This is a genomic window from Pseudomonas putida, assembly GCF_030159595.1.
Classification (GTDB): Bacteria; Pseudomonadota; Gammaproteobacteria; order Pseudomonadales; family Pseudomonadaceae; genus Aquipseudomonas; species Aquipseudomonas putida_AC.
Map to the genome: position 1 here is coordinate 1 of NZ_BSKJ01000011.1, position 57,671 is coordinate 57,671.

A 57,671-nucleotide genomic window follows, 5' to 3' on the forward strand; every position below is an offset into this window, starting at 1 on the left:
CTGTGAACAGTCAGAATCGGGCATTTAGTCCCACCACCCCTTCAAGTCTAACCATACAAGCGGGCTTGCCCGCGAAGAGGCCGGCACAGGTCAATGACACGCTCACTGACAAAAACCTGTACATCCATCCAGATAAAACTTGCCTCCGCGCCCCCGCTTGCGCATCCTAGTGCCCATCACCCCCGATGAAGCGTTTCCGGCCATGCGCCTGTTCCTCTGCGAAAAACCCTCCCAGGCAAAAGACATCGCCAAAGTGCTCGGCGCCACCCGCAAGGGCGACGGCTGCTGGCAAGGCACCGACGTCTGCGTCACCTGGTGCATTGGCCACCTGCTGGAAACTGCCCCGCCCGACAGCTACGACGAACGCTACAAGCGCTGGAACCTGGCCGACCTGCCGATCATTCCGGACAAGTGGAAGATGCTGGTCAAGCCCAAGACCGCCAGCCAATTCAAGGCAGTCAAGCGCCTGCTCGGCGAAGCGCGCGAGCTGGTCATCGCCACCGACGCCGACCGCGAAGGCGAGATGATCGCCCGCGAGCTAGTGGAGCATTGCCGCTACCGCGGCCCGGTGCAGCGCCTGTGGCTGTCGGCACTGGACGACGCCTCCATCCGCAAGGCCCTGGCCCGCTTGCTGCCAGGCCACGAAACGTTCAACCTTTACCACTCGGCGCTAGGCCGCTCCCGCGCCGACTGGCTGATCGGCATGAACATGAGCCGGCTGTTCACCCTGCTGGGCCGCCAATCCGGCTACCAAGGCGTGTTGCCGGTGGGCCGGGTGCAAACGCCCACCTTGCGCCTGGTGGTCGACCGCGACCGCAGCATCGCCGATTTCGTGCCGGTGCCGTTCTGGGCCATCGATGTGCAGCTGGAACACGCAGGCCAACACTTCAATGCCCAATGGCGCGCCCCCGAAGACGCCTGCGACGACCAAGGCCGCTGCCTGAAGCAAGACTTGGCTCAACGGGCCGCTTCTGACATCGGCAATGCCGGCACAGCCAAGGCAATCAAGGTAGCCACCGAACGCGTGCGTGAAGCCGCACCGCTGCCCTTCGACCTGGGCACCCTGCAGGAACTGTGCTCGAAAAAGTTCGGCCTCGGTGCCCAGGAAACCCTCGACATCGCCCAGGCCCTGTACGAAACCCACAAGCTGATCACCTACCCGCGCAGCGACTGCGGCTATCTGCCGCAAAGCCAGCACGCTGAAGCGCCGGCAATCCTTGCCGCCCTGCAACGGGCCGATGCCAGCCTGGCGCCGCTGCAGCCCTACCTCGAGCCGCAACGCCGCTCGCGGGCGTGGAACGACGCCAAGGTCAGTGCCCACCACGGCATCATCCCCACCGCCGCCGCCAACGACCCATCGCGCCTGCCGGCCAAGCACAAGGCGGTGTATACCCTGATCCGCGCGCGCTACCTGGCGCAGTTCCTGCCCAACCACGAGTACGACCGCACCCAGGCCGACTTCGACTGCGCCGGGCATGCACTGCGTGCGGTGGGCAAACAGATTGTCGAGCCGGGCTGGCGCCGCGCCCTGCCTGAGGCGTTGACTCCGGCCAAGGGCCGCGAGGCGCCACCTGCCCAGGTGCTGCCAGCGCTGCGCGAAGGCCAGGACTGCAACGTACAAAGCCTGCAACTGAAAGACCTGTGGACCCAGCCGCCCAAGCCGTTTACCGAAGGCGACCTGATCAAGGCCATGAAGAACGTGGCCAAGCTGGTGGACGACCCGCGGCTGAAGCAGAAGCTCAAGGAGACCACCGGCATCGGCACCGAAGCCACCCGCGCCAGCATCATCCAGGGCCTGCTCGATCGCGGTTACCTGGTGAAGAACGGCAAGGCGCTGTCGGCCACACCAGCGGCGTTCAGCCTGATCGATGCGGTGCCGAAAGCCATCGCAGACCCTGGCACAACGGCCATCTGGGAACAGGCGCTGGACATGGTGCAAAGTGGCGAGATGAGCCTGGAAGAATTCGTTTCCCGGCAGTCGGCGTGGATGGGCAAGCTGGTCGAGCGGTGCAGCGGCATGCGCATGACCATCAGCGGACCGGCTGCCGGGGCGGCGCCGCCGTGGAAGAAGAAGCGGCGCAGTGGGGGGAAAGGTAAAACAGCTGGCAGCAAGTCAGCCGCTAGCAAACCGCGTCAACCCCGAAAAAAACCGGCAACCTGAAAGTTCTGCATCGCCATTACTGGCCTCTTCGCGGGTAAACCCGCTCCTACAGGTACTGCACTGCCTTCAGCATCTATGCAGTAGGAGCGGGTTTACCCGCGAAGAGGCCAGTACAGGCAGCACATCACTACCAGGCAAACCACAAATCCAGCCCGACACATTGGCACCATGAAATTTACCTGCTAAGTTTTCATGAAAATAATCACAGTAATTTTCACGAGGTCTTTGCATGTTCAAGCAGTCCGCCCAGCATGTCGCTAGCTACTACGCCCAGACCTACCCCGCCAACATCCCCCTACGCCCAACGCTACAAGGCACCCACGACACCGATGTGCTGATCATCGGCGCCGGTTTCAGCGGCCTGCATACCGCCCTGCGCCTGACCCAGGCGGGCAAGCGCGTGACGCTGCTGGAAGCCAGCCGCGTGGCCTGGGCCGCCTCCGGGCGCAACGGCGGCCAGGCGCTGCTGGGCTGGTCGTGCGACATGCCGCCGCTGGAGAAGGCCTTGGGCATCGAACGCACCCAACGGCTGTGGGCCAGCATGTGCTGGGCCGCTGACGAAATGCGCGACCTCCCCCAGCGCCACGGCTTCGATATCGACTACCAGACGGGTAGCCTCTGGACGGCCGTGCTACCACGCCGGGTGAAAATGCTTGAAGAAGCCCTGCGCGAGGCTGAACACAAATGGCGCTACGACGCCTTGCGCCTGATCGGCCGGGAAGAGCTGCCGCAATGGATCGACAGCCCGCGCTATCAGGCCGCGCTGTACGACGCCAAAGGTGCCCACCTCAACCCGCTGAAGCTGGCTCAGGGCCTGGCCAGCACCATCGAAGCCGCTGGCGGCCATATCTACGAACAAAGCCAGGTACTCGGCTACCAGCAGGCCGGCGATGGCTACATTGCTCGAACCGACAAAGGCGAAGTGCGCTGCAACGTGTTGGTGCTGGCCTGCAACGCCTACATCGACCGCCTCGACCGCGGCCTGTCGCGCCGCCTGTTACCTGTCGGTTCCTACCAGGTGGCCACCGCACCACTGGACGCCGACTTCGCCCGTTCGCTGCTGCCGCGCAACAGTTGCGTGATTGACAACCAGTTCGTACCCGACTATTTCCGCCTCACCCCGGACCACCGCCTGCTGTTCGGCGGCGGCTGCACTTACCTGGGCGGCATTCCCAAGGACGTCGCCAGCGCCACCCGACCCTACCTTGAGCGGGTTTTCCCGCAATTGGCCGGGGTGGCCATCGACTATGCCTGGGGCGGCCATATCGATTGCAGCATCCAGCGCACCCCGGACGTCGGCCATGTGGGCCAACGCTACTGGCTGCAAGGTTTCTCCGGCCACGGCGTACTGCCAACCCTGGCGGCAGCGCGGGCGGTCAGTGATGCCATTCTCGGCAACGACGACCTGCTGGCGCTGTACCAAGGCATCGACAACGGTCGCTTTCCTGGCGGCGACCTGCTGGCCGCACCGCTGGAAGCTGCCGCCAAGGCCTGGTACCGGTTGCGCGACCGCGCGTGAAGACGACCGGCGCTTGCTGCGTCTGAATCTCTCCTATTCTCAATAGCTCCCTTCGGTTCCTGCACACAGGAGACACGACCATGAGCTATGTAACCACGAAGGACGGGGTGCAGATTTTCTACAAGGATTGGGGCCCACGCGACGCACCGGTGATCCACTTCCACCACGGCTGGCCGCTCAGCGCCGATGACTGGGACGCGCAGATGCTGTTCTTCCTCGCCCAGGGTTTCCGTGTGGTCGCCCACGACCGCCGTGGCCATGGCCGGTCCAGCCAGGTATGGGATGGCCACGACATGGACCATTATGCCGACGACGTGGCAGCCGTGGTCACCCACCTGGGCACCCAAGGCGCCGTGCATGTCGGCCACTCGACCGGGGGTGGCGAGGTCGTGCGCTACATGGCCCGGCACCCGCAAGACAAGGTGGCGAAGGCCGTGCTGATCGCCGCCGTGCCGCCACTGATGGTGCAAGCCCCTGGCAACCCAGGTGGCCTGCCCAAATCGGTGTTCGACGGTTTCCAGGCCCAGGTGGCCAGCAACCGGGCGCAGTTCTACCGCGATGTGCCGGCCGGGCCGTTCTACGGCTACAACCGCCCCGGTGCCGAAGCCAGCGAAGGCATCATCGGGAACTGGTGGCGCCAGGGCATGATCGGCAGTGCCAAGGCCCATTACGATGGCATCGTGGCGTTTTCCCAGACGGACTTCACTGAAGACCTGAAAGGCATCCAGCAGCCGGTGCTGGTGATGCATGGCGACGATGACCAGATCGTGCCGTATGAGAATTCAGGGGTGCTGTCGGCGAAGCTGCTGCCCAACGGTACGCTGAAGACCTACAAGGGCTACCCACATGGCATGCCGACTACCCATGCCGATGTGATCAATGCGGACTTGCTGGCGTTTATTCGTAGTTGATGACGTTAGCCTGCACCGGCCTCTTCGCGGGTTTACCCGCGAAGAGGCCGGCACTGGCAACACATGCAGCCCAGGATTACCATGTACCCCTTCTAGTGCAGCCCTTTGCTGCCTCCCTGCCTGCCAAAACCCCATGCCCTTCGAACTTACCGTAGAACCCCTTACCCTGTTCATCCTGGCCCTGGTCGCCTTCGTCGCCGGTTTCATCGATGCCATCGCCGGCGGTGGCGGACTGCTCACCACCCCGGCCCTACTCACCGCCGGCATGCCGCCGCATCTGGTACTGGGCACCAACAAGCTCAGCTCCACTTTCGGCTCGGCCACCGCCGGCTTCACCTACTACAAGCGCAAACTGTTCCACCCGGCGCAATGGCGACCAGCATTGTTCGCCACCCTGACCGGGGCCTTGATCGGCGCCGTCATCGCCCACTACATGCCCGCCGAATGGCTGAACAAGATGCTGCCGGTGATCGTCTTCGCCTGTGGCATCTACCTGCTGTTCGGCGGCACGCCCAAGGCACCGCTGGATGCCGACGCGCCGATAAAGAAAAAGTGGCAGGTGCCGCAAGGTTTCACCTTGGGCTTCTATGACGGCGTGGCCGGCCCGGGTACAGGTGCATTCTGGACGGTCAGCACCTTGCTGCTGTACCCCATCGACCTGGTGCGCGCCAGCGGCGTGGCACGCAGCATGAACTTCGTCAGCAACATCGCGGCGCTGACAGTGTTCATCATTTCCGGGCAGGTGGACTACATCGTCGGCCTGTGCATGGGCCTGTCGGTGATGGTCGGCGCCTTCTTTGGCGCACGCACGGCGATCAGTGGCGGCAGCAAGTTCATCCGCCCGGTGTTCATCACCGTGGTGCTGGCGTTGACCGTGCGCCTAGCGTGGCAGCACTGGTTCGGGCAGGCCTGAGCGTCTAGCCACATAGAGGTCGATCAGATACCTGGCAATCGAGCGCCCGGCCGGCAGCGGCGGCAGGTCATGGACGCTGAACCACTGGGCGTCCTCGATTTCATCCGGCTGCATGACAATCTCGCCTCCCGCGTATTCGGCATGGAAGCCGAGCATCATCGAGTGCGGGAACGGCCAGCACTGGCTGCCGACGTACTGGATGTTCTTCACCTCCACCGCTACCTCTTCCAATACTTCACGCACCAGGCAGTCCTCGGCCGACTCGCCCGGTTCAGCGAAGCCTGCCAAGGTGCTGTACACCCCAGTGACGAAGCGTGGCGAGCGTGCCAGCAAGATCTCATCACCACGGGTTACCAGCACGATCATGCTGGGTGAAATACGCGGGTAGCTGCGCAGGTCGCAGGGCTGGCAGTACATCGCCCGCTCCCAGCGAATCTGCGTCATCGCCTGGCCACAGCTGCCACAGAAACGGTGCTCGCGGGCCCAGGTGCCGATCTGCGCGGCATAACCCAGTACCTTGTAGGTGTCGAAGTCGCCTTCGAGCATGAACGCCCGCAGGCCGCGCCAGCTGCAGCCTGGCACGTCAGTGGCGCTGCGCAGCTCCAGCAGGAACACCGGCTGGCCGTCGAAGTGGCCGATGCCATGCTCGCACAGTACGTCGACGTCCTGGCGCTTGAGCCAGTCGCGGGGAAACAGCGCGCCGTTGGTGTCCACCAAGAACCCTTCCGGGCTGCGGGCCACGGCCAGTCCCCCGGTGATCTGCGGGTCGAGTACTGCGGTAGTCCAGCGTGCTGACATGTCGGGGGTTCCTTTACTGCGCGTCCCCCGGCCCGATCAGTCGGCGAACGTCGGTTTCTGTTTGCTCATGTGCGCCGCCACAGCCACGCGCAAGTCTTCAGACTGCAGCATCGCGGCGTTCCAGGTGGCGATGTAGTCCAGGCCATCGTCGATGCGATGGTCACGCATGTAGCTGAGCATTTCCTTGGTGCCGGCCACGGCGATCGGCGATTTTGCGGCAATCTCGCGGGCAATGGCAAAAACCCCGTCGAGCAGTGCGGCCTGATCATCATAAACCCGGTTGACCAGGCCGATGCGCAGGGCCTCGTCCGCCGTAACGTTACGCCCGGTGAAGGCCAGCTCACGCATCATGCCGTCGCCGATGATACGTGGCAAACGTTGCAGTGTGCCGACATCGGCGGCCATGCCCATGTCGATTTCCTTGATCGAGAACTGTGCATCACTGCTGCAGTAGCGCATGTCGCACGCGGAGATGAGGTCGATGGCACCGCCGATGCAGTAGCCCTGCACCGCAGCCAGTACCGGCTTGCGGCAGTTGTCCACGGCAGTGAACGAAGCTTGCAGGCGCTGGATGGTCTTGCGCAGGAAGCGTGCATTACGGCCCACGTCCTTGCCCATCTGCCCGGCCAACGACGCCAGCATCATCAGGTCGATACCCGCGGAGAAGTGCTTGCCGGCACCGCTGATCACCACCGCGCGCACGCCATCGGTGTCGTCGATCCACTGGAAGATGTCGATGATCTCTTCCCAGAAAGCCGCGTTCATCGCGTTGACCTTTTCCGGGCGGTTGATCTGAACGTGGGCGATGTTGTCGGTCAGCTCGACCTTGAATGCGCTGTACTCGGTCACGGGCGGCACTCCTGCGGGTGAAGGGTTCATGGCGGGGATGGTAACCCAGGCCAATGACCGCACTTGTGCCAAAAACGGGACTGCGCGCCTTGCCTAAGGCGCGCTGATGCGGCACCGTGCGCCATCGCCGAATTATAAGGATACATATTAATGTCACGCTCCCTGACCGGCGCCCTCGCCCACAGCTTTCTGGGCCAGTCGCCGCTTTGGTACAAGGCGGTCATCTGCCTGTTCCTGGTGCTCAACCCGCTGCTGCTGGTCACCGTTGGCCCGGTTGCAGCCGGCTGGGCGCTGGTGCTCGAGTTCATCTTCACCCTGGGCATGGCGCTCAAGTGCTACCCGCTGATGCCCGGCGGCCTGTTGCTGATCGAAGCCCTGCTGCTGCAGATGACCACGCCACAGGCGCTGTACGAGGAACTGCAGCACAACTTCCCGGTAATTCTGCTGCTGATGTTCATGGTTGCCGGTATCCACTTCATGAAGGAACTGCTGCTGTTCCTGTTCTCACGCATCCTGCTGGGCGTTCGCTCGAAGGCAGTCCTGTCGCTGCTGTTCTGCGTGCTGTCAGCGTTCCTCTCGGCGTTTCTCGATGCGCTGACCGTGACGGCGGTGATCATCAGCGCTGCGGTTGGCTTTTACGCCGTTTACCACCGTGTCGCCTCCGGGGCCAACCCGCGTGAAGACAGCGCGCTCGATAGCGATCAGCAAGTGGCACAATTGCACCGCGAAGACCTCGACCAGTTCCGCGCCTTCCTGCGCAGCCTGCTGATGCACGGCGCGGTGGGTACTGCCCTGGGCGGTGTTTGCACGCTGGTGGGCGAGCCGCAGAACCTGTTGATCGGCCATGAAATGGGCTGGCACTTCGCCGACTTCTTCTTCAAGGTGGCGCCCGTGTCGCTGCCGGTGCTGGGTGCAGGCCTGCTCACTTGCGTACTGCTGGAGAAGCTTCGGCTGTTCGGCTACGGCACGCTGATGCCTGAACCCGTGCGTCAGGTGCTGGCCACCTATGCCGCCGAAGACGACGCCGCGCGCACCCAGGCCCAGCGCCTGGCGCTGTGGGTGCAAGGGTTGGCTGCGCTGATCCTGATCGTATGCCTGGGGCTGCATGTGGCCGAGGTTGGTCTGATCGGCCTGATGGTGATTGTGCTGATCACGGCCTTTACCGGCATCACCGATGAACACCGCCTGGGCCGTGCCTTCCAGGACGCCATGCCGTTCACGTCCTTGCTGGTGGTGTTCTTCGCCGTGGTGGCAGTGATTCATCAGCAGCAACTGTTCAGCCCGCTGATTGCCTGGGTGTTGGCGCTGCCTGCCGAGCAACAGCCGGGCATGCTGTACCTGGCCAACGGCCTGCTGTCGGCGATCAGCGACAATGTGTTCGTGGCAACCATCTATATCACTGAGGTGAAGCAGGCGTTTCTCAATGGTGGCATGAGCCGCGAGCATTTCGAGACGCTGGCGGTGGCGATCAATACCGGTACCAACCTGCCCAGCGTGGCAACGCCGAATGGACAGGCCGCGTTCCTGTTCCTGCTGACCTCGGCAATAGCGCCGTTGATCCGGCTGTCGTATGGGCGGATGGTGTGGATGGCGTTGCCCTATACCGTGGTGATGGGTGGACTGGGGTGGTGGGCGGTGACTTACTGGCTGTGAGGCCGTGGGCCTGAGCGGTGCGGTGCATGCCTCCCACATCCAATACAACTTTTGCCCCGCGCCCGTATCGAAACACAGGTAAATCCCCATCCGCTTCAAGGAGGTTCACCATGGCGCTACGCACCCCGCTGCTGCTGTCCTGCATGACCCTGGCCCTGCTTGGCTGCGCCGGCAACGATCACCCGGCGCCGCCGCGCACCCAGCAGGTCGACCTGCAACGCTACCAGGGCACCTGGTACGAACTGGCGCGGCTGCCGATGTTCTTCCAGCGCAACTGCGTGCAGTCCGAGGCGCACTATGGCCTGCGTACCGATGGCCGCATCGACGTGACCAACCGTTGCCAGGAGAAGGACGGCCAGTGGAATGAAGCCAAGGGCATTGCCGAGGCCCAGCAAACGGGCAGCACCGACAAGCTGTGGGTACGCTTCGACAACTGGTTCAGCCGGCTGGCCCCCGGCCTGACCAAGGGCGAATACTGGGTGCTGTACCACGACAAGGACTACCGCGTGGCGTTGGTCGGCCACCCCAACCGTGAGTACCTGTGGCTGCTGTCGCGCACGCCGGCGGTCACCGACCAGCAACGCGAGCAACTGCTGAGCATCGCGCGGGAGCAAGGCTATGACACCAGCAAGCTTATCTGGCGGCAGGCAGACTCGCTCACCATCGACGGCATGCGGTAATCCGGCTAAGGTGTGCGCCCTTTATCGACTCGAAGGAACGAGCCCGTTGAGCACTAAACCGCCGCAAATACCGCGTATCCGTTTTCTGGCCCTGTGCGTGTTCCATCACCAGGGCAAGGTCCTGGTCAACGTGTTTGACGACCCGGCCACCGGCCAGACGCTGTGCCGCCCCTTGGGAGGTGGCGTCGAGTTCGGTGAATTGGCCCAGGATGCCATTGCCCGGGAAATCCATGAAGAACTGGGCCAGCCGATCAGCGATGCAAGACTGCTCGGCACCCTGGAAAGCCTGTTCACCTATGCCGGCAAGCCGGGGCATGAGATTGTGCAGGTGTACGATGCGCGCTTCGATGACGCCAACCTGTACGAGCAAGACTGGCTGGACGGCCACGAGTCCGACAACAGCCCGTTCCGCGCCCGCTGGTGCAACAGCGCCGACTTCACTCGTATCGGCCCGCTGGTGCCACAGGGGCTGCAGGCGATGCTGCGCAACCTGTCGCTGCTGGACTGAATCAGGAGTCCTGAGCATGGACCTGCTGTTCCTGGGCACCTCCGCCGGGGTGCCGACCAAGGCGCGCAACGTCAGCGCCACTGCCGTGATCGAAGCCAGTGGCAGCCACTGGTACCTGGTCGACTGTGGCGAAGGCACCCAGCATCAACTGCTGCACACGCCGCTGTCGATCCGTGACTTGCGTGCCATTTTCATCACCCATGTACACGGCGACCATTGCTTTGGCCTGCCCGGCTTGCTGGCCAGTGCCGGGATGAGCGGGCGCACCCGGCCGCTGGAGCTGATTTTGCCCGCCGCACTGCATGACTGGGTACGTCAGGGCCTGTTGGCCAGCGACACCTTCCTGCCCTTCGAACTGCGCCTGCTGGCCGTGGAGGACGTGGCCGAATGGCGCAGCGAGACCCTGCAAGTGACCACCGTGCAGTTGTCACACCGGGTACCGAGCGTCGCTTTCGTATTCACCGAACTCAACCCCGAGCCGCGCCTGGACATCCAGCGCCTGGAAGCCGAAGGCATTCCACGCGGTCCACTATGGGGCGAGCTGGCCAAAGGCCTGAAGACGCAGCATGGCGGGCACTGGCTGGACGGTAACGACTACTTGCGCCCTTCGCGCCCGCCGCGTCGGGTGATCGTGTGCGGGGACAACGACAACCCCGAATTGCTGGCCGATGCCGCCAAAGGCGCGGATGTGCTGGTGCACGAAGCCACGTTCACCCAGGCAGTGGTCGAGCGCACCGGGGTTACCTTCGGTCACAGCACCGCAGCAGCGGTAGCGCGCTTTGCCGAAGCGGCAGGCGTGCGCAACCTGGTGCTGACGCACTTCAGCGCCCGCTACCAGAGCGATCCCAGACGCAGCCCGAATATCGATAACGTGCGTGACGAAGCCCTCGCCCACTACCACGGGCAACTGACCCTGGCGCAGGACCTGCAGCGCTATCACATAGGCCGCGATGGCTGTCTTGAGCCGGTCGAATGAATTAGCATTGCCGGTTTTTCCAAAAGGACTTGGCCATGCAACGCATCATGATTCTGGGCAACGCCGGCAGTGGTAAGTCGACCCTCGCCCGGCAGATAGGCGCCCGCTTGGGCGTGTCGGTGGTACACCTCGACACCTTGTTCTGGGAGGCAGATTGGGTAGAACCGGATGGCGAGACTTTCCGCAACCGGGTACGCGATGCGGTTGCCGGGGATGCGTGGGTGTGCGAGGGCAACTATAGCCGCCGCACGTTCGACCTGCGCCTGCCACGGGCTGACCTGGTCATCTGGCTGGATACACCACGGCTGACGTGCCTGAAGCGGGTAATTGTGCGCAGCGTGCTCAACAAGCCACGGCCGGACCTGCCGGCCGGGTGTACCGAACGGCTGGACCGAGCGTTTCTGGGTTTCCTGAGGTTTGTGTGGACGTTCGACCGGGGCTATCGCCCAGGGATCGAGGTGAACCGCCAGGCAATCGGGCCGCAGGTGCCGGTGGTGCATTTGCGTGGTGGGCAGCAGATATCGGCATTTCTGGCCAGTTTTTCATTACCTGTTCCGGCCTAATCGCCGGCAAGCCAGCGATAGGGCCAGTGCAGTCGACATCTTTCTCTGACTAGGCTGCCAACCTCCCGCTGGCAATGGCCTCGGATGCCGCCAGCATCGCACGCAACAACACCGCGCACCCCGCTGCCAGGTCATCCGGCGTGGCGTTCTCGATCTCGTTGTGGCTGATGCCGTTTTCGCACGGCACGAAAATCATCCCCGCCGGCCCCAGCTCGGCCAGGAAGATCGCGTCATGCCCGGCACCGCTGACAATGTCCATGTGCGGCAGGCCCAATGCCTTGGCCGACTCGCGTACCGCATCGACACAGCCCTTGTCGAAGTACAGCGCCGGGAAGTCAGCCGTGGGTACCAGTTCATGGCTCAGGCCATGCTTGGCACAGGTGGCCTCGATCACCCCACGCACCTCGGCAATCATCGCATTCAGCTGCTCGCCCTCCAGGTGGCGGAAGTCCAGGGTCATGCGCACTTCACCCGGGATCACGTTACGCGACCCGGGGTACGCCTGCAGGCATCCTACGGTGCCGCAGGCATGGGGCTGATGGCCGAGGGCAGTGCGGTTGACCGCTTCCACCACCGCAGCCGCGCCTACCAAGGCATCCTTGCGCAGGTGCATGGGCGTCGGGCCGGCATGGGCCTCGACACCACGCAGTGTCAGATCGAACCACTTCTGGCCCAAGGCACCCAGCACCACGCCGATGGTCTTGGCCTGATCTTCGAGGATTGGCCCCTGCTCGATATGCGCTTCGAAATACGCCCCCACCGGGTGGCCCAGCACCGCACGCGGGCCGGCATAGCCGATGGCGTTCAACGCCTCGCCAACGCTGACACCCTGGGCATCTCGCTTGGCCAGGGTATCCTCCAGGGTGAACTTGCCGGCGAACACCCCTGAACCCATCATGCACGGCGCAAATCGCGAACCTTCTTCGTTGGTCCACACCACGACTTCCAGCGGCGCCTCGGTTTCCACGCCCAGGTCGTTGAGGGTGCGGATCACCTCCAGCCCGGCCATCACCCCGAAGCAGCCATCGAACTTGCCGCCGGTGGGCTGGGTGTCGATATGGCTGCCGGTCATCACCGGGGGCAGCTTGGGGTTACGCCCGGGGCGGCGGGCAAAGATGTTGCCGACGGCGTCGATGCTGACCGTGCAACCGGCGGCCTCGCACCACTGCACGAACAGGTCGCGGGCCTGGCGGTCGAGGTCGGTCAGCGCCAGGCGGCAAACGCCGCCCTTGGCGGTGGCGCCGAGGCGGGCCAGGTCCATCAGCGATTGCCACAGACGGCGGCTGTCGACGTGGTGATCGGTGGTCTTGAGGATGTCTTGGACTGGAGTCACGGGTTTCTCCTTCAGGCTTTTTTGTTGTCTGTTCGGGACTCTTCGCGGGTAAACCCGCTCCCACAGGTACTGCACAACATTCGAAAGCTGTGGTGAACCTGTGGGAGCGGGCTTGCCCGCGAAGAGGCCAGCGCGGTCTCAAGGTAATGGCTTGGCCAGCCGCGCCGGATTGCGCGCCGCCACGCTGGCGAAGACGTAATACAGCCCCCCACCCAGCAGCGAGCCGGTGAACCAGCCGTAGTCGTAGAACCAGCTGAAACTGCTGTTGCCAATGGCCATCACGGTAAGCGCCACCGGCAACGCAAAGGCGGCAAACCCGGCCCAGTTCCACGCCGGATACACGTCGTCGCGGTACAGCCCGGCCAGGTCCAGCTGCTGCCGACGAATCAGGAAGTAGTCCACCACCATGATCCCGGCAATCGGCCCGAGCAGGCTGGAATAGCCGAGCAACCAGTTGGAATACACGCTCTCCAGGCTCAGGTCGGACACGATCCAGCCCAGCTTTTTCAGCAGTTCATGCCCCATCAACGCCAAACCGATGAAGCCGGTCAGCCATACCGCACGGCTGCGCCCGATCAGGCGGGGGGCGATGTTCTGGAAGTCGTTGGTCGGTGACACGATGTTGGCGGCGGTGTTGGTCGACAGCGTGGCGATCACGATCAGTGCCATGGCCAGGGCCACCCAGAACGGGCTGTGGATCTTGCCGATCAGGCTGACCGGGTCGGACACCGTTTCGCCCACCAGCGATGCCGAGGCAGCGGTCAGTACCACACCCAGTGAAGCGAACAGGAACATGGTCAGCGGCAGGCCGAAGATCTGCCCCAGAATCTGGTCTTTCTGGCTACGCGCGTAACGGCTGAAGTCGGGAATGTTCAGCGACAACGTGGCCCAGAAACCGACCATGGCGGTAAGCCCGGCGCAGAAGTAACTGACCACGCTCGCCCCTTCCGGGCGCTTGGGTGGCTGGGCCAGCAGTTCGGTCATCGACATGTGCGGCAACGCCCAGAACAGCAGCCCGACGCCCACCGCCACCAGCAGCGGTGCCGACAGTGTTTCCAGCCACTTGATCGACTCGGCGCCGCGCAGCACCACCCACAGGTTCAGGCACCAGAAGATCATGAAGCCGATCACCTCGCCGGTGCCGCCCAATGCTTTCCAGTCATCGAACACAGACCCCAGGAACAGGTGAATGGCCAGCCCGCCAAACATCGTCTGGATACCAAACCAGCCGCACGCGACCACCGCGCGGATCAGGCACGGCACATTGGAGCCGAGAATGCCGAACGACGAACGCAGCAACACCGGGAACGGGATGCCGTACTTGGTGCCGGGGAACGCGTTGAGGGTAAGCGGAATCAGCACGATCACGTTGGCCAGCAGGATAGCCAGCAACGCCTCGCCCACGCTGAGGCCGAAGTAAGCGGTGAGCACGCCGCCCAAGGTGTAGGTGGGTACGCAGATGGACATGCCTACCCACAGGGCAGTGATGTGCCATTTGTTCCAGGTGCGCTGGTGAACTTTGGTGGGCGCGATGTCGTGGTTGTAGCGTGGGCTGTCGAGGACATCACTGCCCTCGGACAGCTCGAACAGGCCATCTTGCTCGACCACTTCCGATCTGCTCTGTTGCATGGGCCCTTCTCCAGATTTTCTTTTAATTGTTTGCTCATCGGGCTAATTCGATGGCCGGAGTACGCACGCGTAATCGTGCTTAAAAATCTCGACCAGATTTTCATCTTGTCAAGTAAGTCAAAAACCTCCGAAAGCCCCGAAATCAGCGCTAACCGAATTATTAATCGTTAAATATCAACTACTTAAAAACCACAAAATTAATAGGAAAATTTTCTTGATGGATCACGAATCACCATCTAGCCTCGAATCTTGTCAGGCCTGACAGGATTAACCGCCCTGCCCGCCCTGCACCCGTGACAATTCCAAGAACCGGCCCAGACCGGTCAGCCTGCGAGGAAAACGGCATGTCCCTGTTGATCCGTGGCGCCACCGTGGTTACCCACGAAGAGAGTTACCCCGCCGATGTCCTGTGTGCCGATGGCCTGATCCGCGCCATCGGGCGAAACCTCGAACCCCCAACCGACTGCGAGATCCTCGACGGCAGTGGCCAGTACCTGATGCCCGGCGGCATCGACCCGCATACCCACATGCAGTTGCCGTTCATGGGCACCGTGGCCAGCGAGGACTTCTTCAGCGGCACCGCTGCGGGCCTGGCCGGCGGCACCACCTCGATCATCGACTTCGTCATCCCCAACCCGCAGCAGTCGTTGCTGGAGGCCTTCCACACCTGGCGCGGCTGGGCGCAGAAAAGCGCCAGCGACTATGGCTTTCACGTCGCCATCACCTGGTGGAGCGAGCAGGTCGCCGAAGAAATGGGCGAGCTGGTGGCCAAGCATGGGGTGAACAGCTTCAAGCACTTCATGGCCTACAAGAACGCCATCATGGCCGCCGACGACACCCTGGTGGCCAGCTTCGAGCGCTGCCTGCAACTGGGCGCGGTGCCCACCGTGCATGCCGAGAATGGCGAGCTGGTGTACCACCTGCAGAAAAAACTGTTGGCCCAGGGCATGACCGGGCCGGAAGCCCACCCACTGTCGCGCCCTTCACAGGTCGAGGGCGAAGCCGCCAGCCGCGCCATCCGCATTGCCGAAACCCTCGGCACGCCGCTGTACCTGGTGCATGTTTCCAGCCGCGAGGCACTGGATGAAATCGCCTACGCCCGAGGCAAGGGCCAGCCGGTGTATGGCGAGGTGCTGCCCGGCCACCTGCTGCTGGACGACAGCGTCTACCGTGACCCGGACTGGGCCACCGCCGCCGGCTATGTGATGAGCCCGCCGTTCCGCCCGCGTGAACACCAGGAAGCCCTGTGGCGCGGCTTGCAGTCGGGCAACCTGCACACCACCGCCACCGACCACTGCTGCTTCTGTGCCGAGCAGAAAGCCATGGGCCGCGACGACTTCAGCCGTATTCCCAACGGCACCGCCGGCATCGAGGACCGCATGGCAGTGCTGTGGGATGCCGGGGTGAACAGCGGGCGCTTGTCGATGCATGAGTTCGTTGCGCTGACCTCCACCAACACGGCGAAGATCTTCAACCTGTTTCCGCGCAAGGGCGCCATCCGCGTGGGTGCCGATGCCGACCTGGTGCTGTGGGACCCGCAGGGCACCCGCACCATCTCAGCCCAGACCCACCACCAGCGGGTGGACTTCAACATCTTCGAAGGCCGCACCGTGCGCGGCATCCCCAGCCACACCATCAGCCAGGGCAAGGTGTTGTGGGCCGATGGCGACCTGCGCGCCGAAGCGGGCGCGGGGCGATATGTGGAACGGCCGGCGTATCCGTCGGTGTATGAAGTGCTGGAGCGCAGGGCCGAGCATCAGCGCCCGACTCCGGTACAGCGCTGAGGCTATTGGGGCTGCTATGCAGCCCATCGCAGGCAAGCCAGCTCCCACAGGAATAGTGCTGCTCTCACAGGCATGACTTTCCTGACAGAACCAGCTCTTACAGGGATAGCACCAACCTCAAGGACATCACTGTATCTGTGGGAGCTGGCTTGCCGGCGATTGGGGCGCACCGCGCCCCCCGTTCCAAGCCACTTATAAAAATAGAGAGGCTACAACCGTGATCGACGCCCTGAACCACTTGCCGCGCCCACGGGCCGGTGCCGACCAGCTGGCCGAGCGCTTCAGCGACCTGGCCCCACCCCTCACCGCCCGCCAGGCCGCCGTTGAAAGCGCGCGCTGCCTGTACTGCTACGACGCACCTTGCGTCAACGCGTGCCCCAGCGACATCGACATCCCGTCGTTCATTCACCGCATCAGCGACGAAAACCTGCAAGGCGCCGCCGAGCGTATCCTTTCAGCCAATATCCTTGGTGGCAGCTGCGCCCGCGTGTGCCCCACCGAAATCCTCTGCCAGCAAGCCTGCGTGCGCAACAACGCGCAGGAATGCGCACCGGTACTGATCGGCCAGCTGCAACGCTATGCGCTGGACAACGCCCACTTCACCGAGCACCCCTTCAAGCGTTCACCGGCCACCGGCAAGCGTATCGCCGTGGTCGGCGCCGGCCCGGCCGGGCTGTCCTGCGCCCACCGGCTGGCCATGCATGGGCACGACGTGGTGGTGTTCGAGGCCAGCGACAAGGCAGGTGGCCTCAATGAGTACGGTATCGCCCGCTACAAACTGGTGGACGACTACGCCCAGCGCGAGGTGGAGTTCCTGCTGGGCATCGGCGGCATCGAAATCCGCCATGGCCAGCGCCTGGGCGGCAACCTCAGCCTGGGCGAGCTGCGCGACCAGTACGACGCGGTATTCCTTGGCCTCGGCCTGAATGCCGTGCGCCAGTTGGGCCTGCCCGATGAAGAAGCCCCCGGCCTGCTCGCCGCCACCGCGTACATCCGCGAACTGCGCCAGGCCGATGACCTGAGCCAATTGCCCTTGGCCGACCGCTGCCTGGTGATCGGTGCCGGCAACACGGCCATCGACATGGCCGTACAGATGAGTCGCCTGGGCGCCCGCGATGTCAACCTCGTGTACCGCCGTGGCAATGCCGACATGGGCGCCACCGGCCACGAACAGGAGATCGCCAAAGCCAACCAGGTGCGCCTGCACACCTGGGCCCGCCCCGATGCCGTGCTGCTGGACCACGCCGGCAAGGTGCGCGGCATGCGCTTCGCCCGCACCGAGTTGGTCGACGGCCGCCTGCGTGATACGGGCGAAACCTTCGAGCTGGCCGCCGACGCCATCTTCAAGGCCATCGGGCAGCGTTTCGACGATGCCAGCCTCGCCGACCAGGTGGCCGCGCAGCTGGCCCGCGAGGGTGAGCGCATCCGCGTCGACGAAACCATGCAGACCAGCCTGCCGGGCGTGTATGCCGGCGGCGACTGCACTGCCCTGGGCCAGGACCTCACTGTCCAGGCCGTACAGCACGGCAAGCTGGCCGCCGAGGCCATCCATGCCCGACTCATGCTCAACGTGGAGGCAGCGTAAATGGCCGACTTGTCTATCGTGTTTGCCGGCATCAAGGCACCCAACCCATTCTGGCTGGCTTCTGCGCCGCCCACCGACAAGGCCTACAACGTGGTCCGCGCGTTCGAGGCCGGCTGGGGCGGCGTGGTCTGGAAAACCCTGGGCGAGGACCCGGCGGCGGTCAACGTGTCGTCGCGCTATTCGGCGCACTACGGTGCCAACCGCCAGGTGCAGGGCATCAACAACATCGAGCTGATCACCGACCGTTCGCTGGACATCAACCTGCGCGAAATCACCCAGGTGAAGAAGGACTGGCCTGACCGTGCACTGATCGTGTCGCTGATGGTGCCCTGCGTGGAGGACTCGTGGAAGTTCATCCTGCCGCTGGTGGAGGCCACCGGGGCCGACGGCATCGAGCTTAACTTCGGCTGCCCGCACGGCATGCCGGAGCGCGGCATGGGCGCGGCTGTTGGCCAGGTGCCGGAGTATGTGGAGCGGGTTACCCGCTGGTGCAAGACGTACTGCTCGCTGCCGGTGATCGTGAAGCTGACGCCGAACATCACCGACATCCGCCAGTCGGCCCGCGCCGCGCATCGTGGCGGGGCCGATGCAGTGTCGTTGATCAACACCATCAACTCCATCACCAGCGTCGACCTGGACCGCATGGTGGCCCACCCCATTGTCGGTGACCAGAGCACCCATGGCGGTTATTGCGGTTCGGCGGTAAAGCCGATTGCGCTGAACATGGTGGCGGAAATCGCCCGCGACCCGGAAACACATGGCTTGCCGATCTGCGGCATTGGCGGCATCGGCAACTGGCGTGATGCGGCGGAGTTCATGGCCCTGGGCAGCGGCGCCGTGCAAGTGTGCACAGCGGCGATGCTGCACGGCTTCCGCATTGTCGAAGACATGAAAGATGGCCTGACGCGCTGGATGGACCAGCATGGGCACGCCAGCATCGAAGCATTTCGCGGGCAGGCGGTGGGGCATACCACCGACTGGAAGTACCTGGACATCAACTATAAATCGGTGGCCCACATCGACCAGGAGGCGTGCATCGGTTGTGGGCGCTGCCACATCGCCTGTGAGGACACCTCGCACCAGGCCATTGCCAGCACGCTGAAGGCGGACGGTACGCATGCCTACAGCGTGATCGAGGAGGAATGCGTGGGCTGCAACCTGTGCCAGATCACCTGCCCGGTGGAAAGCTGCATCGAGATGCAGGCGCAGGATACCGGCAAGCCGTACCTGAACTGGACGCAGGATCCGCGTAACCCCTACCGCGAGGCCAGTTGAGGCAGATAGGGGCTGCTGCGCAGCCCTTCGCGGGCAAGCCCGCTCCCACAGGGACCGCGCCGTTTCTGAAGGCAGCGCAATTCCTGTGGGAGCGGGCTTGCCCGCGAAGGGCCGCACAGCGGCCCCACTTGCTGTATCAAGGCTCTAACCCAATCCCCCGCAAAATCACACTGGTCACCGTCTGCACCGCACTCTCGAACGCCATGTCCGACAACATCTCACCGCCATTGAGCAGTTCAACCTGGTAACCAAAGTCAGCGTAATGCTGGGTCGAGGCCCAGATCATGTACAGCAACGCCGACGGCTCCACCGGCAGGATGCGCCCCTCCTCCACCCAGCGGCGGATCTTGGCTTCCTTCATCTTGGCCCAGGGCACCAGGCTTTCGTCCAGGTTCACCCCCAGCACCGGCGCCCCGTGCAGCATCTCTTCGGCCCAGATTTTCGAGCCCAGTGGCCGCGAACGCGAATGGCCCATCTTGGCGCGGATGTAACTGGTCAACACCACGCGCGGGTCGTCGAAGTTCTCGAAGCACAGCGCGTCCTGCTTCCACACGTCCAGCAAGTCTTGCAGTACCGCGCGGAACAGGTCGTCCTTGGTGCTGAAGTAGTAATGCAGGTTGGAGCGCGGCAACTCGGCCTGTTCGGCAATATCGCCCATGGACGTGGCGCCATAGCCTTTTTCGGCGAACACCTTTTCCGCCGCCTGCAGAATCTTCTCGATATTGCGCCGGCGGATTTCGATCTTGTGGTTGGCCATCAGCCCTGGGCCGTCCACACCGCCAGTTCATAACCGTCCGGGTCGATGAAGTGGAAGCGTCGCCCGCCGGGGAAGGCAAAAGTTGCCCGGCTGATTTTCGCCCCCGCCGCCTCGACCCGCTGCTGCGTGGCCTCCAGGTCGTCAGCGTACAAAATGACCAGCGGACCACCCGGGCGTACCGGCTCGCCGGTGGTGAAGCCCCCGGTAAGGCGACCATCGCTGAACTCGGTGTAGGTGGGCCCGTAATCGGTGAACGCCCAGCCGAACACGCTGCCGTAGAAGGCCTTGCTCCGTGCGATATCGCTGACATTGAACTCGATGTTGTCGATCTGCCGATCAGTACCGCGAATGCCCATGGGTGCTCCGTGCCTAAGGGGTTTGGCCTAGTCTACTCCGCTTGCTCCAGGCTGGTGCAATCCCTTGGTGCACGTCGCGCCTATGTGCAACTCGCCCGGTCACGCACCGGGCACTGTGCCCGGTGCAGGTTCAGCGCAGTGTTGATGATGCCGATATGGCTGAACGCTTGTGGGTAGTTGCCGAGCATGCGCTGGCCGGCCGGGTCATATTGCTCGGCCAGCAGGCCAAGGTCGTTGCACAGGCCGGTCAGGCGTTCATACAGCGCCTGCGCCTCTGCCTGGCGCCCGAGTAATACATACACGTCAGCCAGCCAGAACGAGCACACCAGGAAAGTACCCTCCCCGGGCGTCAGGCCATCACTGCAACTGTCGCTGTCGTAACGCAACAGCAGGCCGTTCTTCAGCAAGCGCTGTTCGATCTGTTCAAGCGTGCGTGAAAAGCGTGGATCATCTGCCGGCAGAAATCCGGTCAGGGCGACCTGCAACAGGCTGGCGTCCATTTCTGTAGAACCGTAGGCCTGGACGAAATAACGACCGCTGGCATCAAGGCCGCGCTCGCAGACTTCACGGTGAATCTCATCGGCTACCTGTCGGTAATGCCGCCCACGCTCACGGCCTTCCTCCGTGGTGTCAGCCAGCCCCGCAGCGCGGTCGAAGGCGACCCACGCCATCACTTTGGAGTGCACGAACTGCTGCCGGCCACCGCGTACTTCCCAGATGCCTTCGTCCGGCTCGCGCCAGATGCGCTCGACATAGGGCAGGATCAAGCGGGAAATAGCAGCGCTGCGCGGGTGGCGCGGCAAACCGCCCTTGATCGCCTGGGTCATGGCATCGGCCAGTTCGCCGTAGATGTCCAGCTGCATCTGCTGCGAAGCGGCGTTGCCCACCCGCACGGGTTGCGAATGCTCGTAACCGGCCAGCCACGGCAAGGTGTATTCCTGCAAATCCCGTTCACCAGCCAGGCCGTACATGATCTGCATCTGTTCGGGGTTGCCGGCCACCGAACGCAGCAGCCATTCACGCCAGGCCTGGGCTTCGTCGAAATAGCCGAGGTTCATGAACGCCAGCAAGGTCATGGTGGCGTCGCGCAGCCAGCAGAAGCGGTAGTCCCAGTTACGCTCCCCACCCACGCGCTCGGGCAGCGAGGTGGTAACGGCGGCGACGATGCCGCCGGTAGGCGCGTAGGTCATTGCCTTGAGGGTAAGCAACGAACGGCGCACCAGGGCCGTGTAGGGGCCTACCTGCGGGCAACGGGCGGCGAAGGCCTGCCATTGGTCGATGGTGTGGGCCAGGGCCTGGTCACTGTCGCAGTCGGGTTGCACTGGCAGGTGCGAAGGCTGGTGGCGCAGGCTGAAGATATGCCGCTCACCTGTACCAACGCGAAAACGGGCGACGGTATGGTGGTCGCGGGCATGCGGCGGCACGGTGCTGCACAGGATCAGCCGGTCAGGGCCAGCGACGGCGCTGAGCGTGAGTGGGTCGAGCCGCTCCACCCAGGGCACGCTGCGCCCGTAGTCGAAGCGCATGACCAAGTCCATTTCGAAGTTGGTTTCACCAGAGATGCCCTCGACGATTCGCACCACCGAATTGACTTCGCCCAAGGGCATGAAGTCGAGCACGCGGGCACGGCCAGTGGCGGTGACCCAGGTGGTTTCCAGCACCAGAGTGTCGTCCAGATAGCGCCGGCTGCGGTGCTCGACCGGGTCGCTGGGGGCCAGGCTCCAGCGGCCGTTTTCTTCGTTGCCCAGCAGTGCGGCGAATACGGCTGGGGCGTCGAAGCGTGGCAGGCACAGCCAGTCGAGTGAGCCGTCGCGGCTGACCAGGGCGGCGCTGCGGCTGACCAGGGCGGCGCTGCGGCAGTTGCCCAGCAGCGCGTAGTCTTCGATGTGGGCGGGCATTGGCTCTCCATTGTGTGTTTGCCTGTGCCGGCCTCTTCGCGGGCAAGCCCGCTCCCACAGGTTCAGCACATGACTTGAAACCGGTGACATCCCTGTGGGAGCGGGCTTGCCCGCGAAAGGGCCGGTACAGGCTCACAAACATCTCACCCCAACCGGTGCCACTCACGCTTGTCCCGCGCCAGCAGTTCATTGCCAGCCTCGGGCCCATCGTCACCCGCGGGGTACTCATGCACCTCGCCCCCCTGCGCCCAGGCATCGAGAAACGGCTGCACCGCCCGCCAACCGTTCTCGATGTTGTCTGCCCGCTGGAACAGGGTCTGGTCACCGGTCAGGCAGTCGTAGATCAGCGTCTCGTAGCCGGTCGCCGGGGTCATCTTGAAGAAGTCCTTGTAGGCAAAGCCCAGCTCGACGTTCTCCATCACCAACTCCGGCCCCGGCCGCTTGGCCTGCAGGTCGAACCACATGCCTTCGTTGGGCTGAATCTGGATCTTCAGGTAGTTGGGCTTGGGCCGCTCCAGCTCCGACTCGCGAAACTGCGCATAGGGCGCGGGCTTGAAGCAGATGGCGATTTCCGTGTCGCGCACGCTCATGCGCTTGCCGGTGCGCAGGTAGAACGGCACGCCAGCCCAGCGCCAGTTGTCGATCATGACCTTCAGTGCCACGAAGGTTTCGGTCTGGCTGTGGGCAGCGACATTGGCCTCCTGGCGGTAGCCGGGCAACGGCTTGCGCCCCTGCTTGCCGACGACGTACTGGCCGCGCACGGAATTTTTCAGGGCCATTTTCGCCGACCACGGGCGGATGGCGCCGACCACCTTGGCCTTTTCACTGCGCACGGCATCGGCGCCGAACGCAGCGGGTGGCTCCATGGCCACCATCGCCAGTAACTGGAACAAGTGGTTGGGGACCATGTCGCGCAAGGCCCCGGTGCTGTCGTAGAACGCGCCACGCGTTTCGACGCCGACAGTCTCAGCAGCGGTGATCTGCACATGGTCGATGTAGTGGTTGTTCCAGAACGATTCGAACAAGCCGTTGGAAAAACGGCTGACCAGGATGTTCTGCACCGTCTCTTTGCCCAGGTAATGGTCGATACGGTAGATCTGCCGCTCGCCCATCACCTTCAGCAGGCAGGCGTTGAGCGCCTCGGCGCTGGCCAGGTCGGTGCCGAACGGCTTCTCGACCACCACGCGGCGAAAGCCCCCGTCGGACTCATCGAGCAAGCCCGCCTGCCCCAGGCGCTGGGCCACTTCGGGGAAGAAGCGCGGCGAGGTCGCCAGGTAGAAAATCGCATTGCCATGGCGAGTCTTTTCGATACGCTTGGCGATGGCCTGATAGGTCGCCGGATCGAGGAAATCGCCGGTCTGGTAATCCAGGCGCTTGGCCAGGCGTGCCCAAAGCTTCTCGTCCAGGCATTTGGCCGTGCCCTTGTCCCGTTCGACCATGAACGCATGCAGGCGCCCGGCAAAATCCTCGGCGCTGGCCGGATTGTGGTCGACGCCGACAATGCGCAGGTTGCGGTCCAGCAAACCGTCACGACTGAGGTTGTACAGCGCCGGCATCAGCAGGCGCTTGACCAGGTCGCCATTGGCGCCGAACAGGAACAGGGTGCAAGGCGGTGCAGCAGGAATGGTCTGTTTGGTCATTCGGCTTTCTTCTCGACATGGCCACCAAAGCCCAGGCGCATGGCCGAGAGGATCTTGTCGCCGTAGGTGCCCTGCTGCTGCCGCGAACGGAAGCGGGCGAACAGTGCACTTGATAGCACCGGCACGGGCACTGCCTGTTCCACGGCAGCATCGATGGTCCAGCGCCCCTCGCCACTGTCGGACACCGAGCCACTGAACTGCGACAGCTGCGGGTCGGCCACCAACGCATCGGCGGTAAGGTCAAGCAGCCACGAGGTGACCACGCTGCCACGCCGCCACACTTCGGCGATTTCGGCCACGTTCAGGTCAAAGCGCTGGTCTTCGGGCAGCTCGTTGCCGCCCTTGCTGCGCAGCAGGTCGAAGCCTTCGGCATAGGCCTGCATCAGGCCGTATTCGATGCCGTTGTGCACCATTTTCACGTAATGCCCGGCGCCCGGGGGGCCTGCGTGGATGTAGCCGTGTTCGGCACGCTGGTGCTCGCCGCTGCGGCCGTGGGTACGCGGAATGTCGCCCACGCCCGGCGCCAGCGCCTTGAACAGCGGCTCCAGGCGCTCGAACACGTCCTTCTCGCCGCCGATCATCATGCAGTAGCCACGGTCCAGGCCCCATACGCCGCCGGAGGTGCCCACGTCCAGGTAATGCAGCCCGCGTTTTGCCAACTCAGCGGCGCGGCGCATGTCGTCCTTGTAGAAGGTGTTGCCGCCGTCGATGATTGCATCGCCCGGCTCCAGCAGTTCGGCCAATTGGGCGATCGTCTGCTCGGTAGGCTCGCCCGCCGGAAGCATGACCCACACCGCACGCGGTGCCTTGAGCTTTTGTACCAGTGCACCGAGGTCGTGCGCGCCCTGGGCGCCCTCGCCTTCCAGCCCGGTGATGGCCGCACGGTTGCGGTCATGCACCACGGTGCGGTGGCCGGCGCGCATCAGGCGCCTTGCGATATTGCCGCCCATGCGGCCCAGCCCGACGATTCCCAGTTGCATGAGCCGATGCTCCCCTTTTCAAAATGGATGACAACACAGTCCAGCTTTTCAGATTAGTCCAGCCTGCCGTACGAGGGTTCAGCGACGAACGGCGAGACCACGATAAACAAAAAAGTTCCCAAGGCCTGCGAAAGAATTCAGAATGCGCCCCGCGTGAAGCGTCTACGCTTTGACTTGTCACCAGCCAAAACCGCGAGGTGTGCTCATGGGTACCTTGATGCCTGCAACCCCAACCCAGACACTCTATGTCTCCGTGCGCCGTGATGAGCTGCGTAAATTGAAGGACGAACGTGACCAGCTGCGCCAGCAGGTCGCCCAGCTGAACCTGCTGCTGGCGCAGGCGCGTACCGACGGCAAGGCCGTCAGCCTCTGATCTTTCCCTCCTCTCAGTGGGGGCTGTAGGGCTCCCACCTGCTGACTCTACTTTTCCAGGTCAGTCCCCTTCGCGGGTAAACCCGCTCCCACAGGATTCATGTTGCCTCTGATATCCCACATAACCTGTGGGAGCGGGTTCACCCGCGAAGAAGCAAACGCCCATCCAATGCCCCACTATGGTGCAACCGCCCACTCCAGCCACAATTTGGCGCACCCGCAAAACGCCTTCGGCAAACCTTTTCACATCCGGTCACAAACGCCAACGTTTGCGTCTATTTCGCACCTAACAATAGTGACCAGTGGGTCACCTTTTTATCGCTTTCTCTCCTACACTCGGTTTTCGGCCCGCCATTTGCTCAAGGGAAGAGTGACGTAAAAAAGTCGAACTTTAAGGAAAGCCGGCGGGTCAGCAACTTAAGTAGGCCACACGCATGGGACATTCCCAGCCACGGCCCACCCACCCCAACCAGTCCAATCGCCTGCGGCCGGAATGCCGACAGCGCTGTGCCTGCGCGCACGACTCAGGGGCAAGGAACGCACTACACAGATTCGAACCAGAGAGAACCAGCACGATATATCGCCACGGGTGCCAGCACCCGGCCAAGCATAGGGACGGAGAGAAGTATGATCAGTGCCGCTGTCGAGCCTCACGTAGATTCATTCAACCCGGACAACCGCGAGCCGCTCACCCCGGATTTCGCCAAGACAGGCACGGCACCGGGCGCCCAGCGCCAGCACAACCCCAACAAACGCAAGATCCTGTTCGTGACGTCGGAAATCGCCGACCTGGTGAAAACCGGTGGCCTGGGTGACGTGTCCGCCGCCCTGCCCCGCGCCTTGGCACACTTGCACGATGTACGGGTGCTGATACCTGGCTACCGCCAGGTGATGGAAAGCGACAACCCCATCCACATCGTCGGTGAACTGGGTGGCCACGCCGCCCTGCCGCCGTGCAAGATCGGGCGTATGGACATGGCCGACGGCCTGGTCATCTATGTGCTGATCTGCCCCGAACTGTATCAGCGCGACGGCACACCCTATGGTGCCAACAATGGCCGCGACTGGCCCGACAACCACATCCGCTTCGCCCGCCTGGGCCTGGCCGCCGCCGAAATCGCTGCGGGCGAAGGCAAGATCCACTGGCAGCCCGAAGTGGTGCACGCCCATGACTGGCCCGCCGGCCTGGCACCGGCCTACATGCACTGGCGCGGGCTGAACACGCCTACCCTGTTCACCATTCACAACCTGGCTTACCAGGGTGTGTACAGCCGTGGTTGCAGCCCGGAGCTGGCAATCCCCGACCATGCCATGCAGCAGGAAGGCATGGAGTTCTACGGCAAGCTGTCGTTCCTCAAGGCCGGCTTGGCCTACTCCAGCCACATCACCACGGTCAGCGCCACTTATGCCCGGGAAATCACCACGCCGGAATTTGGCTGCGGCCTGGACGGTTTCCTGGCCAGCAAGGCTCAGCAAGGCCTGCTAGGCGGCATCCCCAATGGCATTGACGAAAGCTGGGATTCGGCCACCGACAAGCACCTGCAGCACAACTTCAGCATCAACGACTGGGAAGGCAAGGCGCGCAACACCCAGGAAGTGCGCGCATTGTTCGACCTCGACCCTTCCGAAGGCCCGCTGTTTGCGGTGGTCTCGCGGCTGGTCTACCAGAAGGGCCTGGACCTGACCTTGGGCGTGGCCGACTACATCGTCGAGCAAGGTGGGCAGATCGCGATCATCGGCCGTGGCGAGCCGGAAGAAGAGCAGGCCATGCGCGAGCTGGCGCTGCGCCACCCGGGCCGCATCGGCGTGCGCATCGGCTTCAACGAAACCGACGCACGGCGCATGTTCGCCGGCAGCGACTTCTTGCTGATGCCGTCGCGCTACGAGCCGTGCGGGCTCAGCCAGATGTATGCACAACGCTTCGGCTCGCTGCCGGTGGCGCGCAACACCGGCGGCCTGGCCGACACCATCGAGTGCGGCGTCACGGGTTTTCTGTTCAACGAGTCGACCGTCGAGAGCTACCGCCAGGCACTCAGCCGCGCCTTCTATGTGTACGGCAAGAAGGACCTGCTGAATGCCATGCGCTGCCTGTCGATGACTCAGCCGTTCAACTGGTGCCAGGCGGTGGAACCCTATGCCCGCCTCTACGAGGACCTGGTCAAGCAGGCACAGCTGAGCCACTACTGAGCGGGGGCCAGAAGATGCACAGGCATGGCGCACACTTGCTGGACGCCACGTCGGCGCGCTTCGCCCTCTGGGCACCCGATGCGCGCAGCGTGAGCGTAGAACTGGAGCAGCAGCCGGCCATTGAGCTGCTGCCCGAAGAGGACGGATGGTACACCGGCGTGGCCGCGTGCCAGGCCGGTGACCGATACCACTACCGTATCGACGGTGAACTGCAGGTGGCCGACCCGGCCTCGCGCTACCAGCCTGACGGCGTGCAGGGGCCGAGCCAGGTGGTGGATGTGACCGGTTATCCCTGGCAACACCCCTGGCAAGGCCGCCCCTGGCATGAGGCAGTGATCCAGGAACTGCATGTGGGCCTGCTCGACGGTTACGCAGGGGTTACCCGGCAGCTGCCGCGCCTTGCCGAACTCGGCATCAGTGCCATCGAACTGATGCCGCTTGGGCAGTTTCCCGGCGAGCGCAACTGGGGCTACGACGGCGTGCTGCCGTACGCGCCACAAAACACCTACGGCAGCCCCGAGCAACTGTGTGCCCTGGTCGACCAGGCCCACGGTCACGGGCTGATGGTGCTGGTGGACGTGGTGTACAACCACTTCGGCCCCGACGGCAATTACCTGCATCAATACGCCAGCCCGTTCTTCCGCGAAGACCGGCAAACGCCCTGGGGCGCCGCCATCGATTTCCGCCGCCCGCAGGTGCGCGAGTACTTTATCCAGAATGCACTGATGTGGCTGTGCGACTACCGCTGTGACGGCCTGCGCCTGGATGCCGTGCATGCCATCGACCAGCCCGACTTTCTGATCGAGCTGGCGCAGCGCGTACGTGCCGCCGTTGAGCCCGGCCGCCAGGTGTGGCTGGTGCTGGAGAACGAGCACAACCAGGCCGGCCTGCTGGAGCAAGGCTTCGACGCCCAGTGGAACGACGACGGCCACAATGCCTTGCATGTGCTGCTGACCGGCGAAACCGAAGGCTACTACGCCGACTACCAGCAACGCCCCATCGACCAATTGGCGCGCTGCCTTGGCGAAGGTTTCGTGTTCCAGGGCCAGGCCAACCGGCATGGCACGCCACGCGGCGAGCCCAGCGGGCACCTGCCGCCCAGCGCCTTCGTGTTGTTCCTGCAGAACCACGACCAGGTCGGCAACCGCGCCCTGGGCGAACGCCTCACCCGCCTGTGCCCGCCGCCAGCCCTGCGTGCGGCTACTGGTCTGTTGCTGCTGGCGCCGATGATCCCGCTGCTGTTCATGGGCGATGACGATGGCAGCTGCCGCCCCTTCCTGTTCTTTACCGATTTCCATGACCAACTGGCCGACGCTGTGCGCGAAGGCCGACGCGGCGAGTTCGCCCACTTCACCGCGTTCGCCGACCCCGAGCAACGCGCGCACATCCCCGACCCCAATGCCGAACAGACCTTCGAGGCATCACGCCCGCAAACCAAGGAAGTAATCGCTGGCTGGCACGGCCTGTACCAGCAGTTGCTCGACCTGCGCCGCCGCCATGTCACCCCGCACCTGCCCGGCTGCCGCGCGCTGGGCACCGACGTGCACGGCGACAAGGCGCTGACCGCACGCTGGCGCCTGGGCGATGGCAACACCCTGCGCATCGACCTGAACCTGGCCGACACCCCGCAGTCAATCGAATTGCCAGCTGTGCCCACCCGGCTGTTCGACAGCAGCGACACCCGACACTCCGATACCGAACTGGCCGCCTACAGCTGTGTGGTCAGCCTGCTTCCCCTTGCCCTGGAGCGCCCATGAGCGAAACCGCCCTGCACCGCTTGGCAAACCGCGTCGGGTTGAGCCGCGACTGGATCGACGCCAATGCCCGGCCCCAGCGCGTCAGTGACGAAGTGTTGCGCAACATTCTCGAAGGCCTGGGCCACCCCGCCGCCGATGACGCCGCCATTGCCGCTAGCCTGCGCGCCGTGGAAGCTGCCGAAGACAGCGAGCATTTGCCACCGCTACTCACTGCCGACCTTGGCCAGCCACTGCCACTGGCACGCTACTTCAGTGCCGCCAGCGTTGTGCACTGCACCCTGGAAGACTACGCCTCGCTTACCCTCAGCCTCGACAGCCAGGCGCGCCTGCCTGGCGAACTGCCCATCGGCTACCACCAGGTGGAAATCGACAGTCGCCGCTTCACCGTGGCCGTGGCACCGCCTCGCTGTCACAGCCTGGAAGACAAGGTGCCGCAACCGCCGCCACGCTGCTGGGGCCTGGCCGTGCAGCTGTATAGCTTGCGCCGCCCCGGCGATGGCGGCTACGGCGACTGCCTGGCCTTGGAGCAACTGGCCCGTGCGGCTGCCGAGCGCGGCGCCGATGCCTTGGCCATCAGCCCGATCCACGCCCTGTCGGCCATCGATCAGGAACACTACAGCCCTTACTCGCCCTCCAGCCGCCTGTTACTCAATACTCTTTACGCCAGCCCCGCCGCCCTGCTGGGTGAACGGGAGGTGCGCATGGCCATCGAAGCCTGCGGTCTGGAGCAGCAGTTGGAAGACCTGGAGCAACGCTCATTGGTCGACTGGCCACGCGCCGCCAGCGCCCGCTTGCGCCTGCTCGAAGCGCTGTACCAAGGCTTCAGCCAGGGCGAGCACCCGCTGCGCAGGGATTTCGACAGTTTCCGCGAGGCCGGTGGCCAGTCCCTGGAGCACCACTGCCGCTTCGAGGTATTGCAAGCGCAGGCGGTGGAGCATGGCCTGGGCGCCGACTGGCGCAACTGGCCCAAAGCCTGGCACGACCCGTACCACGCGGAAGTGGAAGCCTTTGCCAACGCCTACCCGGCCAGGGTCGAGTTCCATGCCTTTTGCCAATGGCTGACCGAGCGCGGCCTGCAACGTGCCCAGGAGGCTGCCCGCAGCAACGGCATGACCGTTGGCCTGATCGCCGACCTGGCCGTGGGTGCCGACGGTGCCGGCAGCCAGGCCTGGAGCCGCCAGGACGAACTGCTGGCGGGCCTGAAAGTAGGCGCGCCGCCCGACATTCTCAACCGTGCCGGGCAGGACTGGGGCATCTGCGCGTTTTCACCTGAAGGGCTGAAGCGCAACGGCTACCGCGCGTTCATCGAAATGCTGCGGGCCAACCTGGCCCATGCTGGTGGCCTGCGCATCGACCATGTAATGGGCCTGCGCCGGCTATGGCTGATCCCGCAAGGGGCCAAACCCAGCGAAGGCGCCTACCTCAATTACCCGCTAGACGACCTGCTGCGCTTGCTGGCTCTGGAGTCGGTGCGCCACCAGGCGATCATTCTTGGCGAAGACCTGGGCACCGTGCCCGATGGCCTGCGCGAAACACTGGCCGAAAAGGCGGTACTGGGCATGCGCGTGCTGCCCTTCGAGCAAACCCAGCCGGGCCACTTCAAGCCGATTCTGGACTGGCCGGACAACGCCCTGGCCACCACCGGCACCCATGACCTGGCGCCACTCGCAGGCTGGCTGGAAAACCGCGACATCGAGTGGAGCCACCGCCTGCAACTGATCGATGCCGCCACCGAACTGCACTGGCGCCACGACCGTCAAAAAGAGCACGACGGTTTGCGCCGCACCCTGGAGGCCAACTACGGCGCCCTGAAAGATAACGACGCGCTGATCGACGCGGCCATCCGCTATGTGGGCCATACCCGCGCGCCCCTGGTGTTGGTACCGCTCGAAGACCTGCTGGGCAGCGACGAGCAACCCAACCTGCCGGGCACCACCGCCGGACACCCCAACTGGCGCCGGCGCTTCGCCCTGCCAGTGCGTGACCTGCTCGACGACGAGGACGCGGCGCGGCGCCTGGAGCTGCTGGCCCAAGCCCGTGAACAGGCCTGGGAGCGTGACCGATGAAGCCGCTGACCGCGACCCTGCGCCTGCAGTTTCACAGCGACTTCACCCTCGATCATGCCGTGCCGCTGGTGCCGTACTTCGCCCAACTGGGCATCAGTCACCTGTATGCGTCCCCCCTCCTCAAGGCCCGCGCCGGCTCGCGCCACGGCTATGACGTGGTCGACCCGACCTGCGTCAACCCCGAACTGGGCGGCGAGGCGGCGCTGCAACGGATGGTCGCGGCCCTGCGCCAGCACGGCATGGGGCTGATCCTCGACACGGTGTCCAATCACATGGCCGTGGGCGGCGCCGACAACCCCTGGTGGCAAAGCCTGCTGGCCTGGGGCCGGCGCAGCCCGTATGCCGAGTTCTTCGATATCCAGTGGCACTCCAGCGATCCGCTGCTGGCCGGGCAACTGCTGCTGCCGTTTCTGGCCAGCGACTACGGCATAGCCCTGAAGAATGGCGAGATACCGCTTGAATTCGACAGGCAGCAAGGCACGCTGCAAATCGCCCATTACGAGCACCGCTTCCCGATCTGCCCTGTCGACTATGGCTGGATTCTCGCACTTAGCCCGGAGCCCGCACTCAAGGCCCTGGCCGAGCACTTCACGGCATTGGCCGAATCGACCACCGCGCTGGACGATGCCCTCCCCCTACACACCGAACTGGCACGCTTGGTCCGCGAAGGTGCCGACCTGGAATCGGCGCTGGTGGCATTCGACAGCCGCGCAGAAAATGGCTTCAAGCGCCTGCACCTGCTGCTGGAGCGCCAAACCTACCGCCTGGCCAGCTGGCGCACCGCCGCCGACGACATCAACTGGCGGCGTTTTTTCGACATCAACGAGCTCGGCGGGCTGCGCGTGGAGCGCCCGGCGGTGTTCGAGGCCACCCACGCCAAGCTGTTCGAGCTGGTCGAACGCGGTCTGGTCGACGGCCTGCGCATCGACCATATCGACGGCTTGGCCGACCCGCGCGGCTACTGCCGCAAACTGCGTCGGCGGGTCGATGGCCTGTTGGCGCAGCGGCCATTGAATGCTGCCCTTGAGCACTTCCCGATCTACGTCGAGAAGATCCTCGGCGCCGACGAGCACCTGCACCGCGACTGGCTCACCGACGGCACCACCGGCTACGAGTTCATGAACCAGGTCTCGCTGCTGCAACACGACCCAGCCGGTGAAGCGCCGCTGACCGAGCTGTGGGCCAACGTCACCGAACGGCCGGACTTTTCCGAAGAAGTGCGTCAGGCCCGCCACCTGGTGCTCAACGCCAGTTTGGCCGGTGACTGTGAATCGGTCGCCCAGGCGCTGTTGCAGGTCGCCCGCAACGACCTGATGACCCGCGACCTGACCCTGGGCGCCATTCGCCGGGCCTTGCAGGCACTGGCGGCGCATTACCCGGTGTACCGCACCTACTTCAATGCCTGTGGGCGCCCGGCTGAAGACGAACGCTTTTTCCAGCAAGCACTGGTCAACGCTCGGCAGGACCTCGGTGAAGGCGACTGGCCGTTACTGGAACACCTTGAACAATGGCTGGGCGGGCAAGCCTGGCGGCACCTGCCACCCGGTCGTGCCCGCAAGCAGTTGCGCCATGCCTGCGTGCGCTTCCAGCAGTTGACTGCGCCCAGCGCGGCCAAGGCCGTGGAGGACACCGCCTTCTACCGCAGCGCCCGGCTGCTGTCGCGCAACGACGTGGGCTTCGAGGCCGAGCGTTTCAGCGCCCCGCCCATGCACGTTCACAACGAAGCCCAGCGGCGCCTGCGCGACTTTCCCGACAACCTGCTGGCCACCGCCACCCATGACCACAAGCGTGGCGAAGACACCCGTGCACGCCTGGCCGTGCTCAGCGAACGCGGCCCGTGGCTGGCCAGCCGGGTGGCGCATTGGCGCGAACTGGCCGAGCCCCTGCGTACGCAGCTGGACGATGGCCTGGCCCCCAGCCCCGGCGACGAGCTGATGCTGTTGCAAACCCTGCTCGGCAGTTGGCCGCTGAACCTCGACCTGCACGACGATAACAGCCTGCGCCGATATGCCGAGCGTATCCGCCAATGGCAGCAGAAGGCCCTGCGCGAAGCCAAGTTGCGCAGCAGCTGGAGCGCGCCGAACGAGGCCTACGAAAACGCCTGTGCCCGCTACATCGACGGCCTGCTGCTGGACAGCCAGAACCAGCAACTGCGCAAATCCGTGGCGGATGCCGCGCAACTGCTGGCCTGCCCCGGCGCCCTCAATGGCCTGGTGCAGGCCATGCTGCGCATGACCACGCCCGGCGTGCCCGACCTGTATCAGGGCAACGAATACTGGGACTTCAGCCTGGTCGACCCGGACAACCGCCGCGCCGTGGACTACGCTTGCAGGCGTGCCACCCTGGACGATGCCACGCCCGCCGCCGAGCTGCTGGCACACTGGCGCGACGGCCGCATCAAGCAAGCCTTGATCGCCCGGTTGCTGGACTGCCGCCAGGCCCACGCCGACCTGTTCCGCCTCGGCGCCTACCTGCCGCTGACGGTGCAAGGCCGGCATGCAGACCATGTGATCGCCTTTGCCCGCCTGGGTGAAGGTGAACGCGCCATCATCGTCGCCCCGCGCCTGGCCAGTGGCCTGCTGGGTGGCGCTGCTACCCCGTTGATCCCGGCACAGAACTGGGACGACACCCGGCTGGTATTGCCGTTTGCCTTGTCGCCTGCCAACTCGACGGGACTTTTCCCCTGTGCGGCGGTCAGCCCTTCAAGGGAGCTGATGTTGAGCGCCGTGCTGGCGGAGTTTCCGGTCAACGTGTTGATACAACAATCTTGAGCATCAGGAGCGTCATGATGAGTGTCGATGAAAAACGAATTCGCGAATTTGCCTACCAGATCTGGGAGTCCGAGGGTAAGCCTGTAGGCGAGGAAGAGCGCCACTGGGACATGGCCCGCAAGCTAGCCGAGGCTGAGGCACTGGCACCGAAAGCGGAGCCGCGCAAGCGGGCGCCGGCCAAGCCCAAGGTAGCAGCTGAGCCCAAAGCACCTGCCGACCCCAAGGTAGCTGCCCTTCCGGGCGTCAAACCCGCTGCGGCGAAAAAGCCCCGGGCAGTGAAAAAGCCATCTGCTGGTTAAGCCTGGCCCGGCCTCTTCGCGGGTAAACCCGCTCCCACAGGTACTGCACAAGTTTCAGAAGCTGTGCGGTACTTGTGGGAGCGGGTTTACCCGCGAAGAGGCCGGTGCAGGACAACAGAATTCCTCTTCCACCAAGGCCCTACGAGGATTGCCATGAGCCCCCGCACCCCAAAGAAAACCCGCTCGGTTGCACCATCGCGCATCCGCGAAGGCCTGCCCTTCCCCCTCGGCGCCACCTGGGATGGCCTTGGGGTGAATTTCGCCCTGTTTTCGGCCAACGCCACCAAGGTCGAACTGTGCCTGTTCGACTCCACCGGCGAGCAGGAAATCGAACGCATCGAACTACCCGAATACACCGATGAGATCTACCACGGCTACCTACCTGATGCGCACCCAGGGCTGGTCTACGGCTACCGGGTATACGGCCCCTACGAGCCAGAGAACGGCCACCGCTTCAACCCCAACAAACTGCTGATCGACCCCTACGCCAAGCAGCTGGTCGGCAGCCTGAAATGGTCCGAGGCGCTGTTCGGCTACACCATCGGCCACCCCGACGGCGACCTGTCGTTCGACGAACGCGACAGCGCGCCGTTCGTGCCCAAATGCAAGGTGATCGACCCCGCGTTCACCTGGGGCCGCGACCAGCGCGTGCTCATCCCCTGGGAACGCACCATCATCTACGAAGCGCACACCCGCGGCATCAGCATGCGCCACCCGGCCGTACCGGAGGAACTACGTGGCACCTTTGCTGGCATGGCCAATGACGAGCTGCTCAAGCACATCAAGGAGCTGGGCGTTTCCAGCATCGAGTTGCTGCCGATCCATGCCTTCGTCAACGACCAGCACCTGCTGGACAAGGGCCTGAACAACTACTGGGGCTACAACAGCATCGCCTTCTTCGCCCCCCACCCGCGCTACCTGGCCAGCGGCAAGATCGCCGAGTTCAAGGAGATGGTCGCGCACCTGCACGACGCCGGGCTGGAGGTGATTCTGGATGTGGTCTACAACCACACCGCCGAAGGCAACGAGCGCGGCCCCACCCTGTCGATGCGCGGCATCGACAACGCCTCGTACTACCGCCTGATGCCAGACGACAAACGCTATTACATCAACGATTCCGGCACCGGCAACACCCTGGACCTGAGCCACCCCTGCGTGCTGCAACTGGTGACCGACTCGCTGCGCTACTGGGCCGGTGAAATGCATGTGGACGGCTTCCGCTTCGACCTGGCGACCATCCTTGGCCGCTACCACGACGGCTACAGCGAGCGCCATGGCTTCCTCGTCGCCTGCCGCCAGGACCCGATGCTGAGCCAGGTCAAACTGATTGCCGAACCCTGGGACTGCGGCCCAGGTGGCTACCAGGTGGGCAATTTCGCCCCCGGCTGGGCCGAGTGGAACGACCGCTTCCGCGACACCGTGCGAGCCTTCTGGAAGGGTGACGAGGGCCAACTGGCCGATTTTGCCTCACGCATGACCGCCTCAGGCGACATGTTCAACAACCGTGGCCGGCGCCCGTATGCTTCGGTCAACTTCGTCACCGCCCACGACGGTTTCACCCTGCGCGACCTGGTGTCTTACAACCACAAGCACAACGAAGACAACGACGAGAACAACCAGGACGGCACCGACAACAACCTGTCGTGGAACTGCGGCGTGGAAGGGCCCACCGACGACCCGGGCATCAATGCCCTGCGCATGCGCCAGATGCGCAACTACTTCGCCACCTTGCTGCTGGCTCAAGGCACGCCGATGATCGTTGCCGGTGATGAGTTCAGCCGAACCCAGCATGGCAACAACAACGCCTACTGCCAGGACAGCGAGATCGGCTGGGTGAACTGGGACCTGGACCAGGACGGCGAGGAACTGCTGGCCTTCGTCAAACGCCTCACCCGCCTACGCCTTACCTACCCGGTGTTGCGCCGCTCGCGCTTTTTGGTGGGGGACTACAATGAGACGATCGGGGTCAAGGACGTGACCTGGCTGGCGCCGGATGGCAGCGAAATGAGCGTGGCGCAATGGGAAGACCCGCATGGGCGTTGCCTGGGCATGCTGATCGACGGCCGCGCGCAGGTGAGTGGCATTGCCCGACCAGGTGCCGAGGCCACCGTGCTGCTGATCGTCAATGCCCACCATGACAGCGTGCCATTCAAGTTACCGGCGGTGCCCGAGGGCGAATACTGGAGCTGCCTGGTGGATACCGACCGGCCGGAGCTACGCAAGGGGCAGCACCTGCAGTTCGACAGCACGTTCGAGGTCACAGGGCGGTCGATGCTGCTGATGGTGTTGCAGCACGAGGAAGACTGAATCACCTGCCATTGGCCGTCCAGGTGAGGCGCTAGCAATCATTCTTCATAGCCAGGGTGCGGCAAATAGCGAACCCCGCTATACCCTACTCATTTGCTCAACAAATCAAGGGTTTGAACCAAACCACGAAGCGTGAACAGATTCTTCACGCTTTCTTGACGCAAGCGGCGTCCTCTCCTTAGCTGAACATTACCTAGCAGTAAAGATCTCGCGCCGGGCCTCTAGCTCGCGCCTTTGTGCGCGCTTGCGAAAGCTGGCGTGCTGGTTTGGGTCGCCCCCTGTTTTTGCCGTACAGCTCGTGACAACAGGCCAGGTCCTCGGGCTGTACCCCACAAAAACAAAGGAGATCCGCCATGAAATGCACCTCGAACCCCTTGCGCTTCGACAGCATTTTCTACGCGGTTTCCACGTCGCTGCTTCTGGCAACCCCAGTGGAAACTTTCGCGTACGAATTGCAGGATGACCCCACCTCTCCCGGCTTTTTGCAGCAGCCTGCAATGCCGCCGCTGTCGCTCGACCCCGTCAGCGCCAGTGGTTTGAGTATGGGTACGCTGAATGCGTTTTCGCAGAAGATGAGCGAGCGCCACGGGCAGGCGGCACCCGACCTGGTCGCCAGCCAGTGGGCGCAGTTCTTCCCCACCACCTCGCGCAAAGGCGCACTGCCCCCAGACCAGCTGGAGGCCCCCAGCCAGCAACTGATGATCGGCCCGGACCTGTTCGTGCGTGAAACTGCAGCGGGCAATGTGCACCGCGCGGGAATTTTCGTGGGGCACAACAACCTGCAGAGCAGCTTCAACGGCATGCGCCCACTGCTGGGCGACAAACAGCGCAATGCGGTGAACCTGAGCGGGGAAAGCCTGGGCGTTTACTGGAGCATGACCCATGAGCAGGGCTGGCACCTGGACGCCGTGGCCATGGGGTCGCGCATCGATGTGCTGGGCCGTGGTGAAAACGGCCAGCGCCTGGACGACAGCGGCCACGCAATGACCTTTTCGGTAGAAGGCGGCTACCCGATTCGCCTGGGTGGCAACTGGGTGATCGAGCCCCAGGCACAGTTGATCAACCAGCAGTTCTTCCCCGGTAATCAGGTACAGGAAGAAACGTTGCGGGCCTTTGACAGCCAGCCGAGCTGGAGTGGCCGGGTGGGTGCCAGGTTGTCCGGGCGTTACGAAGTGCGCGGCATGCCCATCGAACCCTATGTGCGGACCAACGTGTGGTATGACTTCAGCAATCCTGACGAGGTGAAGCTGGACCAGGTCGACAAGATCTCCAGTTCACGCTACTCGACCACGGTGGAGTTGGGGTTGGGGCTGGTGGCGCGGGTGACGCCTTCGGTGGCGTTGTTTGTGAGTGCCGATTACAGCAGTGATGTGGATGACAATGATTTGAATGGACTGATTGGTAGCCTTGGGGTGCGCATGCGGTGGTAGGCAGGACCGGCCTCTTCGCGGGCACGCCCGCGAAGAGGCCAGCGCAGGCAAAACGTCAGGCCGGTTTCATTATCAGAACCCCAAGCGGCGGTAGGTTCAACGCCAGCGACAATGGCTGCCCATGGCTGCTCACCGCCTCACTGGCCACCGCGCCCAGGTTACCCACGTTGGACCCTGCATACAGCTCGGCATCGCTGTTCAGCAGCTCTTGCCAGCGCTCGCCAAACGGCACGCCAATCCGATACCCCTCGCGCGGCACCGGGGTAAAGTTGGCCACTACCAGCACCGGCTCGCCACTGCTGCTCCAGCGTAGCCAGGCGTACACGCTGTTCTGCGCATCATCCCCAATCAACCACTGGAAGCCCTGCGGCTGGCAGTCCTGCTCGTGCAGTGCCGGTACCTCGCGGTAAAGGCGGTTGAGGTCGCCGACCAGCCGCTGCACACCCTGATGCTCGGGGTACTGCAGCAGATACCAGTCCAGTTCGCTGTCATGGTTCCACTCACGCCACTGACCGAACTCGCAGCCCATGAACAGCAGCTTCTTGCCCGGGTGCGCCCACATGAAGGTGAGGTAGGCGCGCAGGTTGGCGAACTTCTGCCAGCGGTCGCCGGGCATCTTGTCGATCAGCGAATGCTTGCCATGCACCACTTCGTCGTGGGAGATGGGCAGGATGAAGTGCTCGGAATAGGCGTAGATCAGCCCGAAGCTCATCTCGTTGTGGTGGTGGGCGCGGTGCACCGGGTCGTTCTGGATGTAATGCAGGGTGTCGTGCATCCAGCCCATGTTCCACTTGTAGGCAAAGCCCAACCCGCCCTGCTGGGTCGGCTGGCTGACGCCGGGCCAGGCGGTGGACTCCTCGGCGATGATCAGTGCGCCGGGGGCCTCGTGCGCGGCCACGCCGTTGAGGTGGCGGATGAAGTCGATGGCTTCGAGGTTCTCGCGTCCGCCGTGGCGGTTGGGCACCCATTCGCCGGCCTTGCGCGAGTAGTCGCGGTACAGCATCGAAGCCACTGCATCGACCCGCAGGCCGTCGATGTGGAAGTGCTTCAACCAGTGCAGGGCCGAAGCCATCATGAAACCGCGTACTTCGTTGCGGCCGAGGTTATAGATCAGCGTGTTCCAGTCCTGGTGGTAGCCCTCCAGGGGGTTGTCGTATTCGTACAGGGCAGTGCCGTCGAAACGCGCCAGACCGTGTTCATCGGTGGGGAAATGCGCTGGCACCCAGTCGAGCAGCACACCAATGCCGCCCTGGTGGCAGGCATCGATGAAGGCGGCGAAATCCTCGGCGCTGCCATAGCGTGAGGTGGGCGCGAACAGGGACAGCGGCTGATAGCCCCATGAGCCGCCAAACGGGTGCTCCATGATTGGCAGCAGTTCAATATGGGTAAAGCCCAGTTGCTGCACGTAAGGCACCAGGCGTTCGGCCAGTTCGCGCCAGTTGTAATAGCGCCCGACTTCACCCGCTTCATCCAGCTCGCAGCGCCATGAGCCAGGGTGCAGCTCGTAGATCGACAGTGGCGCGTTGTAGGCATGGCGCTGCGCACGCTGTGCCATCCAGTCGTGGTCCTGCCAATCGTGGCTGAGTGCATTGGCGACCTTGGACGCGGTGCTGGGTGGCAATTCGGTGGCGCGGGCCAGCGGGTCTGCCTTCAGTGGCAAAATCCCCTCCTTGCCCAACACCTCGAACTTGTAGGTTTCACCCACACCCAGGCGCGGCACGAACAGCTCCCACACCCCGGCACTGTGGCGCAGGCGCATGGGGTGGCGGCGGCCATCCCAGTTGTTGAAGTCACCCACCACCGACACCCGCCGGGCGTTGGGTGCCCACACCGAAAAGCACACGCCGGCAATGCCATCGACCTGGACCGGCTGGGCGCCAAAGCGCCCGGACAAGTCGCGATGGTTGCCTTCGGCGAACAGGTGCAGGTCCATGTCACCCAGTTGCGGGCCGAAGCTGTAGGGGTCTTCAGTGACTTGCTCGCCACCCGCCCAACCGACTTGCAGCAGATAAGCCTGTGCATCATCGAGGTGCGCGGTGAACAAGCCCGGTACACGCCCTTGCACCATTTCGGCCAGGACGCGCCCATCATGGCGCGTCAGCACCCGGGCACTCAGCGCATCGGGCAGGAAGGCGCGGATAAACACCCCGCCCGCACCGTCGCCGTGAGGGCCTAGCACTGCAAAGGGATCGGCGTGCTCGGCGCGGGCCAGGGCATCCAGGTCCCGTTGCCGAAGGCCGCCGTTTTCACGCGTGGTTGCATTCATCTATGACTCTCCCCAGGTACTGATCAGTCCATGCAGGCCATGCAAAGGCACGGCCAGCCAGCTCGGACGGTTTTCGGCTTCGTAGGTGATCTCGTAGGCGGCTTTTTCCAGGCAGAACAGTTCCAGTGCGGCGCGCTCGCCCTCGGCCTGTTGCCAGGCATGGGGCATGGCGGCGGTGGCCAGGCCATAGGCTTCGACGAAGGCGTGGCGCGACTGATGCAGGTACTGCCGGGCAACCCGCTGACGAGCCTGCCGCGCCGGGCCGGAAAGGTCGACCGCAGACGCGCTGCGCAGGATCATGGCAGCAGCATAGTCGAAGGATCGCAACACGCCGCTGACATCCTTGTACGGGCTGTGTTTTGCCCGGCGCTCTTGCAGTGGGCGGGACGGTTCACCTTCGAAATCGATCAGGTAGGCGTCGCCCTGCACCACCAGCACCTGGCCCAGGTGGAGGTCACCGTGCACGCGCATCAGCAGGCCACCCTGGGCCTGCCCGGCCAGCTGGCTGATGTGTTGGGCCAGGCCGTCGCGTTGTTGCTGCAGGTCGTCGACCAAGGCCTGGCTGTCACTGTCGAGGTTGTCGCGGTGCTGGGCCAGCACGTCGAGGGCACGGGTCAGTTCGGCGCTGATCTGCGTGGCCCAGTGCTGGCTGTCGCTGGCATCACTGGGGCGCGGGCGGAACGCCTCATCGTCGGTGGGGGCGGCCAGCAGCAGGTGCATTTCACCCAGGCGCTGGCCAAGCAAGGCCGCGAAGCCGCTGAGTTCGGCCAACGCGTCGGTGTGCGGCTCGGCATCATTGGCGGTGGGCTCCATCTGGTCGCGGATCGCCCGCTCCAGGGTGTTCTGGGTCCAGGCCCAGGCATCGCCCTGGTTGTTCAGATACCCCTGGGCAATCATCAGCAGGTGTGGCACATGGTGTTCGTCCACCCGGCTGACCGACGCCAGCAACGGCGAGATATTGGCAAAGCCGGCGGCGGTGAGGTAAGCACTCATTTCCAGCTCAGGATGGATACCCGGGTTGACCCGACGGATCAGCTTGAGCACCACCCGGTCGCCGATCACCACCGAGCTGTTGGACTGCTCGGCGCTGAGGTAGCGCACTGCGCTTTCGTCGTTCAACGCCTGGCCTGCCAACTGCTCCGTGCTTTCGAAGCGCAGTTCACCCTCAGCGTTGCCGCAAGGCAGGCGCATACCCTCCTGACAGGCGCGCAGCACCGCACGAATGAAGGGTTCGAGAACGAAGGCGTCGGTGATCAGGCCCACCTGATGGGCACGGCGCACCCGCGACAGGGCCAATTGCTGCGGCAGCGCGGTGTTGATGTCTTCCTCGCGCAGCAGGCCGAACGGCAACTGGTAGCGGTTGGCCGTGCCGTCGCTGAGCACGTCGATTTCGCTGAGCAGTACCGGCGTGGTGGCGGTGCCGAAGCGCACGCCGTAGCACAACCGAACGGCGTCGATCGGCCCCTCCTTGCCGGCGAACCAGCGCCGCTTTGGCAAGTACTGCGGCAGGATGCTGTTTTGCAGGGTATCGCTTGACGGTGCTTCCAGCAGTTCTTCCAAGCGTTTGCGCAGCACTAGCGTGGTCAATTCGGGTAATCCCTCGGTGGCCTGGACGTGCCAACTGGGCATGCGGTCGTGCGGCGCCAGCAGGAACCAGTAGAAGGCATAGGGTGGCAAGGTGAGCAGGAACGGTAACTGGCCAATCGGTGGGAAGGCGCTGCCGCCAAGCATCTCCACCGGTACTTTGTCGGCGTATTGTGACAATTCCAGTTCAGCGGCCTGGGCGGCACGCGAAACGTTGGCCACACAGAGGATGACGTCGGTGTTGCCGTCGGCATCGGTGTACTCGCGGATGTAAGCGAGGATACGCCGGTTGCTGGGCGTGAGGGTGCGCAGGCTGCCGCGGCCAAAGGCCTTTTGCTGCTTGCGCACCGCCAGCATGCGCCGGGTCCAGTTCAGCAGCGAATGCGAGTCGTGGCTCTGGGCTTCGACGTTGACGGTCTGGTAGCCGTACAGCGGGTCCATGATCGGCGGCAGCACCAGGCGCTGCGGGTCGGCGCGGGAAAAACCGCCGTTGCGGTCTGGCGACCATTGCATCGGCGTGCGCACGCCGTCGCGATCGCCCAGGTAGATGTTATCGCCCATGCCCAGTTCGTCGCCGTAATACAAGGTGGGCGTGCCCGGCATCGACAGCAGCAGGCTGGTGAGCAGCTCGATACGCCGGCGGTCACGCTGCAGCAGTGGCGCCAGGCGCCGGCGGATCCCTAAGTTGATGCGGGCGCGGCGGTCTTCGGCGTAGTAGTTCCACAGGTAATCGCGCTCGCGGTCGGTGACCATTTCCAGGGTCAGCTCATCGTGGTTGCGCAGGAAGATCGCCCATTGGCAGTTGGCGGGGATTTCCGGCGTCTGGCGCAGGATGTCGGTGATCGGGAAGCGGTCTTCCATGGCCAGGGCCATGTACATGCGCGGCATCAGCGGGAAATGGAAGGCCATATGGCACTCGTCGCCTTCGCCTTCGCCGAAGTACGGGCGGGTGTCTTCGGGCCACTGGTTGGCCTCGGCCAGCAGCATGCGGTCGGGGTAGTTGGCGTCGATTTCGGCGCGGATGGCCTTGAGCACCGTGTGGGTCTCGGGCAGGTTTTCGTTGTTGGTGCCGTCGCGTTCGATCAGGTAGGGGATGGCATCCAGGCGCAGGCCATCGACGCCCAGGTCGAGCCAGAAACGCATGACATCGATCACCGCCTTGAGCACCTGCGGATTGTCGAAATTGAGGTCGGGCTGGTGCGAATAGAAGCGGTGCCAGAAGTACTGGCCGGCGACCGGGTCCCAGGTCCAGTTGGACTTTTCGGTGTCGAGAAAGATGATGCGCGTGCCGTCGTACTTCTGGTCATCGTCGGACCACACATAGAAATCGCGCGCCTTGCTGCCGCGCTTGGCATGGCGGGCACGCTGGAACCACGCGTGCTGGTCGCTGGTGTGGTTGATGACCAGTTCGGTGATCACCCGCAGGCCGCGCTTGTGGGCCTCGGCGATGAAGCGGCGGGCGTCTGCCAGGCTGCCGTAATCAGGGTGCACGGCCTTGTATTCGGCGATGTCGTAACCGTCGTCGCGCCGTGGCGAGGGGTAGAACGGCAGCAGCCACAGGGTGTTGACGCCCAGCTCGGCGATGTAGTCGAGCTTGCTGATCAGGCCGGCGAAGTCGCCGATGCCGTCGTTGTTCGAATCGAAGAACGACTTGATGTGCAGCTGGTAGATGACGGCGTCCTTGTACCACAGCGGGTCGTCGATGAAGGCTGCCGGACGGGAACGCTTGGCCATGGGGGACTCCTTTCAAAGCTGTCTTGAGCTCGCGCGAGCCTCTGTGGGAGCGGGTTCACCCGCGAAGCAGGCACCGCGGTGTGTGGCACCGGCTTTGCCGGTGTTCGCGGGTGAACCCGCTCCCACAGGGGGTGGCGTGTGTACCTTGCTAGCGGGCTTTTTCGATACGCCAGATACCGAATGGCTGGTGCCAGGGCTCGATGCGCATGAACTGGGTCTTGCCATACCACGACCAGCGGTGGCCGTTCATCAGGTCTTCGCCATGGGTTTCGGCGTTGTCGTCCAGGCCCAGCTCCCACAGCGGCAGCTCGAAATGCGCCTCCTGGGCGTTGTGCGGGTCGAGGCTGATTGCCACCAGGATGTAGTTGTCGCGCTCGGGCGTGCGTTTGGCGAAGTACAGGATGTTGTCGTTCCAGCAGTTGAAGAACGCCACGCCCAGGTGGGTCTGCAAGGCTCGGTTCTGGCGGCGGATGCGGTTGAGCTGGGCGATCTCGGCAATGATGTTGCCAGGCTGGGTGAAGTCCCGTGGGCGGATTTCGTATTTCTCCGAATCCAGGTACTCCTCCTTGCCCGGCAGCGGCGTGCCTTCGCACAGTTCAAAGCCCGAATACATGCCCCACAGGCCCGAGCCCATGGTGGCCAGTGCGGCGCGGATGAGGAAGCCGGCACGGCCGGAGGTATGCAGGAAGTACGGGTTGATATCCGGAGTGTTGACGAAAAAGTTGGGCCGGTAGCACTGGCTCCACGGCGGCTGGTTGAGCTGCTCGTAGAATTCGCGCAATTCCTGCTTGGTGTTACGCCAAGTGAAGTAGGTGTAGCTCTGCGCGTAGCCGACCTTGCCCAGGCGCACCATCATCGCAGGCCGGGTGAACGCCTCGGCGAGGAAGATTACGTCCGGGTGCCGGGCGCGTACATCGGCGATCAGCCATTGCCAGAACGGCAGCGGTTTGGTGTGCGGGTTGTCGACGCGGAAGGTTTTCACGCCCTCCTCCACCCAGCCGATGATCACATCGCGCAGGGCCAGCCACAGGCTCGGCACCGCGTCGGGGGCGTAGAAGTCGACATTGACGATGTCCTGGTACTTTTTCGGCGGGTTCTCGGCATAGCGGATGGTGCCGTCCGGGCGCCAGCTGAACCAGCCCGGGTGCTCCTTGAGCCAGGGGTGGTCCTGGGAGCACTGGATAGCGAAGTCGAGGGCGATCTCCAGGCCGTGCTCGGCAGCCGCAGCCACCAAGCGGCGGAAGTCGTCGCGGCTGCCCAGTTGCGGGTGAATCGCATCGTGGCCACCTTCGGCGCTGCCGATGGCGTAAGGGCTACCCGGGTCGCCCGGCTGGGCCGTGAGTGCGTTGTTGCGGCCTTTGCGGTGTTGCGTGCCAATGGGGTGGATGGGCGGGAAGTACAGCACGTCGAAGCCCATGTCGCGGATCATCGGCAGGCGTTCATGCACATCGTTGAACGTGCCGTGGCGCTTGGGGTCGTCAGTGATCGAGCGTGGGAACAGCTCGTACCAGCTGGCAAACTGGGCTGCCGGGCGGTCGACATCAACGGGAAATTCACGGCTGCGGGCCAGGTAGCTGCGGTGTTCGGCCTCACTCATCAGGCGTGCGGTGGCCGGGTCGAGAAACAGCACTACCTGGTCGTCGGTGCCGAGTGTGGCCAGGCGCTGCAGCGTGGCCTGTAGCTCCTCACGCAGGGCGCCTTTGCACAGGTCAATGCCTTTGCCCAGCATCAACCGGCCCTCTTCCAGCTCCAGCGTTACCTCGACACCGGCGTGGTACTTTTTCTCCAGGTCGTGGCAATAGGTGGCGAAGGGGTCGACCCAGGCTTCGATGCTGAACAGGTGTGGGCCCAGCTCGGTGGGGGTGAATTCGGCCAGCCACAGGTCGTTGCCCGGTGAGTGCATGGGCACGCAATGCCAGCGGCGGCTGTTGGCCTGCCGCCAGCTGAGCATCACCGCCAGGCGGTCGTGGCCATCGCAATAGACTTTGCTGCTGACCGCCACCGGCTGGCCGCTGATGGCCTTGGCGGCGAAGGTGCCGGCTTCGAGCACGGGTTGAGTGTCTTCGATCACGATGCGCGGCGCCAGCAGCGCCTGGGACAGGCCGATGGCCTGGTCCGCGTGATCGTTCGCCATGGGCACGCTTTCAAAGGGCTCGTTACGTGACATCGACCTTGCTCCCTCAGGCTGGTGGCGGTAAGGGTTCAGAGCCGGGCACAGGCGTGGGGTTCAAAAAAATTGAGCGAACGGCAGCTGCGCGAAGTCGAAGCCTGCAGCACCTCTTCATTCACCCACGCGAGGTCAGGCCATGAACATTCCCATTCCACCGGAAACCCCCGATCCCAACATCGACGACCCCAGCTTGCCGCCGCCCGTGCCGGAAGAAGAACCGGACGAACGGCCAATCAAGCCGACCATGCCGCCGACGGTGGGCGACCCGCCAAGCCAGGAACCACCGGTGAAGGCTTAAGGGTAGACCAGGAATTTGTGCTGGCAGGACCGGCCGCTTCGCGGGCAAGCCCGCGACGCGGCCGGTTGAGCCAAGGCATCAACCGGCAGTTGCAGCCGAAATTTCCGCCACACTGATCTCCCGCATGCGGAATTTCTGCACCTTGCCCGTCACTGTCATCGGGTATTCGTCAACGAAGCGGATATGCCGCGGCACTTTGAAGTGCGCAATGCGCGCCTTGCACCAGCCCTGCAGTTCCTCAATCGTGGCACTGTGCCCGGGATGCAGCTTGATCCAGGCGACAATCTCTTCGCCGTAGCGGCTGCACGGAATGCCGATCACCTGCGCATCAGCCACCGCCGGGTGGGTATAGAAGAACTCCTCCAGTTCACGCGGGTAAATGTTCTCACCGCCACGAATGATCATGTCCTTGTTGCGCCCGACGATGCGCACATAACCGTGCTCGTCCATCACCGCCAGGTCACCCGAATGCATCCATCCCGCCGGGTCTATGGCATCTGCCGTGGCCTGGGGGTTGTCCCAGTAGCCAAGCATCACGCTGTAGCCACGCGTACACAGCTCGCCGATTTCGCCACGCGCAACGATGCAGCCGTCGGCATCCACCAGTTTGTTCTCCAACTGCGGCTGGGTGCGGCCGACGGTGGTCACGCGCAGCTCCAGCTCGTCATCCGGGCCGGTTTGCAGCGATACCGGGCTGGTTTCGGTCATGCCGTAAGCGATCTGTACTTCGGCCATGTGCATCTGGTCGATGACCCGGCGCATGACTTCGATCGGGCAAGTGGCACCGGCCATGATGCCGCTGCGCAGGGTCGACAGGTCCATGCCTTGGCGGGCCGGGTGATCGAGCATGGCGATGAACATGGTCGGCACGCCGTACAGGATGCTGGCGCGCTCCTCGGCCACGGCGCGCAGGGTGAGTTCGGCGTCGAAGGCGTCGTTGGGGTAGATCATGGTGCTGCCGTGGGTGATGCAGCCGAGGTTGGCCATGACCATGCCGAAGCAGTGGTACAGCGGCACCGGGATCACCATGCGGTCGCACTCGGTCAGGCCCAGGCTTTCGCCGACCATGAAGCCGTTGTTGAGGATGTTGTAGTGGCTGAGCGTGGCGCCCTTGGGCGCGCCCGTAGTGCCTGAGGTGTACTGGATATTCACCGGCTGGTCGAACTGCAGGCTTTGCTGACGAGCGGTGTAGGCTTGCGTCGAGGTCTGCCCTGCCCTCTCAGCCAGCGCATGCCAGGGCAGGAATCCGGCAGGCGGGTTGGCGGCCAGGCTGACAACGCCGCGCAACTCGGGCAGGCGTTCGCAGGCCAGCTCGCCCGGCATGGCGTTGGCCAGTTCCGGGGCCAGTTCCTGAACCATGGCGTGATAGTCAGAGGTCTTGAAGGCATCGGCGCACACCAGCCAGCGGCAGCCGGACTGGCGCAACACATATTCCAGCTCACCCACCCGGTAGGCCGGGTTGATATTGACCAGGATGGCGCCAACCTTGGCGCTGGCCAGTTGCAGGATGCACCACTGGGCGCAATTGGGTGACCAGATGCCAACCCGGTCACCTGTGTTGACGCCGAGGGCCATCAGGGCGCGGGCATGCACTTCGACCTGTTCGGCCAGTTGGCGCCAGCTGTAACGCAGGCCTTGGTGACGCGACACCAGCGCCTCGCCGTCGGCACAGCGGGCAACGGTGGCATCGAAGGCCTGGCCGATCGTCTGGGTCAGCAAGGGTTGGTCCTGGCGACCACGCGTATAGCTCGGTTGACTCATGGGTGTCCCTTCTTGTGTTTGTTCTGGGCACGGCTGAAGCAGCGGGAATACTCTGGCTCAGATTTACGTTAACGTAAAGGTGATGAGTAGATTGACAGTGATCGCAGGCAGGTTTACGTTAACGTAAAGGTGATGAACAACACCCACTTGCAGGCAATACGCCGCTCCCACAGGGGTCGGGGTTGGATCCGCAAGCTACGGTGTAACCCAATTTCAAGAACAAGAAGGTGCCCCAGCATGCATTACCCCTCCCTGAACTTCGCCTTGGGCGAAACCATCGACATGCTCCGCGACCAGGTCCGCGCCTTCGTCGCTACCGAACTGGCCCCGCGCGCCGCGCAAATTGACCACGACAACCTGTTCCCCGCCGACATGTGGCGCAAGTTCGGCGACATGGGACTGCTGGGCATCACGGTGTCGGAAGCGTACGGCGGTGCCGGCCTGGGCTACCTGGCCCATGTGGTGTCGATGGAGGAAATCAGCCGTGCTTCGGCCTCGGTGGCACTGTCCTACGGCGCCCATTCCAACCTGTGCGTCAACCAGATCAACCGCAACGGCACCCATGAGCAGAAGCTCAAGTACCTCCCCAAGCTGATCAGCGGCGAGCACATCGGCGCGCTGGCCATGAGTGAGCCCAACGCGGGCTCCGACGTGGTGTCGATGAAGCTGCGTGCTGAAAAGCGCGGCGACCACTATGTGCTCAACGGCAGCAAAACCTGGATCACCAACGGCCCCGATGCCAACACCTATGTGATCTACGCCAAGACCGACCTGGACAAGGGCGCACACGGCATCACCGCGTTCATCGTCGAGCGTGACTGGAAAGGCTTCAGCCGCAGCAACAAGTTCGACAAGCTGGGCATGCGCGGCTCCAACACCTGCGAGCTGTTCTTCGATGACGTGGAAGTACCGGCAGAAAACATCCTCGGCCAACTCAACGGCGGCGTGCGCGTGCTGATGAGCGGCCTGGACTACGAGCGCGTGGTGCTGTCCGGTGGACCGACCGGCATCATGCAGAGCTGCATGGACCTGGTCGTGCCTTATATCCACGACCGCAAGCAGTTCGGCCAGAGCATCGGCGAGTTCCAGCTGATCCAGGGCAAGATCGCCGACATGTACACCCAGCTGAACGCCAGCCGCGCCTACCTCTATGCCGTAGCCCAGGCCTGCGACCGTGGCGAGACCACCCGCAAGGACGCCGCAGGGGTCATCCTGTACACCGCCGAACGCGCCACGCAAATGGCCCTGGAGGCCATCCAGATTCTTGGTGGTAACGGCTATATCAACGAATTCCCGGCAGGCCGCCTGCTGCGCGACGCCAAGCTGTACGAAATCGGTGCCGGCACCAGCGAAATCCGCCGGATGCTGATCGGCCGCGAACTGTTCAACGAAACCCGCTGAGCATAAAGGACGAGCGCACATGGCTACCTTGCACACCCAGATCAACCCGCGTTCACCGGAGTTCGCCGGCAACAGCGCGGCCATGCTCGAACAGGTCCAGGCCCTGCGTGGCCTGCTCGCCCAGGTGGCTCAAGGCGGTGGCGCCAAGGCCCAGGAGCGGCACACCTCGCGTGGCAAGCTACTGCCGCGCGAGCGTATCGACCGCCTGCTGGACCCAGGCTCGCCATTTCTCGAAATCAGCCAGCTGGCCGCCTATGAGGTTTATGGCGAAGACGTGCCCGCTGCGGGCGTAATTGCCGGTATCGGCCGCGTGGAAGGTGTGGAGTGCATGATCGTGGCCAACGATGCCACCGTCAAAGGCGGTTCGTACTACCCGCTGACGGTGAAAAAGCACCTGCGCGCGCAGACCATCGCCCAGCAGAACCGCCTGCCGTGCATCTACCTGGTGGACTCGGGCGGCGCCAACCTGCCACGCCAGGATGAAGTGTTCCCCGACCGCGAGCATTTCGGGCGGATCTTCTTCAACCAGGCCAACATGAGCGCGCAGGGTATTCCGCAGATCGCCGTGGTGATGGGGTCGTGCACGGCCGGCGGCGCCTATGTGCCGGCGATGGCCGACGAAGCGATCATGGTGCGCCAGCAGGCAACCATTTTCCTCGCCGGCCCGCCGTTGGTAAAGGCCGCCACAGGTGAAGTCGTGAGCGCCGAAGACTTGGGCGGTGCTGATGTGCACTGCCGCACCAGCGGCGTGGCCGACCACTATGCCGACAACGACGAACATGCCTTGGCGATCGCCCGGCGCAGCGTGGCCAACCTCAACTGGCACAAGCTGGGCAAGTTGCAGCGCCTGGCGCCGGTGGCGCCGTTGTATGCCGCCGACGAGCTGTATGGCGTGGTACCGGCCGATGCCAAGCAACCGTTCGATGTGCGCGAAGTGATCGCGCGCTTGGTCGATGGCTCAGTGTTCGATGAGTTCAAGGCGCTGTTCGGCACCACCCTGGTGTGTGGCTTCGCCCACCTGCATGGCTACCCGGTGGCGATCCTGGCCAACAACGGCATCCTGTTCGCTGAAGCCGCGCAAAAAGGCGCGCACTTCATCGAACTGGCCTGCCAGCGCGGTATCCCGCTGCTGTTCCTGCAAAACATTACCGGCTTCATGGTCGGCAAGAAGTACGAAGAAGGCGGCATCGCCAAGCACGGCGCCAAGCTGGTCACCGCCGTGGCTTGTGCCCAAGTGCCGAAGTTCACGGTGATCATTGGCGGTAGCTTTGGTGCCGGCAACTACGGCATGTGTGGCCGCGCCTACGACCCACGTTTCCTGTGGATGTGGCCCAATGCGCGGATTGGTGTGATGGGGGCGGAACAGGCCGCTGGGGTGCTGACCCAGGTCAAGCGCGAGCAAAGCGAGCGCAGCGGCCAGCCCTTCAGCGCCGAGGACGAGGCCAGGCTCAAGCAGCCGATCCTCGACCAGTACGAGCATCAGGGCCACCCTTACTACTCCAGCGCTCGCCTGTGGGACGACGGCGTCATCGACCCGGCGCAAACCCGCGACGTGCTTGGCCTGGCGTTATCTGCCGCGCTGAACGCACCGATCGAACAGAGCCGCTTCGGCATTTTCCGGATGTGACCCATGAGCGATTTCAGCACCCTCGAAGTGACCCGCGACCCACGCGGCTTCGCCACCCTGTGGCTGAGCCGTGAGGACAAGAACAACGCCTTCAACGCGCAGATGATCCGCGAGTTGATCGTGGCGATCGACCAGTTGGCCGAAGACGCCAGCCTGCGCTTTGTGCTGCTGCGCGGCCGTGGCAGGCACTTCAGCGCCGGCGCCGACCTGGCCTGGATGCAGCAATCGGCGCAGCTGGATTTCAACACCAACCTGGATGACGCCCACGAGCTGGGCGAGCTGATGTACGCCCTGCACCGCCTCAAGGCACCGACCCTGGCCGTGGTGCAAGGTGCGGCCTTTGGCGGCGCGCTGGGCCTGATCAGTTGCTGCGACATGGCCATCGGCGCCGAAGATGCCCAACTGTGTCTGTCGGAAGTACGCATCGGCTTGGCCCCGGCGGTGATCAGCCCGTTCGTGGTCAAGGCCATTGGTGAGCGCGCCGCACGCCGCTATGCCCTCACCGCCGAGCGTTTCAGCGGTGCACGGGCCCGCGAACTGGGCCTGCTGGCCGAGGTGTACCCCGCCAGCGAACTGGACGCCCAGGTCGAAGCCTGGATAACCAACCTGCTGCAGAACAGTCCGCAGGCATTGCGCGCTACCAAGGACCTGCTGCGCGAAGTAGACGACGGCGAACTCAGCCCGGCTCTGCGCCGCTACTGTGAAAACGCCATCGCCCGCATCCGCGTCAGCGCCGAAGGCCAGGAGGGCCTGCGCGCCTTCCTGGAAAAACGCCGTCCCGCCTGGCAAACCGATGACAAGAAGGAGCCGCGCCCATGAGCCGCCCCGCTTTGACCACCCTGCTGGTCGCCAACCGCGGCGAAATCGCCTGCCGGGTAATGCGTACCGCCAAGGCCATGGGCCTGACCACCGTCGCCGTGCACAGCGCCACCGACCGTGACGCCCGGCACAGCCGCGAAGCGGATATCCGCGTTGACCTGGGCGGCACCAAGGCCGCCGAAAGCTACCTGCTGGTCGACAAACTGCTGGCCGCCGCCAAGGCCAGTGGCGCCCAGGCCATCCACCCGGGCTATGGCTTCCTGTCCGAGAACGCCGGCTTCGCCCGCGCCATCGAACAGGCCGGCCTCATCTTCCTCGGCCCACCGGCCAGCGCCATCGATGCCATGGGCAGCAAGTCCGCCGCCAAAGCACTGATGGAAGCCGCAGGGGTACCGCTAGTGCCGGGCTACCACGGCGAAGCACAGGATCTGGACACCTTCCGCGCCGCCGCCGAACGCATCGGCTACCCGGTGCTGCTCAAAGCCAGCGCCGGCGGCGGCGGCAAGGGCATGAAAGTGGTCGAGGAAGAAAGCCAACTGGCTGACGCCCTGGCCTCGGCCCAGCGTGAAGCGCAGTCGTCGTTCGGCGATGCGCGCATGCTGGTTGAAAAGTATGTGCTCAAGCCGCGCCATGTCGAGATCCAGGTGTTCGCCGACCAGCACGGCAACTGCCTGTACCTCAACGAGCGCGACTGCTCCATTCAGCGCCGCCACCAGAAAGTAGTCGAAGAGGCCCCTGCTCCCGGCCTGTCACCTGAACTGCGTCGGGCCATGGGTGAGGCGGCAGTACGCGCAGCCCAGGCCATCGGCTATGTAGGGGCCGGTACCGTAGAGTTTCTGCTCGACGCGCGTGGCGAATTCTTCTTCATGGAGATGAACACCCGCCTGCAGGTGGAGCACCCGGTCACCGAGGCCATCACCGGCCTGGACCTGGTGGCCTGGCAGATTCGCGTGGCCTGCGGTGAGGCGTTGCCGATTACCCAGGAACAGGTGCCGCTGGTCGGCCATGCCATCGAAGTGCGCTTGTATGCCGAAGATCCGGCCAACGAATTCCTGCCGGCGACCGGCAAGCTGGCGTTGTACCGTGAGTCGGCGCCGGGTGAAGGCCGGCGGGTGGACAGCGGGGTCAGCGAAGGTGACGTGGTGTCGCCGTTCTACGACCCGATGCTGGGCAAGCTGATCGCTTGGGGCGAAGACCGCGAACAGGCGCGCCTGCGCTTGCTGGCCATGCTCGACGAGTTCGCCATTGGCGGGCTGAAAACCAACATTGCCTTCCTACGCCGCATTCTCGCCCACCCGGCATTTGCTGCAGCGGAGCTGGATACCGGCTTCATTCCGCGTCACCAGGATGTGTTGTTGCCAGCGCCGCAAGCGCTGCCGGCCCGCTTCTGGGAGGCCGCAGCCGAGGCTTGGCTGCAGGGCCAGGCCGGGCATCAGCGCGATGACGACCGCCGTTCGCCGTGGGGTGAGCGCAATGGCTTGCGCTTGGGCCTGCCGGCACGCACCAGCCTGCACTTGGTAAGCAGTGGGCAGGACCAGGCGGTTGCCCTGGAGCGCAGCGCTACGTCCACCTACCAGCTGGTGGGCGAACAGCTGGTGCATGACCAGGCCGGTGTGCGCCGCCAGCACCTGGCGATCCGCCGGGGTGGCACGCTGTACCTGCACTGGGATGGCGAGATGCACGCCATCGAGGCCTTCGACCCGATTGCCGAAGCCGAGGCCAGCCACAGCCATCAGGGCGGCTTGGGCGCGCCCATGAACGGCAGCATCGTGCGGGTGCTGGTGGAGCCGGGGCAAGTGGTGGAAGCAGGTGCCGCGCTGGTGGTGCTGGAAGCCATGAAGATGGAGCACAGCATTCGTGCGCCGCATGGCGGGACGGTGAACGCGTTGTTCTGCCAGGAAGGAGATATGGTCAGCGAAGGGACGGTGCTGGTCGAGCTGGCGGAGTGAGGTCAGCGGGGGCTGCCTTGCAGCCCCTTCATGCTAGAAGGCACCGTGCACTCGCACGACCACGCCGAGAAACTCACAACCTTCTTCACAGAGCAGCGTCGGGTAGTTGTTATTGAGGGCCTTCAGGTACCGCTGCCCGCCGTCCTCAGCCAACTCGCGAAAAATCGCCGGTTTGCCCGGCTGACGAGCGATAACCAAACGCCCCGCCTCAACCGCCACCCCAGGATCAACCAGCATCCACATGCCCTGTGGCACACTGCGACCACTGACGGCGCTCATCGCGTCGTTCTCAACTGTCAGCCAGAATGCTTTGCCTTGGGCCAGGTAATCCGTCTGTTCGAACACGCTGGGCTCCTCAGCATCTGTAGCACCCAACTCACTCCAGTCCTTGACCGGGTAGCGGAAACACACGATGTACTGCATGAGGTCCAGATCGTCATCATCGTCATCGACGCCGTAATTGCCACGCTCTTCACCAACCTGGCCCTGAATGCGCAGCTGCAGACTCACGTTATAGTGAGGCATGCCGATCTCGACGAATGTGCGGTTCATCGACTCGATCTTCGGCTGACGCCGCTTGTTCACCCAATGCCCTACGCTGCCCTGAGACACGCCAACGCGCTCGGCGAGCTGCTCTTGAGTGAGCCCTAGCTCCTCCATCCGGTCACGGACGAGGGCAATCCATTTATCCATATTCATCGCTGGCACGATACGGGCTGCCCTAAACCGCTCAATAAACATTCAGTATTATTTATCAAAGGGCGAAAAAATACTTCAGGTATTAGTATTGGTTTCACCCCTACCTTTACTGGCTCTAGCAGGTATCAGGATGAAACCACCGAAAAACGACGAAACAGATCTCGACAGCGAAGCCGCCCGCCGCGCCCTCGACTACTACCTCAACCCCAACCCGCCACGCCCCACGCTGGACAACAAGATCTGGACCTTGCACGAGGGCGTAACCGGCGACCAGGCCCAAGAGCACGCCATCGCCCTGCTGCGCTGCGCTGCCGCCACCGCCCAGGAAACAGCCACCCACCAGCACGGCAGCCAGCGCGAGCTGACCTTCGCCTTGATGCACATGATGGACATGGCTCGCGCACTGCTGGAGCACAAACGCACCGCAGAACCGGGTTTATAGGCAAGAAATAAGGGAGAGAACGTGATAGCCGCGTAACGGCAAAGGCCCCGATTGCCGGGACAAGGAAGCGCATCGGTAAAACTTTTTTACCGAATTAGCGAAAATTCATTTGACTGGCAAATGATAACGATTATTATTGCACTCAGCTGATCGCGAGATCCGCTGGATAACCTGGAGCTTAGGTCGCTCTCAGATTATCTCCTCATCAGGCTAATCACGGTTTTTGACCCGGCTTTTTGCCGGGTCTTTTTTTTGGCTCTTCAGGCTAATGAAGATCGTGATGGCGCGCATGATAGCAAAGGTGTTTCAGGGCGTGAACGCTCATTACAAAACTTTGCGGAATCAGCACTTGAGAATCAATCTCGTTTCGCCTACGCTGATCACGCATCAAGGAAGATGCCCCCACCCCTCCCCTTTGTAAGCAAGGAGCTGTCCATGACCCGTCTGCTACTGCCCCTTGAGCACCCAACCCCTGTTACCGAACACGATGCCGACCATGCCCTGCTGCATGCCTTGAAGCGGCTGCCTCGGCGCGTACAGCAAGTGTTCCTGCTAAACCGCCTCGATCAACTGGACTTCACCAGCATCGCCGCCCGCCTCGACCTGCCCCTGGCCAGTATCGAGCGAAACATGGACCAGGCGCTGCAGGCCGGCCGCTCGCGCCGGGATGTGCTGGCAAGTGTTGCTGGGCAATGGTATGTGCGCTTGCAAAGCCCTCAGGTGACGGCGTGCGAGCGGATCGACTTCCGCCGCTGGCTGGATGCGGACCAAGCGAACTTGCAGGCGTTCCACGAGACGGAATTGCGTTGGCGCAGCCTGCTGGCACCGGCTCGGCAACTGGGCCATGACGGCTGGTATCGGCAAGGCCGGGCAGCGCTGTCGCTCGGGGGTTGTTCGGTTGCAGTCGGGCTGGGTGTCGTTGCGTTGGTGCTGTTTGGGTTGTGGGCCTGATCAGCCGCCGATGGACCGGTACGCGGTCGGCAGACGGCGTACCTTGCACGCCCTCCCGAGGCTATTCCTTGACCGTCTTCACGACTGCCAACTCGGGGTGACTGACCAGCTTGTCGATATGCAGCTCCGCATCGTCGAACCAGGTTTCAGTCAGCACTCGGTAGTGCTCCATATCACGGCAACGCATGCGCAAGCTGTAGTCGAAAGCGCCGCTGACCAAGTGGCACTCCAGCACCTGCGGGCAATTCTGCACCTTGGCCTCGAAGGCTTTCTGCGCCGCCCGACCGCTCTGATTGGACAGCGCCACAAGCACCAGCAGTGACAAACCAGGTGTCAGCTTGCGCTGATCTATCACGGCCGAATAGCCACGGATGACGCCCATGCGCTCCAGCTTGCGCACCCGCTCCAGGCAGGGACGTGGCGTGAGGTGCACGCGCTCGGAGAGCTTTTGGTAGGTGATGCGCCCTTCATGGCGCAGCACCTCCAGAATGGCTTGGTCAATGCGGTCCAGAGCGAGGGATGATTCGCTGCTCTCGATCATTTCCAGCGACTCATTTCAGCCGACCAGAGAGAAATTGCTGCAAGCGCCCACTCTGCGGTTTGTCGAGTATCTCCGAACCACCTTGCTCCTCCACCTTGCCTTGGTGCAGAAATAGCACCTGGCTGGAAACGCGGCGGGCGAACTCCATCTCGTGGGTAACCATCAGCATCGTCCTGCCCTCCTCCGCTAGCGACTGGATAACCTTCAGCACCTCACCCACCAGCTCAGGGTCGAGGGCCGATGTTGGCTCGTCGAAGAGCATGACTTCTGGCTCCATCGCCAACGCACGGGCTATCGCCACCCGTTGTTGCTGGCCCCCGGAGAGGAAGGCCGGGTACTGGTCGGCGACGCGCGATGGCAAGCCCACTTTGTCCAGATACGACCGGGCGCGCTCCTGCGCCTCCTTTCGACTGACTCCGAGGACGCGAACGGGCGCCAGCGTAATGTTGTCCAACACGCTCAGGTGGCTCCACAGGTTGAAATGCTGGAACACCATGGCCAACCGTGTGCGCAATGTCTGCAACTGCTTGCCGCACGCAGGACGCATGGCCCCTGCAGGCCCGCGCATGCGTATGGCCTCGCCATCGAGGATGATGGCGCCGGCATCCGGCTGCTCAAGGAAGTTGATACAACGCAGCATGGTACTTTTGCCCGAGCCACTTGCACCGATCATGCTCACCACGTCCCCTTGGCGGGCGTTCAGCGACACGCCTTTAAGGACTTCGTTGTCGCCATATCGCTTGTGCAGTGCTTCTACTGTCAGCTTGTACATAAGGCTCTCCAATGGCTGCGTGACTTCGACGCAGCATTTTCATCGCGAATCAAGATCCGGGGACTTAATGAGGGGTGCCGAGGAAGGCCAGCCAGCGCCGTTCAGCCAGCCGAAACAGGCCGACGAAAGCGAAGGTCAGCCCCAGGTACATCAGCGCGGCGAGTCCAAAAGACTGGAAAGTCAGGAAGGTTGCTGCATTGGCGTCACGGGCGACCTTCAGAATGTCCGGGATAGTTGCAGTGAAGGCCACCGAGGTCGCATGCAGCATGAGAATCACTTCATTGCTGTAGTACGGCAATGCCCTGCGTAACGCCGAAGGCACGATGAGCTGCGTGTAGAGCCGCCAGCCCTTGAGCCCATAGGCGCGCGCCGCCTCGATTTCTCCATGGGGAATGCTGCGGATGGCCCCGGCGAAGATCTCCACGGTGTAGGCGCATGTGTTGAGCGTGAAGGCCAGCAATGTGCAGTTCACTGCATCGCGCAAGAACGCATTCAGCACAGGCTGCTCGCGCACGGCTGCAATACCGTACAGACCGGTGTAGATGATCAGTAACTGGATGTAGAGCGGCGTGCCGCGAAACAGGTAGGTAAAGAACTGCACTGGCCAGCGCACCACCCGGCAATGTGACGTGCGAGCGATAGCCAGAGGGATCGACAGCACGAAGCCCAAGGCCAGGGAAAAGCACAGTAACCAGAGCGT

44 protein-coding genes (1 of these 44 running past the window's edge) are annotated in these 57,671 nt (G+C 63.7%); 27 read left to right on the plus strand and 17 right to left on the minus strand.

The window, feature by feature from the left end; all coding sequences use genetic code 11:
- The first annotated feature begins 202 nt into the window (after positions 1 to 202).
- The 4 genes from QQL85_RS21670 to QQL85_RS21685 all read left to right on the plus strand — a co-directional run bounded on the left by QQL85_RS21670 (position 203) and on the right by QQL85_RS21685 (position 5,504).
- Entirely contained in the window at positions 203 to 2,161 is a 1,959-nt protein-coding gene (locus tag QQL85_RS21670; RefSeq protein ID WP_284356713.1) for a DNA topoisomerase III, read from the plus strand.
- 229 nt (positions 2,162 to 2,390) lie between these two features.
- Positions 2,391 to 3,680, plus strand: a complete 1,290-nt coding sequence (locus QQL85_RS21675) for an NAD(P)/FAD-dependent oxidoreductase (RefSeq protein ID WP_284356706.1) — start codon at positions 2,391 to 2,393, stop codon at positions 3,678 to 3,680.
- An 80-nt stretch (positions 3,681 to 3,760) separates the two neighbouring features.
- A complete protein-coding gene (locus tag QQL85_RS21680) occupies positions 3,761 to 4,591 on the plus strand; it encodes an alpha/beta fold hydrolase (protein ID WP_284356705.1) in 831 nt (276 codons plus the stop codon).
- A 133-nt stretch (positions 4,592 to 4,724) separates the two neighbouring features.
- A complete protein-coding gene (locus QQL85_RS21685) occupies positions 4,725 to 5,504 on the plus strand; it encodes a TSUP family transporter (RefSeq protein ID WP_284356704.1) in 780 nt (259 codons plus the stop codon).
- Here the strand turns inward: QQL85_RS21685 and nudC are convergent.
- Both nudC and QQL85_RS21695 read right to left on the minus strand, forming a co-directional pair.
- A complete protein-coding gene (nudC, locus tag QQL85_RS21690; RefSeq protein WP_284356703.1) occupies positions 5,472 to 6,302 on the minus strand; it encodes an NAD(+) diphosphatase in 831 nt (276 codons plus the stop codon). The genes QQL85_RS21685 and nudC overlap by 33 nt on opposite strands.
- Before the next feature lie 36 nt (positions 6,303 to 6,338).
- Entirely contained in the window at positions 6,339 to 7,151 is an 813-nt protein-coding gene (locus tag QQL85_RS21695; RefSeq protein WP_284356702.1) for a crotonase/enoyl-CoA hydratase family protein, read from the minus strand.
- A gap of 150 nt (positions 7,152 to 7,301) precedes the next feature.
- On the opposite strand from QQL85_RS21695, the gene nhaB reads away from it, so the two are divergent.
- From nhaB to QQL85_RS21720, 5 genes are all read left to right on the plus strand, one after another.
- On the plus strand, positions 7,302 to 8,804 hold the full coding sequence (nhaB, locus tag QQL85_RS21700; protein ID WP_284356701.1) for a sodium/proton antiporter NhaB: 1,503 nt from the start codon (positions 7,302 to 7,304) through the stop codon (positions 8,802 to 8,804).
- A gap of 110 nt (positions 8,805 to 8,914) precedes the next feature.
- On the plus strand, positions 8,915 to 9,484 hold the full coding sequence (locus QQL85_RS21705) for a lipocalin family protein (RefSeq protein ID WP_284356700.1): 570 nt from the start codon (positions 8,915 to 8,917) through the stop codon (positions 9,482 to 9,484).
- A gap of 46 nt (positions 9,485 to 9,530) precedes the next feature.
- Positions 9,531 to 9,992 (plus strand): NUDIX hydrolase, encoded by a 462-nt coding sequence (locus tag QQL85_RS21710; RefSeq protein ID WP_284356699.1) that lies wholly within the window; start codon positions 9,531 to 9,533, stop codon positions 9,990 to 9,992.
- Positions 9,993 to 10,008: 16 nt separating this feature from the next.
- Entirely contained in the window at positions 10,009 to 10,968 is a 960-nt protein-coding gene (locus tag QQL85_RS21715; RefSeq protein WP_284356698.1) for a ribonuclease Z, read from the plus strand.
- Positions 10,969 to 11,003: 35 nt separating this feature from the next.
- Positions 11,004 to 11,531 (plus strand): AAA family ATPase, encoded by a 528-nt coding sequence (locus tag QQL85_RS21720; protein WP_284356697.1) that lies wholly within the window; start codon positions 11,004 to 11,006, stop codon positions 11,529 to 11,531.
- A gap of 49 nt (positions 11,532 to 11,580) precedes the next feature.
- Here the strand turns inward: QQL85_RS21720 and QQL85_RS21725 are convergent, their stop codons facing one another.
- Both QQL85_RS21725 and QQL85_RS21730 read right to left on the minus strand, forming a co-directional pair.
- Positions 11,581 to 12,864 carry a Zn-dependent hydrolase gene (locus QQL85_RS21725; protein ID WP_284356696.1) on the minus strand — a complete coding sequence of 428 codons (1,284 nt, stop codon included), beginning with the start codon at positions 12,862 to 12,864 and terminating at the stop codon, positions 11,581 to 11,583.
- A 138-nt stretch (positions 12,865 to 13,002) separates the two neighbouring features.
- Positions 13,003 to 14,493, minus strand: a complete 1,491-nt coding sequence (locus QQL85_RS21730; RefSeq protein WP_156868172.1) for an NCS1 family nucleobase:cation symporter-1 — start codon at positions 14,491 to 14,493, stop codon at positions 13,003 to 13,005.
- A 344-nt stretch (positions 14,494 to 14,837) separates the two neighbouring features.
- On the opposite strand from QQL85_RS21730, the gene hydA reads away from it, so the two are divergent.
- The 3 genes from hydA (at position 14,838) to preA (ending at position 19,137) form a co-directional block, all read left to right on the plus strand.
- Complete coding sequence (gene hydA, locus QQL85_RS21735; protein WP_284356695.1) at positions 14,838 to 16,277, plus strand: dihydropyrimidinase; 1,440 nt, start codon at positions 14,838 to 14,840, stop codon at positions 16,275 to 16,277.
- Positions 16,278 to 16,494: 217 nt separating this feature from the next.
- Positions 16,495 to 17,862 (plus strand): NAD(P)-dependent oxidoreductase, encoded by a 1,368-nt coding sequence (locus QQL85_RS21740; RefSeq protein ID WP_284356694.1) that lies wholly within the window; start codon positions 16,495 to 16,497, stop codon positions 17,860 to 17,862.
- Entirely contained in the window at positions 17,863 to 19,137 is a 1,275-nt protein-coding gene (gene preA, locus QQL85_RS21745; RefSeq protein ID WP_284356693.1) for an NAD-dependent dihydropyrimidine dehydrogenase subunit PreA, read from the plus strand.
- 136 nt (positions 19,138 to 19,273) lie between these two features.
- Here preA and QQL85_RS21750 read toward each other — a convergent pair whose 3' ends face one another.
- The 5 genes from QQL85_RS21750 to gnd all read right to left on the minus strand — a co-directional run bounded on the left by QQL85_RS21750 (position 19,274) and on the right by gnd (position 24,768).
- Positions 19,274 to 19,894 (minus strand): TetR/AcrR family transcriptional regulator, encoded by a 621-nt coding sequence (locus QQL85_RS21750; RefSeq protein WP_284356692.1) that lies wholly within the window; start codon positions 19,892 to 19,894, stop codon positions 19,274 to 19,276.
- Entirely contained in the window at positions 19,894 to 20,250 is a 357-nt protein-coding gene (locus QQL85_RS21755; protein ID WP_016711527.1) for a VOC family protein, read from the minus strand. Before QQL85_RS21755 ends, QQL85_RS21750 begins: the two co-directional genes overlap by 1 nt.
- A gap of 80 nt (positions 20,251 to 20,330) precedes the next feature.
- Positions 20,331 to 22,148: a glycoside hydrolase family 15 protein gene (locus tag QQL85_RS21760; RefSeq protein ID WP_284356691.1), complete on the minus strand. Its 1,818-nt coding sequence runs from the start codon at positions 22,146 to 22,148 to the stop codon at positions 20,331 to 20,333.
- 143 nt (positions 22,149 to 22,291) lie between these two features.
- Positions 22,292 to 23,788 carry a glucose-6-phosphate dehydrogenase gene (gene zwf / locus QQL85_RS21765; protein ID WP_284356690.1) on the minus strand — a complete coding sequence of 499 codons (1,497 nt, stop codon included), beginning with the start codon at positions 23,786 to 23,788 and terminating at the stop codon, positions 22,292 to 22,294.
- Positions 23,785 to 24,768, minus strand: a complete 984-nt coding sequence (gene gnd, locus QQL85_RS21770) for a phosphogluconate dehydrogenase (NAD(+)-dependent, decarboxylating) (RefSeq protein ID WP_284356689.1) — start codon at positions 24,766 to 24,768, stop codon at positions 23,785 to 23,787. Before gnd ends, zwf begins: the two co-directional genes overlap by 4 nt.
- A gap of 205 nt (positions 24,769 to 24,973) precedes the next feature.
- Between gnd and QQL85_RS21775 the strand changes: the two genes are divergently transcribed.
- From QQL85_RS21775 to QQL85_RS21810, 8 genes are all read left to right on the plus strand, one after another.
- Complete coding sequence (locus QQL85_RS21775; RefSeq protein ID WP_013973320.1) at positions 24,974 to 25,141, plus strand: DUF6026 family protein; 168 nt, start codon at positions 24,974 to 24,976, stop codon at positions 25,139 to 25,141.
- 626 nt (positions 25,142 to 25,767) lie between these two features.
- Positions 25,768 to 27,327 (plus strand): glycogen synthase GlgA, encoded by a 1,560-nt coding sequence (glgA, locus tag QQL85_RS21780; protein WP_284356688.1) that lies wholly within the window; start codon positions 25,768 to 25,770, stop codon positions 27,325 to 27,327.
- A 14-nt stretch (positions 27,328 to 27,341) separates the two neighbouring features.
- Complete coding sequence (gene treZ / locus QQL85_RS21785; protein WP_284356687.1) at positions 27,342 to 29,084, plus strand: malto-oligosyltrehalose trehalohydrolase; 1,743 nt, start codon at positions 27,342 to 27,344, stop codon at positions 29,082 to 29,084.
- Positions 29,081 to 31,150 carry a 4-alpha-glucanotransferase gene (gene malQ / locus QQL85_RS21790; RefSeq protein ID WP_284356686.1) on the plus strand — a complete coding sequence of 690 codons (2,070 nt, stop codon included), beginning with the start codon at positions 29,081 to 29,083 and terminating at the stop codon, positions 31,148 to 31,150. The genes treZ and malQ overlap by 4 nt, the downstream gene beginning before the upstream one ends.
- Entirely contained in the window at positions 31,147 to 33,921 is a 2,775-nt protein-coding gene (locus QQL85_RS21795) for a malto-oligosyltrehalose synthase (RefSeq protein ID WP_284356685.1), read from the plus strand. Before malQ ends, QQL85_RS21795 begins: the two co-directional genes overlap by 4 nt.
- Positions 33,922 to 33,938: 17 nt before the next feature.
- The gene (locus QQL85_RS21800; protein ID WP_434482164.1) at positions 33,939 to 34,220 is read left to right on the plus strand and encodes a DUF2934 domain-containing protein; all 282 of its coding nucleotides are present in this window, start codon (positions 33,939 to 33,941) and stop codon (positions 34,218 to 34,220) included.
- A 153-nt stretch (positions 34,221 to 34,373) separates the two neighbouring features.
- Positions 34,374 to 36,527, plus strand: a complete 2,154-nt coding sequence (glgX, locus tag QQL85_RS21805; protein ID WP_284356683.1) for a glycogen debranching protein GlgX — start codon at positions 34,374 to 34,376, stop codon at positions 36,525 to 36,527.
- A gap of 353 nt (positions 36,528 to 36,880) precedes the next feature.
- A complete protein-coding gene (locus QQL85_RS21810) occupies positions 36,881 to 37,957 on the plus strand; it encodes an autotransporter domain-containing protein (RefSeq protein WP_284356682.1) in 1,077 nt (358 codons plus the stop codon).
- Between the two features lie 55 nt (positions 37,958 to 38,012).
- On the opposite strand, the gene glgB is transcribed toward QQL85_RS21810, so the two are convergent.
- The 3 genes from glgB to QQL85_RS21825 form a co-directional block, all read right to left on the minus strand.
- Entirely contained in the window at positions 38,013 to 40,223 is a 2,211-nt protein-coding gene (gene glgB / locus QQL85_RS21815) for a 1,4-alpha-glucan branching protein GlgB (RefSeq protein ID WP_284356681.1), read from the minus strand.
- Positions 40,224 to 43,541: a maltose alpha-D-glucosyltransferase gene (treS, locus tag QQL85_RS21820; RefSeq protein WP_284356680.1), complete on the minus strand. Its 3,318-nt coding sequence runs from the start codon at positions 43,539 to 43,541 to the stop codon at positions 40,224 to 40,226.
- A gap of 148 nt (positions 43,542 to 43,689) precedes the next feature.
- Entirely contained in the window at positions 43,690 to 45,708 is a 2,019-nt protein-coding gene (locus QQL85_RS21825; RefSeq protein WP_284356679.1) for an alpha-1,4-glucan--maltose-1-phosphate maltosyltransferase, read from the minus strand.
- A 139-nt stretch (positions 45,709 to 45,847) separates the two neighbouring features.
- Here QQL85_RS21825 and QQL85_RS21830 point away from each other — a divergent pair, with 139 nt between their 5' ends.
- Positions 45,848 to 46,009, plus strand: coding sequence for a hypothetical protein (locus QQL85_RS21830; RefSeq protein ID WP_284356678.1), 162 nt, complete (start codon positions 45,848 to 45,850; stop codon positions 46,007 to 46,009).
- A 78-nt stretch (positions 46,010 to 46,087) separates the two neighbouring features.
- Here QQL85_RS21830 and QQL85_RS21835 read toward each other — a convergent pair whose 3' ends face one another.
- A complete protein-coding gene (locus QQL85_RS21835) occupies positions 46,088 to 47,770 on the minus strand; it encodes an AMP-binding protein (RefSeq protein ID WP_284356677.1) in 1,683 nt (560 codons plus the stop codon).
- A 237-nt stretch (positions 47,771 to 48,007) separates the two neighbouring features.
- Here QQL85_RS21835 and QQL85_RS21840 point away from each other — a divergent pair, with 237 nt between their 5' ends.
- From QQL85_RS21840 to QQL85_RS21855, 4 genes are read left to right on the plus strand one after another with little or no spacing between them, the layout of a single operon-like run.
- The gene (locus QQL85_RS21840; protein WP_284356676.1) at positions 48,008 to 49,171 is read left to right on the plus strand and encodes an isovaleryl-CoA dehydrogenase; all 1,164 of its coding nucleotides are present in this window, start codon (positions 48,008 to 48,010) and stop codon (positions 49,169 to 49,171) included.
- A gap of 19 nt (positions 49,172 to 49,190) precedes the next feature.
- A complete protein-coding gene (locus tag QQL85_RS21845) occupies positions 49,191 to 50,798 on the plus strand; it encodes a carboxyl transferase domain-containing protein (RefSeq protein ID WP_284356675.1) in 1,608 nt (535 codons plus the stop codon).
- 3 nt (positions 50,799 to 50,801) lie between these two features.
- Positions 50,802 to 51,617 (plus strand): gamma-carboxygeranoyl-CoA hydratase, encoded by an 816-nt coding sequence (locus QQL85_RS21850; protein WP_284356674.1) that lies wholly within the window; start codon positions 50,802 to 50,804, stop codon positions 51,615 to 51,617.
- On the plus strand, positions 51,614 to 53,566 hold the full coding sequence (locus tag QQL85_RS21855) for an acetyl/propionyl/methylcrotonyl-CoA carboxylase subunit alpha (protein WP_284356673.1): 1,953 nt from the start codon (positions 51,614 to 51,616) through the stop codon (positions 53,564 to 53,566). Before QQL85_RS21850 ends, QQL85_RS21855 begins: the two co-directional genes overlap by 4 nt.
- Positions 53,567 to 53,599: 33 nt before the next feature.
- Here the strand turns inward: QQL85_RS21855 and QQL85_RS21860 are convergent, their stop codons facing one another.
- Positions 53,600 to 54,307, minus strand: a complete 708-nt coding sequence (locus QQL85_RS21860; protein WP_284356672.1) for a LexA family transcriptional regulator — start codon at positions 54,305 to 54,307, stop codon at positions 53,600 to 53,602.
- Positions 54,308 to 54,395: 88 nt separating this feature from the next.
- On the opposite strand from QQL85_RS21860, the gene QQL85_RS21865 reads away from it, so the two are divergent.
- Positions 54,396 to 54,707, plus strand: a complete 312-nt coding sequence (locus QQL85_RS21865) for a DUF6124 family protein (RefSeq protein WP_284356671.1) — start codon at positions 54,396 to 54,398, stop codon at positions 54,705 to 54,707.
- A gap of 435 nt (positions 54,708 to 55,142) precedes the next feature.
- On the plus strand, positions 55,143 to 55,658 hold the full coding sequence (locus QQL85_RS21870; RefSeq protein ID WP_284356670.1) for a DUF4880 domain-containing protein: 516 nt from the start codon (positions 55,143 to 55,145) through the stop codon (positions 55,656 to 55,658).
- A 61-nt stretch (positions 55,659 to 55,719) separates the two neighbouring features.
- Here QQL85_RS21870 and QQL85_RS21875 read toward each other — a convergent pair whose 3' ends face one another.
- The 3 genes from QQL85_RS21875 to QQL85_RS21885 all read right to left on the minus strand — a co-directional run.
- Positions 55,720 to 56,199: an Lrp/AsnC family transcriptional regulator gene (locus tag QQL85_RS21875; RefSeq protein WP_105946573.1), complete on the minus strand. Its 480-nt coding sequence runs from the start codon at positions 56,197 to 56,199 to the stop codon at positions 55,720 to 55,722.
- Between the two features lie 10 nt (positions 56,200 to 56,209).
- Positions 56,210 to 56,971, minus strand: a complete 762-nt coding sequence (locus QQL85_RS21880; protein WP_105946572.1) for an ABC transporter ATP-binding protein — start codon at positions 56,969 to 56,971, stop codon at positions 56,210 to 56,212.
- Positions 56,972 to 57,035: 64 nt separating this feature from the next.
- Positions 57,036 to 57,671, minus strand: partial view of an ABC transporter permease gene (locus QQL85_RS21885; protein WP_284356712.1) — the 3' portion only. Its footprint extends 75 nt past the window's final position; the window shows 636 of its 711 coding nt (coding positions 76–711); the start codon falls outside the window, past its right edge — the gene reads right to left on this strand; the stop codon is at positions 57,036 to 57,038.

What these genes read in the sequence shown, in the direction of transcription:
- QQL85_RS21670 (WP_284356713.1), top strand. Translation starts at nt 203, where the DNA reads ATGCGCCTGTTCCTCTGCGAAAAACCCTCCCAGGCAAAAGACATCGCC.
- QQL85_RS21675 (WP_284356706.1), top strand. Translation starts at nt 2,391, where the DNA reads ATGTTCAAGCAGTCCGCCCAGCATGTCGCTAGCTACTACGCCCAGACC.
- QQL85_RS21680 (WP_284356705.1), top strand. Translation starts at nt 3,761, where the DNA reads ATGAGCTATGTAACCACGAAGGACGGGGTGCAGATTTTCTACAAGGAT.
- QQL85_RS21685 (WP_284356704.1), top strand. Translation starts at nt 4,725, where the DNA reads ATGCCCTTCGAACTTACCGTAGAACCCCTTACCCTGTTCATCCTGGCC.
- nudC (WP_284356703.1), bottom strand. Translation starts at nt 6,302, where the DNA reads ATGTCAGCACGCTGGACTACCGCAGTACTCGACCCGCAGATCACCGGG.
- nhaB (WP_284356701.1), top strand. Translation starts at nt 7,302, where the DNA reads ATGTCACGCTCCCTGACCGGCGCCCTCGCCCACAGCTTTCTGGGCCAG.
- QQL85_RS21705 (WP_284356700.1), top strand. Translation starts at nt 8,915, where the DNA reads ATGGCGCTACGCACCCCGCTGCTGCTGTCCTGCATGACCCTGGCCCTG.
- QQL85_RS21715 (WP_284356698.1), top strand. Translation starts at nt 10,009, where the DNA reads ATGGACCTGCTGTTCCTGGGCACCTCCGCCGGGGTGCCGACCAAGGCG.
- QQL85_RS21720 (WP_284356697.1), top strand. Translation starts at nt 11,004, where the DNA reads ATGCAACGCATCATGATTCTGGGCAACGCCGGCAGTGGTAAGTCGACC.
- QQL85_RS21730 (WP_156868172.1), bottom strand. Translation starts at nt 14,493, where the DNA reads ATGCAACAGAGCAGATCGGAAGTGGTCGAGCAAGATGGCCTGTTCGAG.
- hydA (WP_284356695.1), top strand. Translation starts at nt 14,838, where the DNA reads ATGTCCCTGTTGATCCGTGGCGCCACCGTGGTTACCCACGAAGAGAGT.
- preA (WP_284356693.1), top strand. Translation starts at nt 17,863, where the DNA reads ATGGCCGACTTGTCTATCGTGTTTGCCGGCATCAAGGCACCCAACCCA.
- QQL85_RS21750 (WP_284356692.1), bottom strand. Translation starts at nt 19,894, where the DNA reads ATGGCCAACCACAAGATCGAAATCCGCCGGCGCAATATCGAGAAGATT.
- QQL85_RS21755 (WP_016711527.1), bottom strand. Translation starts at nt 20,250, where the DNA reads ATGGGCATTCGCGGTACTGATCGGCAGATCGACAACATCGAGTTCAAT.
- QQL85_RS21760 (WP_284356691.1), bottom strand. Translation starts at nt 22,148, where the DNA reads ATGCCCGCCCACATCGAAGACTACGCGCTGCTGGGCAACTGCCGCAGC.
- zwf (WP_284356690.1), bottom strand. Translation starts at nt 23,788, where the DNA reads ATGACCAAACAGACCATTCCTGCTGCACCGCCTTGCACCCTGTTCCTG.
- gnd (WP_284356689.1), bottom strand. Translation starts at nt 24,768, where the DNA reads ATGCAACTGGGAATCGTCGGGCTGGGCCGCATGGGCGGCAATATCGCA.
- QQL85_RS21775 (WP_013973320.1), top strand. Translation starts at nt 24,974, where the DNA reads ATGGGTACCTTGATGCCTGCAACCCCAACCCAGACACTCTATGTCTCC.
- glgA (WP_284356688.1), top strand. Translation starts at nt 25,768, where the DNA reads ATGATCAGTGCCGCTGTCGAGCCTCACGTAGATTCATTCAACCCGGAC.
- treZ (WP_284356687.1), top strand. Translation starts at nt 27,342, where the DNA reads ATGCACAGGCATGGCGCACACTTGCTGGACGCCACGTCGGCGCGCTTC.
- malQ (WP_284356686.1), top strand. Translation starts at nt 29,081, where the DNA reads ATGAGCGAAACCGCCCTGCACCGCTTGGCAAACCGCGTCGGGTTGAGC.
- QQL85_RS21795 (WP_284356685.1), top strand. Translation starts at nt 31,147, where the DNA reads ATGAAGCCGCTGACCGCGACCCTGCGCCTGCAGTTTCACAGCGACTTC.
- QQL85_RS21800 (WP_434482164.1), top strand. Translation starts at nt 33,939, where the DNA reads ATGAGTGTCGATGAAAAACGAATTCGCGAATTTGCCTACCAGATCTGG.
- glgX (WP_284356683.1), top strand. Translation starts at nt 34,374, where the DNA reads ATGAGCCCCCGCACCCCAAAGAAAACCCGCTCGGTTGCACCATCGCGC.
- QQL85_RS21810 (WP_284356682.1), top strand. Translation starts at nt 36,881, where the DNA reads ATGAAATGCACCTCGAACCCCTTGCGCTTCGACAGCATTTTCTACGCG.
- glgB (WP_284356681.1), bottom strand. Translation starts at nt 40,223, where the DNA reads ATGAATGCAACCACGCGTGAAAACGGCGGCCTTCGGCAACGGGACCTG.
- treS (WP_284356680.1), bottom strand. Translation starts at nt 43,541, where the DNA reads ATGGCCAAGCGTTCCCGTCCGGCAGCCTTCATCGACGACCCGCTGTGG.
- QQL85_RS21825 (WP_284356679.1), bottom strand. Translation starts at nt 45,708, where the DNA reads ATGTCACGTAACGAGCCCTTTGAAAGCGTGCCCATGGCGAACGATCAC.
- QQL85_RS21830 (WP_284356678.1), top strand. Translation starts at nt 45,848, where the DNA reads ATGAACATTCCCATTCCACCGGAAACCCCCGATCCCAACATCGACGAC.
- QQL85_RS21835 (WP_284356677.1), bottom strand. Translation starts at nt 47,770, where the DNA reads ATGAGTCAACCGAGCTATACGCGTGGTCGCCAGGACCAACCCTTGCTG.
- QQL85_RS21840 (WP_284356676.1), top strand. Translation starts at nt 48,008, where the DNA reads ATGCATTACCCCTCCCTGAACTTCGCCTTGGGCGAAACCATCGACATG.
- QQL85_RS21845 (WP_284356675.1), top strand. Translation starts at nt 49,191, where the DNA reads ATGGCTACCTTGCACACCCAGATCAACCCGCGTTCACCGGAGTTCGCC.
- QQL85_RS21850 (WP_284356674.1), top strand. Translation starts at nt 50,802, where the DNA reads ATGAGCGATTTCAGCACCCTCGAAGTGACCCGCGACCCACGCGGCTTC.
- QQL85_RS21855 (WP_284356673.1), top strand. Translation starts at nt 51,614, where the DNA reads ATGAGCCGCCCCGCTTTGACCACCCTGCTGGTCGCCAACCGCGGCGAA.
- QQL85_RS21860 (WP_284356672.1), bottom strand. Translation starts at nt 54,307, where the DNA reads ATGTTTATTGAGCGGTTTAGGGCAGCCCGTATCGTGCCAGCGATGAAT.
- QQL85_RS21865 (WP_284356671.1), top strand. Translation starts at nt 54,396, where the DNA reads ATGAAACCACCGAAAAACGACGAAACAGATCTCGACAGCGAAGCCGCC.
- QQL85_RS21870 (WP_284356670.1), top strand. Translation starts at nt 55,143, where the DNA reads ATGACCCGTCTGCTACTGCCCCTTGAGCACCCAACCCCTGTTACCGAA.
- QQL85_RS21875 (WP_105946573.1), bottom strand. Translation starts at nt 56,199, where the DNA reads ATGATCGAGAGCAGCGAATCATCCCTCGCTCTGGACCGCATTGACCAA.
- QQL85_RS21880 (WP_105946572.1), bottom strand. Translation starts at nt 56,971, where the DNA reads ATGTACAAGCTGACAGTAGAAGCACTGCACAAGCGATATGGCGACAAC.